The following is a 57,671-nucleotide window of genomic DNA, read 5'->3' as shown; positions in this document are numbered from 1 at the left end:
ATGCCCAACCCGAGCCCGGAGCTGCTCCGCGAGATGCTGACCATCTGCATGGGCGAGGAAATTCCGGCCGAATACGAGCGGGTGATGCGGGAAGAGATGGGCTTCGTGCCCGCGCCCAAGCCCCGGCCTGTGCAGGCGGGAGATTTCTCGGTCTTGATCGTCGGAGCGGGAATCTCCGGAATGATCGCCGCGGTACGACTACGTGAACTCGACGTACCATTCGTGATCCTCGAGCGCAATCCGGAGGTCGGCGGTGTGTGGCTCACCAATACCTATCCGGGTGCAGGGGTGGATACCCCGAGCTACCTGTATTCGTTCTCCTTCTTCCAGCGGAACTGGTCGACGCATTTCGGCAAGCGCGATGAGATGGCAGGCTATCTCGCGGATGCGGCGGACCACTTCGATCTGCGACGCGACATCGTGTTCGGCACCGAGGTGGAATCCGCGGCGTACGACGAGACCGCGCAGCGATGGACGGTCACCGCACGCGATCACGACGGGACAGTGCGCGCGTATTCCGCCAACGCCGTGATCAGTGCGGTCGGGCTCTTCAATAAGCCGAAATTGCCGGACATTCCAGGCATCGACACCTTCCAGGGACCGATATTTCACACCGCGGAGTGGCCGGACGGTCTAGACCTGACTGGAAAGAAGGTCGTGGTCGTCGGCACCGGGGCGAGCGCGATGCAGGTGGTTCCCGCGATCGCGGACAAGGTCGGGCAACTGACCGTATTCCAGCGCTCGCCGCAATGGATCGGCCCAAGCGAGGAGTATTTCGCTCCGGTGCCCGAGGACGTGCACTGGTTGATGGAGCACGTGCCCAATTACCATGCGTGGTACCGGTTCCGCCTGGCCTGGGTCTTCAATGACCGAGTCCACGCGACGTTGCAGATCGACCCCGAGTGGGAACATCCCGACCGCGCGCTCAACGCGGTCAACGACGGCCACCGCCGATACTTCACCCGCTACCTGACCGAACAGCTCGCGGATCGTCCGGATTTGATCGAGAAGTGCCTTCCGAAGTACCCGCCGTTCGGCAAGCGAATGCTGCTCGACAACGGCTGGTTCGCCGCGCTCAAGAAGGACCACGTCGAGCTGATTACCGCCGGCGTCAGCCGTATCACCGAGACCGGCGTGATCAGCAGTGCCGGAAGGGAAGTCGATGCGGACGTCGTGGTGCTGTCGACCGGCTTCGAAACGTCTCGCTACCTGCAGCCGATGGAGGTATTCGGTCGTGGCGGCAAGTCGCTGCGCGACATATGGGGCGATGACGACGCCACCGCCTACCTGGGCATCACGGTGCCCGGTTTCCCCAACCTCTTCTTCATGTATGGGCCGAACACGAATTCGGGTGCCGGGGGTTCTTACTTCTTCATCGGCGAGTCGCAGGGTCGGTACATCATCGAAGTCATAGAGCGCATGGTTCGCGAGGGTCTGGGGGCGGTCGAATGCCGACCCGAACCGCACGACCGCTGGGTGCGTGAGGTCGATGCCGCGCACGCCCACATGGTGTGGTCTCATCCGGGAATGTCGACGTATTACCGCAACTCCCAGGGACGGGTTGTGACGAATTCGCCCTACCGCGTTGTCGACTATTGGTTGATGACCCACGATCCGGATCCGGCGGACTTCGTCATCGAACGTGCTACGGCCTCGGTGGCGCCCCCCTCGGAGTGACCGAACGGACACACTTGTACGTCCGGGTTCGCGCCAGCGCGGACCCGTGCATCGGCAGCATGAGCCGCCGAACGGTCGACAAGTAGATCTCGGTACTGGACTTCTATTCGCACAAGAGCGTCGACGCTGTGGGTGTTGCCCGCCAGCGGCGTCGATGAACAGTGCGCGGACACGCCGGGGCCACGGCCAGCAATGCACGAGACATTCTCTGACCTTCGTATCGAGATCCTGCACTGCGTTCTATACCCGACAAGTATGGACAGCAAGTCGAGGTATACTCGATCGGCGGCAAGGAGCGAATGTCAACCGCTGGCCTTGACCATTCCGTCCAAGATCAGCATCGTGAACTGATCCGCCAATTCCTCCGGGGTCAGCTTGCCCTCCGGGTGGTACCACTCGACCGCCCAGTTCAGGGTGCCCGTCAGCACCATTACGACCGCGGAGAGATCCAGATCGTCCCGGATTTCGCCGGAAGTGATGGCGTCCTGCAGCAACTCTCGCCAATAACTCAGGTAGGCGCGCTGCTGATTTATGGTCTGCTCTCGGACCCCTTCAGGGATCTGGCCGAGGATCCGCACCAGCGCAGAGGTGAACAGGCTGTTTCGCAGTACCGACAGCAAATGGGCGGTCAGCGCGGTGGAGAATCGATCCAGGGCGGTGGCATTCGCCGGAAGCGAGTTGAGGCTTTCGCGGGCGAGATCGTCGGTTCGTTTCCATGCGAGCTGCAAGAGTTCGACGACCAGATGTTCGCGCGACTTGAAGTAGTAGTACATGCTACCGGTCTGAATTCCCGCAGTAGCGGCTACATCGGCGAGCCTCGTTCCGGCATAGCCATTCTCGCGGAACTCCTTCGCCGCGGCGTCCAAGATTCGCTGGGCGCCCTCCGGCATCTTGTCGCCGGTGAGCGCGCGTTCGGCTACCGTCTGCTCCGCTGCTGCCACCGCAGCGAGCTCGCGATCGAGCGAACGGGAACTGCTGTGGCTTGTCGCCAACCCTTCCATGAACAGTGACTCGAACTGGATCTTGAATTCGGCGGTGGACAACCCGTCCCGGCGGGGTCTGAACCAGTCCGGCGAGGAGTTCATCGCTCCGAGGATCAGCATGCGTAATGTCGAGTTGTCCAGGTCGGCGCGGATGCTCCCGGAACCGTACGCATTGTTGACCAGCGTCCGCCAGAAGGTCCCGTATTCTCGCTGCTCGTGCAGCCGCCGTGTGCGGATATCCTCCGGGACTTGCCCAAGGATCCTGATGGTTGCCGCCGTGTAGTCGCCCATCTCCAAGACAGAGGCGAGGTGTGCGTCGATCGCCTCGCGCAGACGGTCGAGATCCGACGCATCCTCGGGCAGGGCGGCCACTCGGCGGCGGACGAAGCCGCTAGTGCGCTCCTGGCCTACGCGCAGCACCTCTTCCACAAGTTCCTCACGCGATGGAAAGTGGTAGTAAAGGCTGCCCGCCTGAGTGTCGGCGGCCGCGGCGACGTCGGACAAGCGAGTTCCCGCATACCCCTTGGCGCGAAACACGTGCGCGGCGGAGTCGAGAATGCGTGCGCGGGTAGCGACGCCCTTCTTGCCGGTCCTGGCTCGCTTCTGGGCCACAGATCCCTCGAATCCTGTCTATCGCAGTTGCTCTCGACGGCGTTCGAATCTACGCCGGATGAGACCAGCATACCGGCCGTCATAGCGCTGGCATCAGCATGTGTCCGCTGGCAGCCGGCCGATCGACAGAAAAAGTTGGATTAGATTCGAGACGGCCTGACGGGGCATGTCTCCAGCCGTCAGGGACTGGCCGCTGCTAGTTCCGGGCCCGGCGGCCGCGAGGCACCGCGTGTCGGCACACGTGGTCGTCGATCGCTACGGGGGGCGTTGCCTCCTGCACCGCGCCGATGCTGCGGGTGGGTCGGATAAACCGCAGGCCGGGTAGGGTAGGACGCTGGTCGATAGATGTAGTTTTCATATCTAAATTCGACACTGAATTCAGGCCCCGGCACGTGTCAGGCCGGTGGGAGCTGGCCTCGGATCAACAGCCATGCGATCGCCGCGACCAGGTGCTGGATCGGGTCGACCAGGTCGATGATCATCGTGTTCTCCTTCGGGTGAGCCGGCGGAATAATGCGGATTGAACTGCTCTTATTACGCCTACCTCGGAGTTGTGTCGCGCGCTCCGAGAGGGGTGGATGTTTCGTGGGGTCCTGCGCCGCAGGGCTGGCCGAGCTCATGTCTCGTGCTCGAATCCGGCTCGGCGTCCAGCGGTCAGCAGGACCCAACGACGACAAGGCTACCCCTAGCCGAGCCATAAAATCTGTGTTAGTTTAGATCCCTGTGACTCAGCGCACACAATGCATGGGAGTCCGAATGCGTCACACCCGGCAGGTGTTGCGGAACCCGCGGTCCCTGCATCGCCGGATCGAAAAATCTCATCACTTCTAGATCGATATGGAGTCACCTATGAGGGTCTTCGGCCAGAGCCGACGAGCCGTCAACGGGTGGCATGGTACTGAAACGCATAGGTAGTGAGGGCGATGGCAGGGCTCGAGATCGTGGTCGAAGGATTGACCAAATCATTTGGTTCGCAGACTATTTGGGCGGACGTAACGCTGACATTGCCGCCGGGAGAGGTGAGCGTCCTGCTGGGCCCGTCCGGCACGGGCAAGTCGGTGTTCTTGAAGTCGCTGATAGGTCTGTTGACTCCCGAGCGAGGCTCGATCCTCATCGGCGGGACCGACATCGTGCGGTGCACGAGTGCAGAGCTCTATGAGGTCCGCAAGCTTTTCGGTGTGTTGTTCCAGGACGGTGCGCTGTTCGGTTCGATGAATCTGTTCGACAACACTGCGTTCCCGCTGCGTGAGCACACCAAGAAGTCCGAGTCCGAGATCCGCCGGGTCGTGATGGAGAAGCTCGAGCTCGTCGGTCTCCTCGGAGCCGAGCTCAAACTTCCGGGCGAGATCTCGGGTGGCATGCGCAAGCGGGCCGGCCTGGCGCGGGCGCTGGTCCTGGACCCGCAGATATTGCTGGTCGATGAGCCGGACTCCGGACTTGACCCGGTCCGCACGACCTACATCAGCCAACTGCTGATCGATATCAATGCCCAGATCGACGCTACGGTGCTCATCGTCTCGCACAACATCAATCTGGCGCGAACGGTTCCCGACAACATCGGCATGCTGTTTCGACGGGAACTTGTCATGTTCGGACCGCGTGAAGTGCTGTTGACCAGTGACGAACCAGTCGTCAAGCAATTCCTCAACGGCACCATGATCGGGCCGATCGGGATGTCCGAAGAAAAGGACGAGGCCCAGATGATACACGAGCAAGCGATGGTCGACGCCGGCCACCACCACGGTGGCGTCGACCATGTCGAGGGGATCATCCCGCAGCTGCGGCCAACCCCTGGAATGCCCATTCGGCAGGCGGTCGCCCGTCGCCAAGAGCGGGTCCGCGCAATGATGCGTTCGCTGCCACTCAGTGCCCAGACCGCGATCATCGACAGTCTTGCAGAGCTCGACGAGCCGGCCCACTCCGGTGACGAGCCTTCGGGCTCACCGCAGGCAGTTCGAATCTGAGGTACGGATCATGACTGATATTACCGAGCCGATAGCGGCCGATCCGCCGCCGACCACTGGTGATACGCCGGTGCTGGAGGGTGCGCTCGATCGGTACGCCGCGCCTCCCTTGCGTGCGGCCGGTGATTATTTAACGCAAATTGAATACTTTCGACCGATAGCTTTCGCGACAAGTGGTGTTGAACTTGGATTTTGTGTTCGAAGTTCGTAATCGTTTCGCGGGCACGTCGAGTTGTTCCACCCTCGTCTCGAGATTCTCGGGTGAGCAGGTGAATTGATGATAGCCATCGAATAACACGCGTCCTCTCATATCCGGCACCCGTATGCCTGTATCGGTCGGCGCATTAACCGATACCGAATGCCTTTGCATGGCAGGAGTAATCATGGAAAACGAGATTGCAAAATCGAAGTCGCCGCTCTGCCGGACGACGCGCCCGGGCATCTCCCGGGCGTCGTCGCGGTGGCACGTTGCCACTTGCAATACGGCGAAGGGCGGCGCCCGATGACCACCACAGTACGGCCTCCGCTCACGCAGCCGCAGCAGCCGGGCTCCGCGCCCGAACCGCAGTTGCGGGGGACCTCGGTCCTGTCGCGGGTGGGGACGCAACTGAAGGAGCGGCCGGCCCGCTCACTGGCGACAATCGGCCGCACGGCCGAGCTCACCGTGGAGGTGTTGCGGTACACGTTCGTGGATCTGGTCCGCATGCGCCTGCCGATGGGCGAGGTTGTGGATCAGATGTGGACGTTGTTGAAGGTGACCTCACTGCCGGCGCTGTTGATGGCGATCCCGGTCGGTGCGGAGGTCGCGGTCGAGGTCGGCGGCATCATGAACCAGGTCGGCGCCAACTCACTGGCGGGCGCGGCGTCGGGTCTGGGTGTGGTCGGTCAGGGCGCGCCGATGGCCGCGGGCCTGCTGATGAGTGGTGCGGCCGCGTCGGCGATCGCCTCGGACCTGGGTGCGCGCTCGATCCGTGAGGAGATCGACGCCATGCGAGTGATGGGTGTGGATCCGGTGGAGCGGTTGGTGATGCCGCGCTTGTTGGCGATGGTCGCGATCGCACCCATTCTGTGCATCATCATCGTGGCGGCCGGTGTGTTCGCTGGCCTGATTATTTCGGCGAATGTGAATCATGTTGTGCCGGGAAGCTTCTGGGCTTCGTTCGGCGCGTTTGCCACGACCACGGATTTGGCGTTCTCGGTGTTGAAGGCGTTGGTGTTCGCGGTGATCGTGGTGTTGATCGCGAGTCTGCGCGGCCTGGAGGCCAAGGGCGGCCCGAAGGGCGTGGCGAATGCGGTGAATGCGTCGGTGGTGCTGAGTGTGTTCTGCATCTTCGTGATGAACCTGCTGATCACCCAGTTGCAGACGATGTTCTTCCCGGACCGATTGGCGTGATGATGACCACTCCTGCTTCGAAATACGTTCCGGCGCCGTTCTCCTCGGTGCTGATGCGGCCGGTCCGGTCGGCCGGGCGCCGGCTTTCCGACATGCTCGGTGAGATCGGTCAGGTCGGGGTGTTCACCGGCAAGACGCTGATCCTGTTGCCGAAGACGGTCAAGCATTACCGGTCCGCGACGTGGAAGACGATGAACGGGATGGCCTGGGGGAGTGGGTCGCTGATCGTCGACGGCGGTGTGGTGAGCCTGATGCTGTTCCTGGGGGTGGCGGTCGGCGCGGTGGTGGCGATCGAGGCGTTCATGGCGTTCAATCTGCTGGGATTCGGTGCGTTGACCGGAATCGTCGGGTCGTTCGGCAATCTCCGGGTGATCGCGCCGATCATCACCGGTATCGGATTCGCCGCGCAGGCGGGATGCCGCATGACCGCGGAGATCGGTGCGATGCGGATCTCGGAGGAGATCGATGCGACCGAATCGATGGGCTTGCAGGCGATTCCGTTCGTGGTGGGTACCCGGGTGATCGGTGGGATGTTGATCGTGCTGCCCGGGTATCTGATGGCACTGGTGGTCAGTTTCTTCACTTGCGGGTTCATCGTGAAGGTCTTCGACAATCAGGCTGCGGGCACCTACGACCACTACTTCACGCAGATGCTGACGCTGCCGGATCTGGGGGCATCGCTGGCCAAGGTGCTGGTCTTCTGCGTGATCGTGACCCTGATCCATTGCTACTACGGATACTTCGCCAGCGGCGGGCCGGCCGGTGTGGGTGCGGCGTCGGGGCGGGCGATCCGCGCCAGCCTGGTGGCGATCGTGGTGTTGAACTTTGCAATGACAGTGGCCATCTGGGGTTTGAGTCCCATGTTGGTCTTCAAAGGATAAGGCGATGAGCAAACCGAGAAACCAGGACTTCCTGCGCGGTACCGACGCCCAGCAGACCCGCGTCGTCACCATCGCCGCGGTCGCCATGATCGCGATCGTGGCCGTGGTGGTGGTGGGCATGGTGTGGGTTCGTCCCCACGTGGAAAAGCCCAGCGGAATGCCGCTGAGCGTCGATGTCCCGTCCGTCGCGCCCGGTGTCGGTAAGGGCACCAAGGTGATCCTGCACGGCGCCGAGGTTGGCGAGCTCACCGATCTGGCCAATCACGGCGACGGGGTCGTGCGGATGAGCCTGTTGCTGAACCCGGGCCAGGTGCATGGTTTGACCGACGACTTCGACGTCGACTTCCGTCCCGAGAACTACTTCGGTATCAGCGCGGTCAACCTCGTCACCAAGACCGGTGGCAAGCAGCTGGCTTCGGGTCAGGTGCTGAATCGGATGCCGACGGGTGATTTCACCATGTCGACGATGCTGCAGAAGGGGTCGATCGCGATCGACGGCACGCTGACCGATTCGATGATCCAGTCTCTGAACAAGGTCATCAAGTACACCGACGGCCTGACTCCGATGATTCAGACCGGCATCGTGTTCGCCGACCGCGTGGCCAAGGCCCAGCAGGCGATGCCGAGCGAATTGTTCGGCCGTGCCGACGATATTCTGCAGGTGCTGCCGGCATTCAGTCAGCAGGCGATCGACATGTTGTACAACATATACAACGACGATTACAACAAGTCCGGGCCCGGCGGCTCCTTCGGTGCGAACGAGGCCGCGTTCTCCGATATCGATAAGGGCCTGGGCCTGGCCGCGACCGGCTTGTTCGGGTCGGCGGGCAAGTTGCTGGCCTCGCATGAGCACGAGCTCACGCCGGATGTTCAGTTGGTGCAGGCTTTGGTGGATGCGTTGCCGCACATGATGGACGGTGGCGCGATGCCCGGCAAGCTCTCGACGCTGGTGGATCGCTACAACCGCGCGTTCAGCAATGGGCCCGAGGGCTCGAAGACGTTGAACATGCGGGTGGTGCTCGATGATCTGCCCGGCATGGCCGCACCGCTGGCGGCGACCGGTCTGCCGCAGGTTCCGGGGCAGGGGGCCGAGCGATGAGCCCGAAGGTCACATTGGTTGCGACGCTGGTGAAGCTGGCGTGTGCGGGCGTGGTGGCGGCCTTGCTGACCGTGATCGTGGTCAATGGGATCAAGAACCCGGACGAGCACGCGGATCGGCACTATGTCGCGGATTTCACCGATGTGTCGGGTTTGCACGTCGATGGTGATATTCGCAGTAAGGGTGTGCAGGTCGGCAAGGTGACCTCGATCGACCTGATCCGTCAGGGCGGCCGCAGTATCGCGAAAGTGGGGTTCACGCTGGAGAAGCCGTTCGAGCTGACCGACAATACGGTGCTGGCGGTGAAGTACCAGAACCTGACCGGTATCCGGTATGTGGATCTGCAGGTTCCCGCCCAGCCCGGTCAGCGGATCGATCATCTGACGACCCAGCAGACGCGGCCGTCGTTCGATATCACGCAGCTGTTCAACGGTTTGCAGCCGGTGCTGGCCACGATGAGCACCGATCAGATCAACGCGTTCACCCAGAACGCGATCACCGTGTTGCAGGGCGACGGTGGAGGTTTGGCGCCGATGATGGACAGCGTCCAGAAGCTGGCGGATATGGCGCGTGATCGTCAGCAGGTGATCTCGACGCTGACCTCGAATATCGCGCACATCTCGGACTCGATGGGCGGTCGTTCGCCGCAGGTCATGGATTTCATGCATGCGGCGGAGATCCCGATCGACAAGGCGAATTCCATCCTGGACAAGTTCTACGAGACCAGTACTTTCGGACCGGAGTTCATGACCCCGGTGCACCGTTTGATCGTCGAGCTCGGTTTGAATGGCGAGTTCGATGTCGACCAGTTGCTGCAGCACACGTTCTCCTCACTGCCCGCCGCAGCGAATGCGTTGCGGTTGCTGCCGGTGACCATCGCCGGTTTGCAGTTGCCGGCGATGGCGGCCGGGCAAACCCTGGGCTGCAGCAAGGGCGTGGTGAAACTTCCTACGGACGTCAAGGTCCTGCTCAACGGCAGTGAGGTCGTGGCATGCAACAAGTAAGGCAACCGGCCGCCGGCGTGAAGGCCGTGCTGGGCCGGATTCGGCACAGCCACATGCTGTTGGGCTCGGTGGTGGTGCTGGTCGCGGTGATCGCCCTGGCGGCGGCGGGGCTGCTGTATATGCGTCCGATGAACCAGAAGACGATCCGGTTCGAGACCACCGACGCCTCCTCGATCAATGTCGGGGAGAGCGTGCGCGTGGCCGGTATCGATGTCGGCAAGGTATCGAGGGTGTCGATCCGGCCGGCCACGGTGCAGGTCGAGGCCCGGGTCTCCGACAGCACGTTCGTTGGCACGGATTCCACGGTCGAGGTCAGGATGCTGACCCCGGTCGGTGGTTATGCGGTGACCGTGGTTCCGGCGGGCACCGAAGCGTTGGGCGAGAAGGTGATTCCGGTCGATCACGTCAGCGTCCCGTACTCGATCGGCGACGTGCTGCAGGCCGTGCCGCACACCACGGACAACGTCAAGGGCGGCACGATCGACGCCAACATCGATCAGGTAGCCCAAGCGCTGCAACACAATTCGTCCTCAGTCTCCTCGATCATCCAGGGCATGAACAGCATCGCGACCGTGATGGACCAGCAACGCGAGCAGGTCCGCACGATCACCGATCTGGCCTCGGAATATCTGCAGTCGTTCAACAGCAGCCGCGAGTGGGTGTTCGAACTCCTGCGCAAAACCGAGATGGTCCTGACCACCTATGACAACACCCACGTCGGATTCAACGAGGCCTACCGGCTGCTGGGTGACGTGTTGTATCGGGTGACGCCGGTGATGCGTTTCCTGCTCGAGCACAACCCCCAGATCAAGCCGATGATCGAGAAGCTGCGGTCCTCGATCACCGACTTCCAGACCTCGATGGGCCCGGCCCTGGACCAGCTCGAGAACCTGCGGGACCGGCTGGCGGCGTGGCTGGGACCGGACGGGCTGGCGACCCTGGGTGGGGGAACGATATCGGCCGCGGACATCTGTGTCCCGCTTCCCGGACGGGCGTGCTGAGATGAAGAAGAATCGCAAAGTAGCGCTCGTGTCCGCCGTGGTGGTGGGCCTCGCGGCCACCGGTGCGGTGGGATACGCGGCTAGCACCGACGGCGGCGGGTCCGGCGGAGGATCGGGCTTTTGTGCCGACATGTCCGACACGGTGGGTCTGTATCCGGGGAATCCGGTGACTCAGATGGGTTTCAAGGTCGGGCACGTCGAGAGTGTGCACCCGGAGGGCGATCACGTAAAGGTCACTTTCAGTCTCGATGCCGGGCGGGCGTATCCGGCGGATGTGAAGGCGGTGACGCGCTCGAAGTCGCTGCTGGCCGATCGCAGCCTGGAATTGGTCGGTAACTACACTTCCGGTCCGAAACTGGCTGCGGGCCTGTGTGTTCCGACTTCGCGGACGTTCACACCGAAGAGTATTTCCCAGATCGCCGGGTCGGCGGCGGATTTCATCGATGCGATGAGCCCGAACGACAACAAGAAGAGCTTCCAGCAGGCGGTCGACGGTTTCGACAAGGCCATGCACGGCAACGGCGAGCTGGCCAGCCAGATGATGCAGCATGCCTCGGAGGCGATGTCGAGCCCGAACCAGTTCGTCTCGGACATCGGCTCGATCATCCACAACATGGCGCCCATGAGCGACGAAGCGCTGAAGAAATGGGCGACCATTCAGTCGATCCTCGACCAGGCGCCCACGATCGCGCCGGCCGCTACCGATCTGATTGCGGCTGCGAACAAAGTCGCCGTCGGTTCTGTCGGGTGGCTGGTCGCCACGCTGTACATGATCCAGTCCGACTACGGCGACTTGCTGTGGCCGTCGCTGGATGGCCCGGTGTCCGATGCGATCCATCTGGCGGCGGGTCATTCGAAGGATCTTGCGGGACTGGTGGATTCGATCCCGTCGGTGGCTTCGGTGCTGCGGCAACAGTCGCACAGCCCGGGCGGGCTGGCCGTGGCCTACCAGCCGCCGACGGTGCAGGTGAATGCGCCCGACGCGGGGCAGATGTGCGATGTGCTCAACCACATGACCGCGGGCAGTTGCACCAACGCGGGCGGGCATGTCCAGGTGTCCGCGTTGCGGCTGCTGGACCTGGTTGTTGCGAAGGGAAGTAGATGAAACTCTCGACCAGGCTCAAGGCCGGTATGGGCGCGGCCGCATTGTGCTGCAGTGTCGTGGTGACCAGCACCGCGTGCTCGCTGGGCCCGAACGATCTGCCGTCGGTGACGGGTGGGATCGGCAAGTCGTACGACCTGACCGTGCAGTTCGCCAGCGTGATGAACCTGCCCGCGGGTGCGGACGTCATGATGGACGGCCTGCGCGTGGGGGTGGTGCACAGCGTGGATGTGTCCCCGGGCCGGGATGTGTCGGTGGCCGTGCAGATGAAGGCCGGCACCCGGGTGCCGGTCGACGCGCACGCGATCATCCGCCAGGACACCCTGCTCGGTGACACCTATCTCGAGCTGGATCACGACCCGAACACGCCCATGACCACTGTGCTGCAGCCGGATGGCGTTATTCCGGTGAGCCGCACCACGTCTCCGCCGCAGCTCGAGGACACCATGGCGGTGCTGGCCTACTTCGTCAACGGCGGCAGCATCCAGAAGGTGGAGGACGCGATGACCCGGATCAACCGGGTGATGCCGAATCTGCCCGATGTGCAGAACATGGCCTCGGTCGTGGCCGCCGATTTCCACGACCTGTCCCGGAACACCGGCCAGATCGACCGGATGCTCAACGGCGCCAACGCCACCGCCGCCGCGATCGACGCCAACAACCCCACCCTCGCCGAGATATTCTCCCAGCACGGAGTACGTTTCTGGTATCTGGCGGCCAAGGACATCGTCTCGTATATTGCGCAGATTCTGCCCGCAATCGGCAGCATCTTCAAGGGCGGGCTCTGGATGGTCCCGATGCTGGACTCGCTGGCCAATGCCGGCGGGCAGATCCGCGACATCTACGACGTCACCTCCTCGGACAAGCTGACCAACTTCCTGCAGAACACGGTGGCGCCGTTCGTGAAGGACCCGTCGGTGAACATTCGGTCGGTGCAATCCGCAAAGGGCGATCAGGTGATCGGTGATGTGGAGAATGTGCTGCGCATGCTGGGAGCGGTGAAATGATCCTCACTAAGACACGTATTTCCGTTGCCGGGATGGCGGCGCTGGCGGTGGCGTCGTTCGTCTACATGGATCACCTCGGTCTCGAGACCGGGGTCATGGAGCACGTGCGCACCGTCAGTATGGCGGTGCCGGACACCAACGGCCTTGTCATCGGTTCCCGGGTGCTGCTGCGTGGTGTCCAGATCGGTCACGTCACCGACATCACCTCTTCGGCCGAGGGGGCGTCGGTGGCGATGAAATACGATGACGGGTATCGGATCCCGTCCGACAGCCAGTTTCGGGTGGACAACCTGTCCGCGCTGGGTGAGGCCTACGTCGCGGTCACCCCGGACACCGAATCGGGCCCGTATCTGGCGAATCATGCCACCGTCAACCCCGCGGAGGTGACGGTGCCGACCACCTTCAAGGAGCTGTCGGCGCGGTTGACCCGCATGCTCGAACAGGTCGATCCGGACAAGATTCGGGACGTCTTCCATGAGTTGAACGTCTCCCTGCCCGACGACACCCAGGTCCTGGGCAACCTGAATCATGCCGGTGAACTGCTGGCCACCATGATCACCAACCAGGCGGACAGTCTCACCACGGTGTTCAAGGCCATGCAGCCTTTGCTGTTGCGCAGCGGGAAGGTGCCCGCAGACCTGGCCAACACCACGCCGACCATCGCGCAATTCGGTTCCACTTTCGGCGAATTGCTGAACGGGATCCGGTTCGCCCAGGGGAGGGGCCCAACCACGGTCGGCATCCGGGATGGTGCGGGCCCGTTCCTCGTCGACCTCCAGGGTTTCCTGGACAAGAATGCTACCGATCTGCACACGCTCGGTGTGGATCTGCTGCCGGGCGTGCGGGCCGGTGCCGCGGCGATGTCGACGGTGAACGTGGGCCAGGTGCTCGACAATGCGCTTGCCGCAACCGATTCCGGTGACAGCCTCACCATCCACCTCCGCGTGCCGGGAAAGTAGGTCGATACCGGACTGACAGCGAACGACCGTCGACCCGCCCGTTAGTAGGAAGAGCAGGAAGAATGACCCAGAAAACAGCACTGTTCGAAGACAAGCCCGGCCCCGACGCGCCGGCCGACACCGATTCGCCGCAGCACAAGCGCGGATCCGCGGCCGTTGGCGCGGTCGTCCGCAGGGGACAGAGCGTCGGTGAAGCCGCCATCAAACTGAAGACGATCGTGTCCGCGGCGGTGGCCGCCGCGGTCGTCATCGCCCTGGGCGTGCTCGGCTGGCAGCTGCACTCCACATCGAACGATCTCGATCACCTGCACGCCGGCATGGCCGCCCAGGCCCATGCCGAGCAGGTGGCCCTGGACTATGCCACCGGCGCCGCGCAGATGGACTTTCACGACCTGGCCTCGTGGCGCGGCCGGTTGACCATGGGCACGAGCCCGGAGCTGTCCACCCGCCTGTCCCAGGCGGGCACCTCCATGGAGCAGATCATCACGCCGCTGCAGTGGGTGTCGACGGCCGCACCGGTCGCCGCCCAGGTCACCTCGGAGTCGAACGGGGCGTACTCGGTCGACTGCTTCGTCAACGTGCTTACCAAGAACAGTCAGGCACCTGACGGCATCCAATCCACGGCCACCTACAAACTGACCGTCGACAGTCACAAAAACTGGCTCATCACCGACATCGGCGGCATCGACTCGGCCCTGACGCCAGGCAAGGCACCGAGGTAAAGCACGTCGCACCCGATGTTACGGCCGTCGCTGCGTATGTTCCCGAAATCGACGGCAAATTCGGCCGCTTCCGGAAGGAATAGCTTCCGTGAAACAAGTTCGACACAGACCCTAGAGGTATGGTCGGCAGCGGGACGTCGGCTTACCGCACATGGCGGTCGAGGAACTCGATCAACGCACCGCCGAACATATCGTTGCGGTCGCCGGCGACCATGTGCGCGGCCCCGGCGACCTCGACGTATTCGGCAGTCGGGACGACCGCTCGGAAAGCGGCCACATTCTCCGCACGCACGATTTCGCTGCGATCGCCGCGGATGAGCAAAATCGGCGCCCGCACATTTCCGAGGGCCTGCTCGAGTCTTTCTTCGCTGATGTTTCGCGGGCTCGTTTCCTCGCCGAGCATTCGCGGGTCCCAGTGCCAGTAATAGCGGCCGTTATCTCGGCGTCTCAGATTCTTTCGCAAGCCGGTGGTGTCCGCGGGCCGTGGACGATGCGGAAGGTATCCGGCGACCGCCTCGGCGGCGTGCTCGACGGAGGTGAAGCCGTCTTGGTCGGCCAGCATGAAGGACATGATCGCCGCCTTACCGGCTTCGTCCGATCGGGGTACGACGTCGACCAGGACCAGCGCGGTGCATTCGACGGCTGGCGACTCGCCGGCCGCAATGATGCTGGCGAGTCCTCCGAGCGAGGCGCCGACGAGCGCCGCGGGCCGGGTCAGGCACTGTACGGCCCGGCGGATATCTTCGGCATAGGCATCTATGGAGTAATTGCCATCGGCAGCCCAATCGCTGTCGCCGTGGCCGCGCAGGTCGAGTGACAGCACGAGATATCCGGCGGCGGTCAGTGTAGCGGCAACACCGCCCCAGGCGGATCGGGTCTGACCTCCGCCGTGGAGAAGGACAACCAGTGGGTCATCCCACCGGCCGGTGAGCTCCGCGGCCAATTCAACGCCATCGGCACCGGTGAAACGGAGAGTCATTGCTTCGGCTCCTGTCAGTATTGAGGGCTCGGCCGTATCGGATGGCTTGGAGACGGTAGTGCTCCCTGGCGCCTACCGCAAGCTAACCTAATACAGATTAGATATAGAGTCAAAGTAGTAATCTGTCGCTCAAGGCCCCTGGCCTGCATCGATGCGTGTCAGTGGCGTGCTGTTATGTTGAGCTCTTTCAGTGAAGCTCATTGATGCCTGTGAAATTTGGCATAGATTTTGAACTTGGACCGTGACTGCTGGCAGCTTCACGCGGCGAGGTAGACGCTGACGATCAGCGCGCAGGTGAGCATGACGTATGCCTCGAACGCCGCCTGAAGGCAAGCAGGGGCATTGCGCAACTCCATGAAGTACAGCCCGATGAGGCGCACCTTCGCGAACGCGACGACGATGACCGCGAGCGAGGTGACCGTGCCCCCCGCCTCGACGCCGAGTGTCCACGAGAGCGCGGTCGCGGCGACGAGCAGGAGCCAAATGCGGATCCCGGGGATTCTGAGCGCCTTCACCGGACGAGGTAGACGAGCGGGAAGATGACGATCCAGAGCAAGTCCACGAGATGCCAGAAACAGGCGCATCCCTCGGCGAACGATATTCCGTGCGAGCTGAGCCGGTGTGCGCGCCCGGCGAGTGACCGCAGAAAGATCAGTACACCCATGCCGAGCACCAGATGAAACAGGTGCAGACCCGTCACCAGAAAGTAGAACAGGAAGAAATCGTTTTCGCGGGGAGTGTGATTGTGCGCGATCGCGTGATAGTACTCGAACACCTTCACAGTCGCGAATGCGACGCCGCATGTCATCGCGCCGAATACCAGGCGCGAGGCCACCGGCGGATCGGCCGCGCGGACCGCTCGCATCGCGAGTACGACCAGCAGGGAACTGGTGAGAAGGATAAGCGTGTTCACCGCGCCTGCATCGACACTCAGCGCGCGTTGTGAGCGCGCGAAGAGGTCCGGATCCTTCGCTCGGTATCCGAGGTAGACAACGAATAGGAAGCCGAAGACGATCAGGTCACCACCGATGAATACCCACACGCCCGCCTCCGCCGGAAGTCGGCGCTCCCGACCGGCTCGTCTGCCGGGGATGACGGTGTCTCTCATTCGATGAACAGGCCCGGGCGTGTGCGGGGCCTGGCTGCCTGGGCGCTCTCCGCGCCGGGAGTGGTGGCCTGGGCGGAGATCGCGCCCAGCGTGACCACGGTGGTGCCGATGAGCCATACGAAGAACGCGACCAGTGATAGCCACCAGGAGAACAAGCCGTTCCAGGCCAACGGACCGTGGGTGAAGAAGACATCGAGACAGGCCGGGCAGTACAGCAACCCGCACCAGAGGCAGAAGAAGCCGTACCAGCGCGGGAAGATCGGAACGGTACGGCGGTCGGATAGGACCGCGACGCCGATGACGATGTTCTGGACGAAGATTGCGTAGATGATTCCGGTGAACGGCAGCCAGCCCATGTCATTCAGCATCTGGATCGACTCGTCGGAGCGCTGTGGGCGGTACGCTGCGACCTCGAAATAGTAGAGGGCGGGGATGAATGCAACAGGAAGTGTGGCGCCGAGTCCGAGCTGGGCGTAGGTGAGTGGTGAGTGGCGGCCCTCGATGCGCCTGAGCTGTACTGAGATCGCGGCGACGAAGGGTACCCAGAAGACCAGGCCGAACATGCTCAGGACCATGCCGAGACGAATGGCGTTCGCATGGCCACGGTAGAATGTTGCGACCTCCGCAGCGCTCTTGGCCGGATCGGGTGGCGGGATATACCGTGCGACCACGCCGTACCCGATGAAGAACAAGAGCGCGAAAAGCGGACCGCTCCAGGCACACAGCCGTTGCGAAAAGGTGTTGTGCATGACGCCTCCTGAGCGAATGATTCGCGGCATGAGCCACCGGGTGGAGTATCAGCGACCGGTCCAGTGCGGTATCCGCTTTTCAGCGAAGGCACGAGGTCCTTCCTGGGCATCCTCGGAATGCCGAAGCGCCGAGTACTCCAGTTCGGTCAGCTTCCAGTCCGCGGATTCGCTATTGGACAGGCCGTCGACGATATGCCTGGCGATCCGCTTACTCGCTTGAACAGCGAGCGGTGCGTTGGCGCCGATCGTTCGAGCAAGCTGGAGCGCACGTTCGAGCACCTCGCCCGGTGGGGCAACGTAGTTCACCAGACCGAGTTCGAGGGCGCGCTGCGCGGAAATGGGCTCGCCCGTGCAGATCAGCTCGAGCGCGAGCTTCTGAGGGATCTGACGAGGCAGGCGGAACAGCCCGCCGGCGCCGGCGATCATGCCACGCCGTACTTCCGGCAGCCCCAGCGCGGCCTCGCTGGAAATAACCGCGATATCACTGGCCAGCACGAGTTCGGTACCACCGCCGAGCGCGGCGCCATTGACCGCAGCGATGGTGGGCTTGGAAATGTAGTGTGAGACGTATCCGGCGAATCCCCATGCTGCCCGTGGTCCCTCGGTAGGGACGATGATCTCGCCGCGGGCGATGGCCCTGAGGTCTGCCCCGGCACAAAATGCCTTGTCGCCCGCTCCGGTGAGAACGACAACCCGAATGCTGGGATCGTTGTCCGCGACTTCCATCGCATCGCCGATCGCCTGATTAACGGCTGCATCGACGGCATTGCGCGCGGCGGGGCGGTTGATCGTGATCACCAGAGTGTGCTGATCGCGGGTCACGGTAACCGAGTCGGAGGTGAGGCTGGACAACGTAATTCCAATCGCAGGTGTTCGCGGGATGTCTTCGGCTACTTGAGCCCGAAACGCTGGGCGCCGTCGATGCGGATGGTTTCGCCGTTGATGTAGTCGTTTCCGATCAGGAAGGACACAAGATCGGCGTACTCACTGGGTCGGCCCATCCGCTTAGGGAAGGGAACCGCACGGCCCCACGTCTGCTCGGCCTGCTCCTCGTCGAGCTGGAATGCCGGCGTGAAGAACGTTCCGGGGGCGATCGTCACGACGCGGACACCCACCGCGGAAAGGTCGCGCGCCGCGACCAGCCCCAGACCGACCACGCCGCCTTTGGCCGCGCTGTAGTCGGACTGTCCCACTTGACCTTCGAACGCCGCGATGCTGGCCGTATCGACGACAAGGCCGCGCACCCCGGACTCGAGCGGCTCGAGAGCAGCCATCGCGGCGGCGGACTGGCGCAGGACGTTGAACGTGCCGGAGAGGTAGATCGCGACGGTTCGGTCGAAGAGTTCCTGTGGCATCGGAGTGCCGTCCCTGCTCAGGATGCGTTGCTGAGCAACGGGTCCGCCGTGCGCGTTGACGGTCACCCGGAGCTCACCGAGCTCGGCCGCAGCGGCGATGGCGGCGGCGACGGATGCGTCATCGGTCACGTCGGTCCGGACGAAGGTCGCGGCGTTTCCCAGATCGGCGGCGAGCTTCTCGCCCTTCTCCTGTGCGAGGTCGGCGATGACCACCCGGGCGCCGTCCGCCACGAGGCGCCGGACTGTTGCTTCGCCGAGACCGCCCGCACCGCCGGTGACGATTGCGGCCTTACCGCTGATATCCACTGCGTTTCTCCTATGTCCTGGTCAAAGTAGTTCGAAGATCGTCGCGTTCGCCTGGCCGCCGCCCTCACACATCGATTGCAGGCCGTAGCGAATGCCGTTGTCCCGCATGTGGTGCAGCAAGGTGGTGGCCAGTCGCGCACCCGAACCGCCCGCGGGATGACCGAGCGCGATGGCGCCGCCGAGCGGGTTCAGCACAGCGTGATCGGCTGCCAGGTCGCTGGCCCAGGCGAGCGGCACCGGGGCGAACGCTTCATTGATTTCGAAGGCGCCGATGTCTCGGAGCCTGAGGCCACTTATTTTGAGCGCCTTCTGGGTGGCGGGTATCGGTCCGGTCAACATGATCATCGGGTCGGAGCCGGTGACCACCGCTGTGTGTATCCGTGCCATGGGGCGCAGACCGTGCTTGCGGGCAAGGTCACTGGTGGTGAGGAGCAGCGCCGCGGCGCCGTCGGAGATTTGAGACGAGTTGCCGGCGTGGATCACTCCGTGCTCAACGAATGCCGGCGTGAGCTTGGCGAGGGTCTCGAGAGTCCCGCCGCGGCGGATGCCCTCGTCGCGTTCGACGACACCGTCCGGGGTCTCGACCGCAACGATCTGAACATCGAACGCCCCGGAATCCTGGGCCGCGGCCGCGCGCGCATGTGACCGCAACGAGTACTCGTCGAGCTGCGTGCGACTCAGATCCCAGGTGCGCGCGACGGTTTCGGCGCCGACGCCCTGGTGCGCGGTGCGCCCGTACCGGCTCTGCCAGCCCTGTCCGGCATAAGGGTCTCCGCCGAGGGTGAAGGCGAGTCCCATGGTGATTCGTGACATGGACTCGACACCGCCGGCCACCGCGAAGTCGTATTGGCCGGCGATGACGCCGGCAGCGGCGAAGTGGATGGCCTGCTGGGACGAACCACATTGGCGGTCGATCGTCACTCCGGGGACGTGCTCGGGCCAGCCCGCGGACAGCAGGGCGGTGCGGGCGATGTCACCGGTCTGCTCGCCGACCTGACCCACGCATCCCCAGACGACGTCACTGACGAATGCCGGATCGAGGCCGGTCCGCTCGGTCAGCGCCCGCAGCGTCGCCGCGCTCAGATCGGCGGGGTGGACGTGTGCAAGTCCGCCATTCCTGCGTCCGACCGGTGTTCGAACTGCATCGATGACAACAGCATCAGGCATTGGGTTGCCTCCGTGGGGCGGGACCGTGTGAGAGGTCAGGAGTTGGGTTCGGTGCCGACCAGCGACACGAAGGAAACACATTCGCCCGGGCCACCGCCCAGGTTGTGGGTGAGGCCGATCGTCTTGCCCGCGGCCGTCGTGCCGATGCGCCGGTCCTGCGGCGCCTCGCCGCGCAGTTGGAGCCAGCATTCGAACAGCATCCGGAGCCCGCTGGCGCCGACCGGGTGACCGAAGGCCTTCAAACCACCGTCGGGGTTGACCGGCAGGTCCCCGTCGAGATCGAATGCGCCGTCGAGCACGGCCTTCCACGCGGTGCCGCGCTCGGCGAATCCGAGATCCTCCATCAAGACCAGTTCGGTGACGGTGAAACAGTCGTGCACTTCGGCCATGGCGATCTCGGCGCGGGGGTCCCGGATGCCCGCTTCCTTATAGGCGTTGCGCGCCGAGCTGACGACCTCCGGGAACGAGGTGAAGTCGTATGCGGGATCGACGTTGCCGTCCGCGGCGCCGGATACGAAGGACAGTGCCTTGACATAGAGAGGTTTGTCGATGTACAAATGCGCGTCCTCGGCCCGGACCACGATCGCGGCCGCGGCGCCGTCCGAGACCCCCGAGCAGTCGAACACGCCGAGCTGGCCGGCCACCAGCGGCGAGCGGGAGATGGTCTCGGTGGAGACCTCTTTTCGAAACTGCGCTCGGGAGTTGCGGGCGCCATTGTGATGGTTCTTCCACGCGATACGGGTCAGGACGTCCTTGAGTTCGCCCGAATCCACGCCGTACTTCTCAGCGTAGGCGGGACCGAGGAGGCTGAAATTCGCGGGGGCAGTGGTGGTTCCGAGTGTGCCGCCGGTGCCGTCGGAGGGGATCGAGTGTCTCAGCAGGCCCGAGAATCCCGAGTCCTTGAGCTTTTCCACACCGACCGCCATCGCCATGTCGTATGCGCCGCTCGCGACGGCATAGCAAGCGTTTCGCAGCGCCTCCGAGCCGGTCGCGCACATGTTCTCGACGCGGCTGACCGGCTTGTCGCGAAGACGCAACGGCCGGCTGAGGGTGAGGCCGGATACGCCGGACATATAGGTGCCCAGCCAGAACGCGTCGACGTCAGCCAGGGCGACCCCAGCGCTGGCTGTGGTCGAGGTGACAGCTTCGATCAGCATGTCGTCGGCCGAGCGATCCCAGTGTTCTCCGAAGTTGGTGCAGCCCATGCCGATAATGGCGACCCGGTCGCAGATGCCGTGTGCAGGCATGTCAATTCTCCTCCAGCCGCCCGCGCGCCGGGCGGGCCTTCCAGAAATAGTTGTGGACGCCGTTGGTTGTCGTCAGCCGGCGGAAGGTCATCTCCACTGGATCGCCGATCGACACCGTCTCGCCGCCGTCGGTGAGCTCACAGCGGAAGCGCCCGCCCCCGTCGAAGTCGACGACGACCGCAACCATCGGCGGGCTCGGTGTGTAGGCGAGCCGGTCGACGGTGTAAGTGGCTACGCGCGCAGGCGTGTCGGCCATCGGCTCGGCATGCATCTGGTCGGTGGCGCCACATTGATAGCAGACGCGGACGGGCGGCAGGTGGACCGTCCGGCATTGTTCGCAGCGTGACCCGTGGAAGCCGTACTTCCAGCTTTCCGATCGGTGGCTCGGCGGCCCTGCCGGGGGCTCGGGCTCGGGGCGGCGGGGAGGTTCGCGAACCAGCATTCCGCGCCAGGACAGGAACGTCGCATAGCTCAACGTGTCGTCGCCGTCGGCTACCTGCTGGGCCACGGTCGGAACGGTGGGCCGCCGCACCCCCAGGGCGTCGGTTGTGCGCAGGATCAGCGTGGACGCCCCGTCGGCGAGCAGGACCAGCGCGATGGTCTGACGGCCGACGGCGCGGTCGAGTACGTCGCTGAGCAGGATGCCGGGTTGCGCGGTTCCGGCATTGCCGATCATCTGGGTCAGATCGGGAGTCACAGTGTTGTGTGCGACTCCGCTCGCGGCGATGAACTGCCGCACCGCCCTGGGCGATAAACCGCATACGATCAAGTGGTCCACGGTGTCGGCCGTGATATTCGCTTGCTTGAGGGCCGCGGTGAACGACTCTATGGCAAGTGGCGTGTATAGATGCTCGCCGAAGCGCTCCTCCCAGACTCGCGATGCCGTGGCGCCCGGGGTCCGCCAGCGGTCGAGGAACTCGTCGGTGACTGACGCGCAGGTGACCAGGTCGGCGAGTACGGGTGCGTCGGGAGAACCGCGACCGAACAGGAGGGCCGCCGCGGCGTCGCCGCCCTGCATTTCGTCTGCGCTCCCGGGGCGACCGGTCCGGACGTCGCTGAGTACGGCGAGGGCGCCGTCGGCCGTATCCGCGGCGGCCAGCAGCGCGCCCAGCGCTGAGCGCGGCGCACCGCCGACATCGACGGCGAGGGTGCTTCGCGGCAGGCTCAGCGCGGCATGGATGACCGCGGCATTGGTCTTGTCGAGGTACGCGGGACTGGAGGTCGCGAAGTAGATCCGGCTGGGCCAGGCGGCGTGCGGAAGACCGCGTAAAGCCACGCGCCCGGCCTCCACTGCCATCGACGTCGAATCCTCATCGTAGGAGGCCACAGCCCGCGTTCCGGCGGGCCGCCGCTCGCCGAGAACCGCCCCGATCTCGCTGAGTCGCAGACGGTGGTGCGGGATGTGGGCCCCATAGGCGATCAAACCGGTCACGCACAGCTCCCTATATTGCCGGGGTAGATAACATTGATTCTAATCTAATTCAGGTTAGGAATCAATGTATTGCCGAGCATTGGTACGTTGTCGGCTTCCGTGGTTTCGCCCTTCGGGCGTGTCGGTGTCCGTGGTCTGGTCACCGCTGCCCTGCGATGGGAAATCGCCTGTCTGCCAGTTGATCTCTGCTGACAGCTGCTGGGATGACGGAGGCGGGCCGACGGGGTTCATCACGACGCGCGAACCTACGCGGGGGCCGCCATACCGTCCAAAATAAGTGCCGACAACTGTGCACTCAGTTGCTCAGGGGTCAGATTGCCGTCCGGCCGGTACCATTCGACAGCCCAGTTCACGGCGCCGGTGAGCAGCATCGTCACCACCGAGCTGTCCAGATCACCGCGGACTTCACCGGATGTGATGGCGGCCTGGAGCAGCTCACGCAAGTAGTCCAGATAGGCGCGCTGCTGATTGACGGTCTGTTCGCGCACAGCCTCCGGTACCTGACCGAGGATCCGAACCAGCGCGGAGGTATACACGCTGCTGCGCAACACCGACAGCAGATGAGCCGTGATGACGGTGGACAGCCGGTCCAGGGCCGAGGTGCCGGCGGGCAGTGCGGCGACGCTCTCCCGGGCAAGATCGTCCGTCCGTCTCCACGCGGCCAGCAACAATTCGACGACCAAGTGCTCGCGCGAGTTGAAGTAGTAATACATGCTGCCGGTCTGGATGCCCGCCGCGGCGGCCACGTCGGCGAGTCTCGTTCCGGCATAGCCGTTTTCACGGAACACCTTGGCCGCACCGTCCAAGATCCGGATGGCGCCATCGGACATCCGATCGCCGGTGTCGTTGCGATGGCTCACGGCGCCTGCCGCTGTGGACACTGCGGTGAGTGCGCCATCGATCGTGCGCGAACCGGGGTGATCGGTGGCGAGGCCCTCGAGAAACAGCGCCTCGAATTGCCGTCTGAGCTCGGTCACCGGCAGCCTGTCACGGCGGGGCCGGAACCAGTCGGGCACCGAATTCATCGATCCGAGCAGGAGCATGCGCAATGCCGAGCTGTCGAGCTCGGCGCGGATCTCCCCGGAATCGTGCGCGTTGTTGACGAGCGCGCGCCAGAACATGCCGTATTCACGCTGTTCGTGTAAGCGCCGCTTACGGATCTCCTCGGGAACCTGCCCGATGATCCTGATCGTCGCCGCCGTGTAGTCGCCGATCTCCAGCACCGAGTCCAGGTGCGCCGCGGTCGCTTCGCGGAGGCGGTCGAGATCGGAAGCATCCTCCGGCAGCGCGGCGACACGTCGCCGCACGAATCCGCTCGTGCGTTCCTGGCCGACGCGCAGCACCTCCTCCACGAGTTCCTCGCGAGACGGGAAGTGGTAGTACAGGCTGCCGGCCTGAGTGCCCGCCGCCTTTGCCACGTCGGAGAGGCGAGTTCCCGCGTATCCCTTGGCGCGGAATGTGCGGGCGGCGGAGTCGAGGATCCGCGCCCGCGTAGCCATTCCCTTTTTGTCCGGTATGCCTCGTTTTCTACCCACGAATCCTCCGAGTCCGTTTCGGCGCGCAAGTCCCGACTTACACATCGAATCTATATCGGATGAGGCAGGCGTAGCGACTCGCCCGCTGCGGGTGCCGCCCTGCACCGGCGGTTCACGTTTGCGGGCGCGGCGGGCTTGCGAACGTCGTGGGCAGCTGTGATGTGTCCGGCAGGCGCTAATCGGCGGTCTGCGCGGGCCGTACGCGCCGCCCATCCGCTTGACTGCGTCGGCGTTCCCTACTACTGTTAACTCTAATCTGAATTAGGTTAGAATATATTCAGTCTCATCTTTCCTCGGTCTGAGGAGCTCTGGAGGAGAAGGACATGATCAGGCTCTTGGCCGGCATTCGCGTCCTCGAATGTGCAATGTTGCCGACCGGTGATCAGACGAGTCGCTTGCTCGGCGACCTCGGCGCGGATGTGATCAAGATCGAGCGTCCGGGCACGGGCGACTATCTGCGCGAACTCGGGGACCGCATCACGCCGCAGAACAGCGTCTTCCATCTGTTGTGCAATCGCAACAAGCGCAGCGTGGAACTGGACCTGCGCAGCGATGAGGGTCGCAAGATCTTCTACGAGCTGCTTGCGACCGCGGACGTCTTCGTCGACGGTTTCGCGGGTGATGCCTGCGAGAAGCTCGGGATCGGATACCAGGCGCAGCGAGCCGCAAAGCCCGACATCATCTACTGCCAGGCCAGTGGATTCGGCGCCCGCGGCGACTACAGCCAGATCCCGGTGCACGGCTACATGATGGGTGCGGTCGCCGGACAGTCTCCCTTGGAGGTTTCGGACGAGGGGGTAGTCACCGAGGTGATCGCCCCCGAGGGCCAATACTTCTCCGGTTCGATCGACGGGCCCCTGTCGACCGCGCTCTATGCCGCGCTGACGACTGCGGCGGCGTTGCGTCATCGGCACCAGACCGGCGAGGGCAGCTACATCGATGCCGCCGGTGCGGACGCGGTACTGGCAAACCAGTGCCTGGACGCGGTTCTCGCCTGGAACGGCGAGCGAATCACCGACCGGCGCAATCCGCCGCCTCCGGTCGGGCTGGATCCGCGTAAGCGCCCCAAGTACACCTACTATCAGACCAAGGACGCGAAGGTGGTGCTGCTTGCGGCCATCGAGCACAAGTTCTGGGACAACTTCTGCCGGGCCGTCGATCGTCCGGACCTGATCGACGTGAAGAACACGACTTTCGCCGTCGACTTCGCGGACGGTGGAAAGGCCGATCTGCTGGACGAGCTCATCCCGATTTTCCGGTCGCGAACATCCGCGGAGTGGATGGACATCGCAAGGCTCTACGACATCCCGTTGTGCCCGGCGAACTCCAAGGTCGGCACGCTCGGCGATGTCCATCTGGGTGCGCGCGAGATCGTGCACCACTCCGAGCATCCGGTGGCCGGCTCATATACCAGCACCGGATGGCCCGCGCCCGTCAGTGGTCAACCGTTCGATATCGCGCGTCCGGCGCCATCGCTCGGCGAACATACCGCCGAGATTTTGAACCAGCTCGGTTACAGCGCACAGGACATCAACGGTCTGCACGAGCGCGGGATCGTCTGATGCCAGCCGCGCCGCGCAGGAATGGGATCGGGATCCGATGAAACGCACCCTGTTCGAGGACGAGCACGAGATGTTCCGGGAGAGCTTTCGCCGGTTCCTGGACAAGGAAGTCGTTCCGCACCATCTGGACTGGGAGCGGGCCGGCATCGTGCCTCGTGAGCTCTTCACTGCGGCAGGCACACACGGTTTCCTCGGAATGGCGGTGCCCGCGGCGTACGGAGGTGGCGGTGTCACCGATTTCCGGTACAACTATGTCATCCACGAGGAGGTTCAGGCCGCCGGCGTGAACGCCTCGGGGCTCGGCCTCTCGCTGCACAACGACACCGGTGTCCAATACCTGCTCGACTGTGGCAGCGCCGAGCAGCACCAGCGCTGGCTGCCCAAGGCTGTGACGGGTGAGCTCATCACCGCCATCGCCATGACCGAGCCCGGTACGGGCTCGGATCTCGGCGCAGTGCGCACGACCGCCATCCGCGATGGGGACAGCTACATAATCAACGGCTCGAAGACGTTCATCACCAACGGGATCAACGCCGACCTGGTGATCGTCGTCGCCAAGACGGATCCGTCGAAGCGCACGTCCGGCCTGAGCCTCATTGTCGTGGAACGCTCGCACGAGGGTTTCACCCGCGGGCGCAGGCTCGAGAAGATCGGGATGCACGCGCAGGACACGGCCGAGCTGTTCTTCGACAACGTCCGCGTTCCGGTCGCGAACCTCCTGGGTGCGGAGGGAGCCGGATTCGGTCACCTGACTCGCAACCTCCCGCAGGAACGGCTGGCGATCGCCACCATCAGCGTCGCTGCCGCCCGGGCCGCGCTCGTCATGACACTGGGCTACGCCAAGGAACGCAAAGCCTTCGGCGCGCCGATCGGCTCGTTCCAGAACAGCCGGTTCGCCCTGGCCGAGATGCACTCCGAGATTCTGATCGCGACGACATTCGTCGATCAATGCGTGCTCGCGCACAACGCAGGTGAGCTCAGCGCCGAGGAGGCCGCCGCCGCCAAATGGTGGTGCAGCGATTTGCAGAACCGCGTCGTCGACAGTTGTCTGCAACTGCACGGCGGCTATGGCTACATGACCGAATACCCGATCTCGCGGGCGTTTGTCGACGCCCGCGTTCAGCGGATCTATGGCGGGACGAACGAAATCATGAAAGAGATCATCGGCCGTTCCCTCGGAGTGTGACCGACGCCAGCGGGTGCGACGGCGTATGCGGCGCCCGGGGAGAAGAGTGGAGAGACGAACATGGTGATGCTGACGCCGAGCCGGTTCACTGCAGCGGGTCTGCCGGAGTCGGTGACGATCTACGAGGTCGGCCCCCGAGACGGCTTGCAGAACGAAAAAGGGGTGATCCCGACCGCTGCCAAGATCGAGTTTATCGAGCGGCTCGGCGCCGCGGGTCTTCGAACGATCGAGGCGGCCGGTTTCGTCCACCCCGTGCGGGTTCCGCAACTGGCCGACGCCGAGGCGGTCATCGATGGCCTCGACCTGGACGCCGATGTGCGCTACCCGGCCCTGGTCCCCACCGTCAGCGGGCTGACGCGCGCGCTCGGGCGGGGCGTTCGCGATATCGCCGTGTTCGGCAGTGCCACCGAGACGTTCTCGCAACGCAACCTCGGGCGCTCGATCGACGAGTCGCTGGAGATGTTCGCGCCGGTTGTGGCTAAGGCGCGGGAGGCAGACGCGAGCGTGCGCGGCTATGTGTCGATGTGCTGCGGAGACCCCTGGGAGGGGGAGGTGCCGATCGCCGCGGTGGTCGACGTCGCCGTTCGCATGATGGGGCTCGGCTGCACCCAGCTGTCCCTGGGCGACACGATCGGTGCGGGGACTCCCGGCCATGTGACCGCCCTGATCGAAGCGCTCGTCGAGGCCGGAATCGATATCGGCTCGATCGCGGTGCACTTTCACGACACGTACGGTCAGGCGCTTGTCAATGTGCTGGCGGCTCTCCGGGCCGGAGTCCGGACTATCGACAGCTCGGCAGGGGGTCTAGGCGGATGTCCGTTCGCGGAGAGCTCGGCCGGTAACCTCGCCACCGAGGATCTCGTGTGGATGCTGCACGGCCTGGGCATCGAGACGGGCGTCGACCTGCACCGCCTCGTGGCAACGAGCGTCTGGATGGCCGAGCGCCTGGGCAGGCCGAGCGTTTCGCGCACGGTGCAGGCCCTGGCCGCAGAGGTACAAGCGCCGATTTCCGAGTCGACATCCGTGACGGCTGACCGATGACGAGCCTCGACGTGCCGCTGCACGAACTTCGACGAGAACTTCGAACGTGGATCGCCGAGAATGCTCCGGAGGGACTGGCCGATCTGATCGACTGGCGCCTTCGGGCGGACCTGCCGGGGTCGGTCGCGAGCCTGCAGAGCGAGCAGGAGCTGGCTCGGGCGCAGGAGCATCCGCTCTTCCTCGAGTGGGAGCGGCGTAATCGCGATGCCCGTTTGGTCTGTCCGGCCTGGCCGGAAGAATATGGCGGTCGCGGCTGGGAAGCGCCGCAGATGACGATCCTGGACGAGGAGTTCTCTCGGGCCGGACTGCCCCGGATCGACCGGGTGCAGGGCGAGTCGATGGTCGGTCCGTCGATCATCCTGCACGGCACCGACGAGCAGAAGGCATACTATCTGCCGCGAATCATCTCCGGTGAGCATCGATACTGCCAAGGCTTCTCGGAGCCGGGTTCGGGATCGGACCTCGCATCCGCGAAAACGCGCGGGATCGTGCACGACGATCACGTGACGATCAGCGGCCAGAAGGTGTGGACGTCCCGATTCGCCACAGCGAACATGATCTTCGTGTTGTGCCGCACCGACCCGGCCGCGGCGAAACACCGCGGACTCTCGTATGTGATCACCGAGTTCACTCCGGGATCGAACGGGATTCAAGCCCGTCCGATCCGTCAGATCACCGGGGCCGAGGAGTTCGCCGAGGTCTTCTTCGACGGAACGGTCGCGCCGCTGTCCGGCGTGATCGGCGGCTTGGGAAACGGCTGGCGTGTCGTTCAGTCCACGCTGGGCTTCGAACGGGCCGCCGCCGGACGCGCGACGACCATGCTGCTGCAGGCGCGCGAACGAGAACTCGATCAGTTGATCGCCTTCGCCCGCCGGACCGGACGGCACCGGGATCCGGCGGTGCGACGCGATCTCGCATGGGCGAAAACACAGGTCACGATCATGCGGAGCAGTTGGCTGCGGACGGTGGCTGAAGTGGCCGCGGGAAAAAATCCGGGGCCGCAAATGTCGACATGGAAACTCGCGTGGAGCGAGTACCACCTCCGGCTGGGCGCGATCGCCCTGGATATCGCGGGTCCCGGTGCGATGGTTCGGCCGCAGGGGCCGGGCTACACGGTCGATCAATGGCAGGACGTTTTTCTGGCCGCCCATTCCGGGACGATCTACGCGGGCACGAGCGAAGTGCAGCGCAACATCATCGGCGAGAACTCGCTGGGCTTGCCTCGGGAGCCCAAGTTTCAGGAAGGTGGGCGCACATAGTGGCGGAAGTGGACGACTCGAAACCGGACGAGCCGACCGGGAGCACTTTTCTTTTCCCGGTCGAGTCAGGGCACATTATGATGTTCGCCCGGGCACTCGGTGACGATAGCCCGATCTATCGCGACGACAGTGACGAACTCACGCGTCGGCGCGGAGGCATCACCGCCCCGCCGACCTTCGTGGCGGGTGCGGCGCAATTCGACCCCGACTGGCCTTATCGCCCGCAGCCCGGCGTGCGGTGGCACGGATCGGGCGCCGGTCCGGGCACGGCGCCACCCTCATCCGGCGCGGGCACGAGCATGCAGGCCGAACAGCATTACCAGTACCACCTGCCGGTGCGCCCGGGTGATGTTCTCCGGAGCGAACGGTCGGCGGGCAGGACGTGGGAGAAGGACAGCAAGCGAGCCGGAAGGCTGAAATTCTCCGAGGAGATCACCCGCTTCGTCAACCAGCGTGGTGAACTCGCGGTGACCGCGCGCCGGGTACGGGTCATCACCGAGCATCCGGTCGAGAACTGAGGCACCGACATGTCGAACAACATTGCCGAACTGGCCGTCGGAGACTGGCACGAAGCGCCGGTCGTCCAGGATCTCTCACGGACGCAGATTGTCATGTACGCGGGTGTGTCCGGCGATTTCAACCCGTTGCACAGCGATGAGGTCTACGCGAGGGAAGTCGCCGGATACCCCTCGGTGATTGCGCATGGTCAGCTGACCATGGGGCTCACCGCCAAGCTCGTGACCGATTGGATCGTCGACGGCGAATTCACCGATTTCGGCGTGCGTTTTCAGCGTCAAGTATGGCCGGGGGACACCTTGACCGCCAAGGCCACGGTGACCGCGGTCGCGGTCGTCGACGGCCGAACCTCGGTTGATCTCGAGTTGTCGACCGTCAATCAGAAGGGCGAGCCGGTGGTGTCCGGCTACGCGCGCGTGCGCGAATGTCCGCGCGAATGGCATTGAATACCGGCGGATCAGCGAGGCGAAGGAACAACATGGAAGAGAATGTCGCAAACCCTCTCGGTGAGCGCACGGTCCTCGTCGCCGGTGGAAGCGGAGGTATCGGATCGGCGATTTGCCGTGCCCTGGCACGGGATGGGTTCGATATCGCGCTGACCTACCACCGCAACTCCGAGGCGGCGGAGAAGACGGCCGACGCGATCCGTGACCTGGGAGCCAAGGCATGGGTGCATCAGCTCGATCTGACCGATGCCACCGCTACCCGCGCCTTGGTGCGGAGTCTGCCGCGGCTCGACTCAGTGGTCTATGCGGCAGGCCCGCAAATCCCGATGCGTTACACAGCCCAGATCGAGCCCGAACTGTTTGCCGAACAGCTGCGGCGTGACGCCGTAGCTTGTTTCAACCTGCTGCAACCCGCAGTCGAACCTCTGCGTGCGAGCCGGGGCACGATCGTTTGCCTGGTCACCACCGCCCTGCTCCGCTACGCCACCCGCGATCTTCTGTCGGCGGCCCCCAAAGGTGCCGTTGAGCAGGTTGTGCGGGCAATCGCCGCCGAGGAGGGCAAGAACGGAATTCGGGCCAACTGCGTCGGCGTCGGCGTGATCGAGGCCGGACTTCTGGACGACCTGATCGCCAGCGGTGAGTACGACGAACGTGCCCTGGAGGCGGCCAAACGCGCGACGCCGTTACGGCGCTTCGGTTCGGCCGACGAATTGGCCGATGCGGTGGCATTTCTCGCGGGACCGAAGGCGTCCTATGTCACCGGACAGACCCTGCGCGTGGACGGCGGATACTCCGTCTGAGTCTGACGGACTCGTGCTCCCGCGAGCGGGGTCGAGGGAGCACGAGTCGGTTTCACAACCCGATGCCGGAGGCCACCAGGTCCTGGTGGTGTCCGATCCCGCCGAGAAGAGCCTCCGAGCCTCGTGCTCGCTTCAGGTAGAGGTGCGCGTCATGTTCCCAGGTGAATCCGATCCCGCCGTGGATCTGGATGCAGTCGCTCGCCGCCCGGGAGAACACTTCGGAGCAATGAGCCCGGGCCAACGCGGAGGCAAGCGGCAGCTCGATATCGTCCGCGGCCGCGGACATGGCGTAATAGGACGCGGATCGCGCCGATTCGACGCCGAGCAGCATATCGGCGCACCGGTGCTTGACCGCCTGAAAGCTGCCGATCGGACGGCCGAACTGCTGCCGCACCTTGGCGTACTCGACGGACATGTCCAAGCACCGGGCGGCTCCACCGACCTGCTCGGATGCCAGGGCGACCGCGGCCAGTTGCAGGGTCCGCTCGAGTGCGGGCCCGCCGGCGCCCTCGCCGCCGAGGAGCCGGGCAGGCGTCTCGTCGAATGTCACCGTTGCGAGTTTCCTGGTCTGGTCGAGGGTGGGCATTACCGCCCGAGTCATCCCGGGCGCATCCTCGCAGTCCACGATGAACAGCGAGATGCCCTCGCGGCCGGCGCTGCCCGGCACCCGTGCGGAGGCGACGAGGGTGTGCGCGGTGTGACCGTCGACGACCATCGTCTTGGCACCCGAGAGCCGGTACCGGTCACCGTCGGCGACGGCCTCGGTCGCGACGGCCTCGGGCGCCCAGGTGTCGGTGCCCTCCGCGAACGCGAGCGCACCGCGGACCTCACCCGCGGCAATGCCCGGAAGCAATGTCTGTCGCTGCTCCTCGTCGCCCGCGACGAGGATCGCGTTCGCGGCCAATACCACGGACGAGAGAAACGGCACGCACAACAGCGCGCGGCCCATCTCCTCGAGAACCAGGCCCAGCTCCACCACGGTAAAGCCCATACCGCCGTACGCCTCGGGGATGTGCAGGGACTGCAGGCCGAGCTCCTTGCCCATTTGGTCCCAGACGCCCGTATCGAAGCCGCTGTCGGACTCCATCAGCCGGCGGACCTCGGTGATCGGCGACTTCTCCTCGCAGAATCGTCGAACCAACCGCTGCAGCTCCCGCTGCTCGTCTGTGGGTGCGAAGGTCACGACTGTCCTCTCTGGGAGCGCGGCCGGGCCGACGGCCTCGGTCGAGCACCGCTTCGTCATATCTAACTTTAAGCAGAGTATCTCAGCAAGATCTACACATCTAGTGGGCTGTTCCATTGACTAGTGTTCAAAATCTGTGTAGAAAATTATGCATCAGGTTCGCGCTTCCCCACATCGAGTGGGTGGTTTCGCAAGTCTCAAAGGTGGTCGCCAATGCCGGTGATGGACAAGGTCGAGATCGTCCGAAGGTTCACCGACGGCCTGCGAGTGGGCGATATCGGCGCGTGCCTGGAGTTGCTCGACGACGCCAGCGTGTTCTCCGAGACGCCCAGCCTGCCCTTCGGGGGCGACTACATCGGCCCGCAGGGATTTCGCCGGATGCTCCGTGCGGTCAGCCAGGACTTCTCGGTGGAGCTGGAACCACCGGAGATCGCCGACGGCGACGACTGTGTCGCCGTCGCGGTCCACGGCACATTCACCTCCCGCGCGACAGGCCGGAGTATGCCGGTGGATGCCGTCGACATATACCGCCTACGCGGCGACAAGATCATCCGCGTCGACGTGTACTACAAGGACCCTCACGCGCTGAGCGAACTGTGCCGCGAGCACGAATCGCCGGCCGAAAGAGGGCAGGCGAATTCTTATACCTCCAACGATCGAGGCGAACTCCAGTGAGTGATCAGCAGACCGGAAATGCCACCCGCGGTTGCACAGCGATGCAAGCATTGGGCCGGGACTACGACCATTACGATCCGGACTTCGCGCTGGATCCTCACCGGGAGTATGCGGCGTTGCGCGCCACCTGCCCGGTGGCGCACACAGACAACTACGGCGGCTTCTATGTGCTGTCGAAGTTCGACGACGTCTCCACGGTCCTGCACGATGCCGCGACCTTCTCTTCCTGGCCTGCGGACACCCCGGCGACTCCCGGCCACACTCGTCCCCTCATTCCGCTCGAGGTCGATCCACCCGATCACCGCCGCTACCGCACGATCGTCGACCCGCTGTTCAGGCCGAAGGCGATCGAGCACATCGCGGCGTCGGTGCGCGAGTACGCCACAGAACTGGTCGACGGAATGCTGGCCAAGCGCGAATTCGATTTCATGGCCGAGTTCGCGCAGCCGTATCCGAGCGCGGTATTTCTCCGGCTGGTAGGCCTCGACTTCAGCGTCGAGCAGCGTGACCAGTTGTGCGACTGGGCCGGAACGATTCTGCATACGACAACCAAGGGCGCCGAGCACGGTGACGTCGAAGCGCAGACGGCGGCCCGGCTCGGCGCGGGCAAGGCATTGCACAACTTCCTGCGCGCCTTGCTCGACGAGCGTTTGCAGAAGCCCGGCGATGACATCATCTCGGTGCTCATCAATGCCGAGATGCCCGGTCAGCGGAAGCTGGAATACCGCGAGATCCTGAACTTCGCGTACGTTCTGGTGCTCGCGGGCCTCGACACCGTCACGACCGCCATCGGCTTCAGCTTCCTTCACCTGGCGCGCCGGCCGGACCTACAGGACCAGCTCGCCGCGGATCCCTCGCTCATCCCCGGCGCGATCGAGGAGCTGCTGCGATATGAGCCGATCGTGCACGCCAGCCGAACCGTCATGGAGCGCAAGGTCATCAATGGTGTGGAGCTGCAGCCGGGCGATCGGGTGGTGCTGCCGTTGGCGTCGGCTCACCGCGACGAGGACGCCTACCCCGACGCGGATCAGATCCTCATCGACCGGCACGTGGACAAGTCGATGGTCTTCGGTGCGGGCAGTCATCGGTGCCTCGGTTCGCATCTCGCTCGCCTGGAGTTGACGATCGCGTTCGAGGAGATATTCCGCCGCATCCCGCGTTTCTCGCTTCCGCCGAACGCCGAGCTCTCCGCACACGGCGGCCAGACCAGGAGCCTGTCGGTCCTCCCGTTCCGCACCTGGCGGGATTGACGGGCGTTTCCACGACCTCGGGCAATACATGCACAGGAAGGCACAGTTACATGACGGTTGAGCAGACCACGCTCCCCACGCACCCCGACCAGGACATCGCGCCGCTGCGTGCGGACGTCGTGAGGTATTTCCTCGAGCCGCAGTCGGTTGCGGTGGTCGGCGTATCCACCAGCTCGGCTCAGGCATACAAGGCCGGCGGCCGGGCCGTTCTCGATCATCTCGGGGTGTACGGCTACGGGGGCACTGTCACCGTCATCCATCCGACGGCCACGACGGTGGAGGGACGGCCCGCGTTGCCGTCGCTCGCCGCGATGGACTCCGCGCCCGATGTCGTCGTCATCGCCGTGCCGGCGGCGGCGGTTCTCGGTGTGCTCGAGGATTGCGCGGCTGTCGGTGCGCGCCAGGTGCTGATCCTGACCGCGGGGTTCGCCGATATGGGCGAGGCCGGACACGAGCTGGAGCGCTCGTTGCTGAGCTTTGCCAGGGACAACGGGATCAACGTCGTCGGTCCCAACAGCACCGGCCTGGTGAACGTTCGCACCGGCCTGGCGATGAGCATGACCTCAGTGCTGACCGAGGGGGAACCCATTCCCGCCGGTCGGATCGCTGTGATCGCGCAGAGCGGAGCGATCGGCAGCACGATCGTCGAACGCGCCCGCAACGCCGGGGTGGGTATCTCCCATATTGTCAGCACCGGTAACCAGCGCGATATGGATATCCCGGACTTCATCTCGTACTTCGCCGGCCTTCCCGAGGTGGACACCGTCGCGCTGTACATGGAATCGATTCGCGACGGACGGCGCTTCGCTGCGGCGGTCAAAGAACTCGACATCGCCGGGAAGCGGCTGATCACCTACCTCGGTGGACGCTCCGCCGCGGGCGAGCGAGCCGCGGCCAGCCACACCGGCAAGATCATCGGGCGGGGAGCGCTCGAGTTCGGCCTGCTGCGCGCTCTCGGAGTGACCGTTGTCGATGATCCCGACGATCTCTGGGTTCTGGGCGCGATGCGGAACTACGGCCGGGAATTTCCGCGTCAGTGGGGCATGGTCGCGTACTCGGGTGGCATGGCGGTGCTGGCTACCGAGCAGCTGTCGGCCGCGGGCGTCGAATTTCCGAAGCTCGGCTCGGAAACGGCGGATCGACTCGCGGCCGTACTGCCGAACTTCGCCACGTTCCCCAATCCCCTCGACGTCGGGCCGGGGTCGATGCCCGTCGATTTCGGCGGCTATCTGGCCGCAGTGGCCGATGACCCGGCGGTGCAGGCCCTGTGCGTTCCGTTGCCCATGGGCGCCAGGGGATGGAACGGCCAGAGCGTCAAGGACATCCTCGATGTGGGTAGCCGGACGGGCAAGCCGTTCGTCGTGCTCTGGTACGGCGGGACCGCCGTCAAAGAACATATCCAGGAGCTGCGCGCGGGAGGGGTCCTGGTAGCGGAGGGGCCGACGGATTTGGGTCGGGTGGTCCGTGCGCTGCTCGGTCCCGAACGGGTTATCCAGGCGCCGTCCCACGAGACGCCTGTGCCGTCATCGACCGCGTCTGCCGCAGTCGGGGGTGCGCCCGCACTGCAACTGCTGGCCGACCACGGTCTGAACATCGCGCCGATGACGGTGAGTGTGGGCGTCGAACCGACGGCTGATGCGGCTGATGCGCTCGGCTATCCCGTCGTGGTCAAGTCCGCCGATGACGACATCACGCATCGGACCGAACTCGGCCTTGTCGCAGTGAACCTCTCGGGTCGTGAGGCCGTCACCGCGGCGGTCGCCCGAATGACGCAGGCGCAGCCGCGCCCGGACGGCACTGCGGCGAGCTGGTTGGTGCAGAAGATGATCCGGGGCGGAGTGGAGTTGGTGCTGACCGTCCGTGACGCGGACAGTCTCGGCGTGTTCGGCAGTGTCGGGGTCGGTGGTGCGGCCGTCGAGGTGCTGCGCGATATCGAGCAGGTGCCGCTGCCGTGCGACTTGCCGACTCTGCGCAAGGCGTTGGCACGGCTGGCGATGGCGGAGCTGTTCGCGGGGTTCCGGGGGAGCGATCCGCTCGACGAAGAGTGGATCCTGGCCACGCTCAACGGAATGGGTGAGCTGCTGCGGTCCCAGGGATTGACGGAAATCGAGGTGAATCCGGCGATCGTCAGCGCGGACGGTGGGACGATCATCGATGCCCTGTTTATCCGCTCGAATTAGCGTAACCGCAACGGAACAGCGCTTGTCAGACTATCAAATTCTTGTTAGATTTAGAATACGTCAGGACCACTTTCCGCGCCTGTGCTCGCCGTCTGGACGAGGCGGCTTGGGGTCATCGCAACATCGGGAGCATCCATGAGCAACACTGAACTACCGGCACTGGACGTCGACCAGCACTACTACGAGCCGATCGACGCATTCACCAGGCATTGCCCCAAGGATTGGGCCGCACGCACGGTCCAGATCGCCAAGATCGGGAATCGAACTCGGCACATCATCGCCGACAAGGTGGACTACTCGGTCACCAACCCGACCTTCGACCCGATCGTGAAGCCGGGAGCCATGGCGGACTACTTCCGCGGCAATCCCGAGAAGAAGCATCTGCAGGAAATTCTGTCTGATCGCGAGCCGATTCCGGCCCACTACCGCGACCGGGACGCGCGGCTCGCCAAACTGGACGAGCAGGAGCTGAACTCGATCTGGCTGCTCCCGTCGCTCGGGATGGGTTTCGAGGAGCGGCTCCAATACGATCCGCCGGCGGCCGGTCAGGCGTTCAAGGCGTTCAATCGCTGGTTGCTCGAGGATTGGGGATACAACTACCGCGACCGGATCTTCGGTTCGCCGTATCTGGCCTTCGGTGATATCGAGACGGCGGTCGCCGAGGTCGAGCACGGCCTGGCCCACGACGCTCGCATCTTCGTCGTGCGTGCGCAGGCGGTATACACCGACGGCGGCTGGCGATCGCCGGGAGATCCGATATTCGACCCGATTTGGGCTCGTGTCCAGGAGGCGGGCGCCACGGTTGTCGTACACGTCGGAGAGGTTGGCGGTTCAGGGCTGGACAAGTACACCGATTATCACGGAAACATCATCGGCGATATCGCCTCGCCGTTGCAGATCGCTGTGGGCCATGAGCGCGCAATTGCGAATTACCTCGCCGCCGTCACATGCGACCGGCTGTTCGAGCGTTTCCCGAGTCTGCGTATCGCCTCGGTCGAGAACGGTGCGGAGTTCCTGCCGCTGCTCGTTTCCGGCCTCAACCGTGCCGGATTCCAGCGGCCGGGGTATTTCGCCTCCGATCCGGTCGAGCAGTTCAGAGAACATGTGTGGGTCGCACCGTTCTGGGAGGACAATCTGACGGAGGTCGTGCACCACATGGGCGCGGACCACGTACTCTTCGGTTCCGACTACCCGCACCCCGAAGGGCTCGCCGAACCCCGGCAGTACGAAAAGGTCGCCACCGAGCTGAAAGATCCAGTCGCCGAGCGCAAGGTCATGTGGGACAACGCGGCCAAACTCACGAAGCTGATCTAGCCGATGGAACCAGCAGGCAAGGTCATAGTCGTCACCGGCGGCGCCGCAGGCATGGGAGAGGCCATGTGCGGGCGGTTCGCCGCCGCCGGTGCCTCGGTTGTCGTATCCGATATCGATGCGGCCGGTGCCGAGCGAGTCGCCGATGGGATCGGTGGACTGGCGATCGCCGCCGATGTGTCCGACGAGCGGGCCGTCGCCGAGTTGGTGGAACTAACGCTGCGGCAACTCGGCCGGATCGATGTATTCGTCTCCAACGCCGGAGTTCTCTGGGGCGAGCCCCACGACGGCGTGACCCCGCTGCACGAGCGCGGAAACCCCTGGGCCTCCAATGAGGCGTGGCAGCGAGTGTGGGACGTCAATGTCATGCCCCAGGTATATGCCGCGCGCGCTGTCCTGCCGCACATGCTCGAGCGTGGATCGGGCTATCTGATCCAGAACGCCTCCGCCGCGGGCCTGCTGACGGCGCTCGGCAATGCGCCGTACGCCACGAGCAAGCACGCGGTGCTCGGGCTCACCGAGTGGTTGTCGATCCACTACGGCGACCGTGGCATTCGTGTGTCGTGCATCGTCGCCGAAGGCGTTCGCACGGCCATGCTGCGCGGCGCGCAAGGCGAATGGTTCGCGGTGGCCGGCGCGATCGAGCCGGAGCAGGCCGCTGACTGTGTGATCGACGGAATGAGCAAGGAAGAATTCCTCATTCTGCCTCATCCTGCTGTCGAGAAGTACTTCCGCGGCAAAGCCGCCGACTACGACCAATGGATATCCAAAATGCGACGACTGCATGCCAAGACCCCGGGGCTGAAATCATGACCGATCACGATCGTGAAGAGATCTTCATAGACGGAAGCTGGCGGCGTTCGGAGGGTGGCCTCCTCGATGTCCACTCGGCCATTACCGGTGAGGTGATCGGGCGAATCGTTGACGGCACCGCAAACGATGTTCACCAGGCGGTTGCGGCCGCGCGAGCGGCGTTCCCGGCATGGTCTCAGACGCCGCTCGAGGTCAGGCTGGGTCTCTTGTCGCAGCTGGCGAAGAAGCTCGACGAGCGAGCAGCGGAACTCACTCGGCTGATTTCGACCGAGGTCGGCACCCCGCTGCGGATCTCCACCGCGGTCCAGGTTGGACTTCCGCGACAGGTGCTGCGGAGTTACGGCGATCTGATGGATACCTTCGTGCTCGAGGAACAGATCGGCGATTCGCTGGTATTGCGTGAGCCGATCGGCGTCGTCGCCGCCATCACCGCGTGGAACTATCCGCTTCAACAGGTCCTGGGCAAGGTCGGTGCGGCGTTGGTGACGGGGTGCACAGTGGTGCTGAAACCCTCGGAGATCGCACCGCTGAGCGCGTTCGTCGTCGCCGACATGATCGACGAAATCGGTTTCCCGCCAGGCGTGTTCAACTTGGTCTCGGGTACCGGCCGGGTGGTGGGGGAGGAGCTGGTCGCCCATCCGGACATCGACATGGTGACCTTCACGGGTTCGACGGGAGCGGGTCGGCGGATCGGCGAGGTCGCGGCGCGGACCGTGAAACGGGTGGCACTGGAACTCGGAGGCAAGTCCGCCAACGTCATTCTCGACGATGCCGATCTCGAGCGGGCCGTCAAGGTAGGGGTGGCCAACTGCTTCACCAATACCGGGCAGACCTGCACGGCGCTGACCAGGATGCTGGTCCCGCGTGCCAGTCTCGCCGAGGTGGAGGAGCTCGTTCGCGCGCGGCTTGGTAAATACACGGTGGGCGATCCGCTGGATCCGGAGACGAGTATGGGGCCGCTGGCCTCGGCCGCGCAGCGTGACAACGTGCACCGCTACGTCCGGATCGGAATCGAGGAGGGCGCGCGCCTGATCTACGGCGGGACCGACGAGCTGCCGGAGGGCCTGCCTTCGGGCTATTTCGTCAGGCCCGCCGCGTTTTCCGATGTCCGACGAGACATGCGGATCGCCCGCGAGGAGATCTTCGGCCCCGTGCTCGCGATCCTCCCGTACGACAGCGAGGACGAGGCCGTCGACATCGCGAATTCCAGCGAATACGGTCTGGCCGGTGCCGTGTGGTCGCAGGACCGCGACCATGCCATGCGGGTCGCCCGGCGGCTTCGCACCGGCGCGGTCGATATCAACGGCTCATTCTTCAATATGCTCGCGCCTTTCGGGGGATACAAGCAATCGGGTAACGGCCGGGAACTGGGGCACCATGGTCTGGCGGAATTCTATGAATTGAAATCCGTGCAGCAGGCTCCGGCGACGGCGTGATCGGAAGGTAGCTACCGGTGGATTTCTCCAATGATGCGGATCTCGACCTGATTCGAGACGGTGTGCGTGCTGTCTGCGCAAAGTTCGACGACGAGTACTGGGCCGGGCTGGATTCTCGCCATGAATTTCCGTGGGAATTCTATAAGGCGCTCGCAGACGGTGGCTGGATCGGAATCGCGATACCGGAGGAGTACGGCGGTAGCGGTCGTGGCCTGCTCGAGGCGTCGGTCATCCTGAACGAGGTGGCGGCATCCGGTGCCGCGATGAACGGTTGCAGTGCCATCCATCTGTCGATCTTCGGTATGCATCCCCTGGTCCTGCACGGATCCGAGGAGATCAAGCAGCGTTATCTTCCGAAGGTCGCCGCCGGTGAACTGCACGTGGCGTTCGGAGTGACGGAGCCGGATGCGGGCACCGAAACCCTGGCGATCAAGACGAGGGCGGTCAGAGACGGCGATTCGTATATCGTGCGCGGGCGAAAGGTCTGGACCTCGAAGGCGCAGGATGCGGATAGGGTACTTCTTCTGGTCCGTACTACCCCCGTCGAGGAATGCGCTCGTCGCACCGATGGATTGAGCCTGCTGATGGCGAATTTGCGTGACCCCGCAGTCACCATCACCCCGATCGCCAAGGCGGGCCGGAATGCCGTCGCTTCGTGCGAGACCGTATACGACGACCTTGTCGTCTCCGCCGGCGATCTGGTCGGGGAAGAGGGCAAGGGGTTCTATTACCTGCTCGACGGGCTCAATGCGGAACGGATCCTGATCGCCTCGGAGGCTATCGGGACGGGCAAGGCCGCGCTGCGGCGCGCTGTCGCGTACGCGAAGGAAAGAGTCGTCTACGGCCGGCCGATCGGGTCGAATCAGGGCATCGCATTTCCGCTCGCGGAGGCGCACGCGAAGCTCGAAGCGGCCGAACTGATCACCCATCGGGCGGGGTGGATGCTGGACCGCCAATTACGGTGCGGCGCCGAGGCGAATATGGCCAAGTATCTGGGTGCCGAGGCCGGTTTCCAGGCGGCCGACATCGCGATGCAGACGCATGGCGGGTTCGGGTACGCCGAGGAATACCACGTCGCGCGCTACTGGCGTGAGGCGCGTCTGATGAAGATCGCACCCCTGCCGCAGGAGCTGTTGCTCGCCTACATCGGACACCATGTGCTCGGTCTGCCGAAGAGCTACTGATCGAAGAATCTGACTCAATTTAGATGCTGATTCTGCACAGAATCTACTCAAATTTTGGTAGTGTGCGCCAGGTCACATTGCCATCGGGCGCGAAGGAACGTACGTGAATAACGAGGTATTCGACTTTGTAGTTGTCGGAGGTGGTTCGTCGGGCGCGATCGTGGCCGCACGGCTCGCGGAAGGGGGCGGGCACGTGCTGCTGCTGGAAGCGGGGGGGAGCGATCGACGGATCGACGTGCGGATTCCAGCGGCTGTCGCCGTCGCGTACCAGAAGGTGAACTGGAAATACCCGGCCGAGCCCGATCCCACTCGTACCGGCCGCCCGGAAGCGTGGATGGCGGGCAAGGTGATGGGCGGCGGCGGATCGATCAACTCCTGCGTCTTCGTTCGCGGCAATCGTGCGGACTACGATGGCTGGGCCAAAGAGGGCTGTACCGGCTGGGACTACGAGTCCGTGCTCCCGTCCTTCAAGCGCATGGAGTCGTGGGAGGGCGGCGAGAGCGACCTTCGCGGCGGTTCCGGGCCCATTTCGGTCAATACTCAGAGCAACCACGGCGAGGCCAACTCGGCCTACCTGCAAGCGTGCCTGGAGGCCGGCTACGCGCGTAACCACGACTACAACGGCGCAACTCAGGACGGCGTCGGTTTCGCACAGGTCAACCACCGGCGCGGGACGCGCTCGCAAGCATCGCGGGAATACCTGCGCCGGGTTGTGCTCCAGGGCGAAATAACCGTGCGGACCGATTGCTACGTGCATCGGGTACTCACCGAGGGCGGCGCCGCTGTCGGTGTTCGTTATCGGCACAAGGGCGGCGAGTCCGAAGCGCGGGTCCGGGAAGAGGTGGTGATCAGCGCCGGCGCCATCGGATCACCACGGCTGCTTCAGCTTTCCGGCATCGGACCGCGCGCGGTACTGGACAGCGTGGGCGTGGAGGTCGTGCATCATCTGCCGGGCGTCGGGGAGAATCTGCACGAGCACCCCTATCTCATGCAGCGGTGGCGGTCCACGATCCCGACCATCAACAAGATGCGGGCCGGAACCATTGTCAAAGCCCTCACGGACTATGTCAGGAACGGCAGCGGCCTGCTGGCGATGACGATGGTTCAGGTTCAGTGCATGGGACGGACCGAGCCCGGTCTGGATTCACCGGATTTGCAACTGCAGTTCGTTCCCTTCGCGATCACGCGCGCGGTGGACAAGAACGGTATGTTCAACGTTCAGCCGGCCAAGGAAGAGGGCTTTCTGTCGGCATCGACATTTCTCAGGCCGCGTGCGCGCGGCACGATCACACTCCAAGATTCCGCGCCTGACTCCACGCCCCGCATCTCGTACCAGTTCCTCGCGAACCAGGACGACGTTCGGGACTGCCTGCGTGGGGTCCGCGAAGTGCACCGCGTCATGTCCCAGCCAGCGATGACCGCCATCACCAACGGGCAGCTGCAACCCGAAGCAGACTGCCGGACCGATGCGGACTGGGAACGCTACGTCCGGCAGACGGTAACCCCGTCGTATCACCCGGTCGGCACATGCAAGATGGGTGTCGATGATCTCGCGGTGGTGGATCCCGAACTGCGAGTACACGGCATTCGAAACCTGCGCGTCGCTGATGCCAGCATCATGCCGAAAATTACCACCGGAAATACCAATGCACCATCCATGATGATCGGTGAGCGCGCCGCGGAACTGATACTCGGCGCTTGATCTCAGAACTAACGGTAGGTCAGCGATGACATCTTCAATCAATACCAGCCTCGAACAAATCAATCGTGAGAACGACCCTGTCGTGTCTTCTCCTGATCTGCTGCAGACGGATGCCACAAAGGGGATCGTCATGGAACTAGGCAAGAACCGATCGAACCGAATTGTCGGTGATTGGCTGCGGGAAGAAGCGGCGCTCGACCCGGACCGGAAATTCGTCCAATGTGCGAGCGACTGGGTGACGCTGGCCGAGCTCGATCGGCGTTCGGATCGGGTCGCCGCCGGTCTGCAATCGCTTGGCGTCGAGAAGGGAGACCGCGTTGCGGTCAACCTTTCCAATCGGATCGAATACATCGTCCTGATCTACGCGATAGCGAAGACCGGCGCGATTCAGGTGCCGCTCAACACCTACCTGCGAGGCGAGTTCCTGCGGCACCAGCTGATTCAGACGACGCCGAAGATCTATATCGGCGACAGCGCCGCGCTGGACATGCTTTCCCCCGTGTCGGCGGGTCTGCCCGTGCAGCCCCAGCCCGTTCTGGTCGGAGACGACCCCGCCGCGGGCACCCGGCCTTCCGTGCTGGATTACGCAGAGCTGGAGGCGAATTCGGCGCAGGTCATCGCGCCGGAGATCACACCTGCTGATACGTGCGCGATCATCTACACCTCGGGAACGACCGGCCCGTCCAAGGGCTGCGCGATCACACACGGCTACTACTGCAACCTGATCAATGTATTCGTCGACTACGGCTGGTACGAGCAGGGTGATGTGATATTCGGCGCCAATCCGCTGTTCCACTTCAGCGGTCAGACATGGCTGGTGGCAGCGGCGTTGGCTGTTCGCGGGTCCGTGATCGTGGAACCGGCGTTCAGTGCCAGCCGGTATATGGCGCGGATTCGTGAGACCGGCGCGACCGCGGCCCTGGGTATGGGCGCGATGGGCATGGCGATCCTTGCCCAGCCGCCGTCGGACGAGGACCGCACCCACAAGCTGCGGCATATCACCTTCATGCCGTCGACGGCGGAGTTCACCGAGCAGTTCGCGGAGAGGTTCGGGATCGAGCCGTTCGCGGAGGTGTTCGGCCAGTCCGAGTGCTGGCCCGCGCTACTGGGGGACCCGCGGGGCGAGCGCCGGCCCGGGAGCATGGGCAAGATGACTCCGGGCCTGCGGGTGAAGATCGTCGACGATAACGACATCGAGGTCCCCATCGGTATGTCCGGCGAAATCGTCGTTCGCCCCGACGAGCCATTCCGGCTGTTCTCCGGTTATTGGAACAATGATCGGGGCACCGTGGAGACATTCCGCAATCTGTGGCATCACACCGGCGACAAGGCGCGAGTCGACGAAGAAGGCTACTTCTGGTTCTCCGACCGAAAGAAGGATTCCCTGCGGCGCCGTGGCGAGAACGTCTCCTCGGTGGAACTCGAGCAGGCCATCATCGCCCATCCGTCCATCGCGCAGGCAGCCGTGCACGCAGTGCCATCCGAGCTGAGTGAGGACGACATCAAGGTCTGTCTCGTCCTGGCCCCGCAATGCAAGATCGAGCTGCCCGAGTTGTTCGAGTTTTTCCGTAAATCGGTGCCGTACTACGCGATTCCTCGCTACGTCGAGTTCCTCGATGCCTTGCCGGCGAATGTGAACGGTCGAGTGCAGAAGTTCAAGCTCCGTGAGCGCGGCATCACCGAGACCACATTCGACTTCGAGAAACTGGGTCACGTCGTCGCCCGTGCGGATCGCCGGGCGAGCTGACTCCCGCTACGGCAATTTCGTGATTGCCACATGGGCTCAGGGAGATGAACGGTGTAATCGATATCTCCGGGAGTGTCGTTTCTCAACGCAGTGGATAGCGACGCAACTCGTTGAGGAGAAGGTAATTGATCGCGATCGGGACTGCTCATCTGGAGTCGGCGTCTGCGTTGACGCTCCTCGGAGATCGAGCAGTCCCTGCGGTGTGGAACCGGCCCAGTGTGTTGAACGAGTTCGGCGTTCGCAGGCTGGCCGGCCACCCGGGTCGCAGATCCTCTTCGTATCTCGGCTGCTGGCGGTGAAGCCGTCAGGTCAGGAGCCGCTGTGAGTTTTCGAGTTCTTCGCAAGACCCAGCACGTGCCGCACCCAGGTGTATGCAGAGATCAACGTCCGCATCAGGCAAGGCGTCGAGGCCGTGGCAGTCGGCGGTCCCGCCGATAGCTTTCGTTCATCATCACCCGCTGAACCCGCACCCCGGCTCCATCCAGGACGTGGTGAACCGGGCTGCCCAGCACGGCAGAATCGGTGCGTCCACTCTCCCGGATTGGATGTCGGTTCTTTCACCGAGCGACTGCGATCGCCGATGGCCCGGCTGTGGTGTGCGGCATCGTTATGGCCTTGCCGACCACATGCCGAAGCGGTCTAATTCAGCATCCCCACAGGTACCGCAATCGTCCCCGACATCGCTTCCGCGGATTTCGGCGAGCATCCTTGCGGCCATGTGGCCGGCACCGCCGGGACCCGGGTCAAGGAGATTCATTCACCTGTGCGACACCGGTCCTGCCGGTGCCGGTTCAGGGGTCGACTTCGACAAGCCGCGCAGCGGGGCTGTCAGTGTGATGTGGCCGCCGTGGCGAGGCTCGAGAGGTGCATACGCAGATCGAGCTCTGTGTCGGCGGCCTGTTCGGCAGAAAGGCAATCACCGATTGCGAGCAGCTTCCGGGACGCCATATGATCGCCCGGGCGATTGAGCGACTCGACGCTCTGAAGTCGTCCGTCATCGAAGCAGAAGATCGAAAAACGTCCTGACTCGGGGTCGCCGCGAAAGACGAATTCGCTGGTCGCGGTGGTGAGCCCGGCAATCTGGAGCTTCATGTCGGACTGGTCGCTCCAGAACCAGGGCACACTGCGATAGGGCTCGGGACGCCCGACGATCCGAGCCGCCAGAGCACGCGGCTGCGCAGTCGCATTATGGACGGATTCCAATCGGATGCTGCGGCCGCCGGCGAAGGAGTTGGGGCACGATGCGCAGTCGCCGACGGCGGAGATTCGGGGGTCCGCGGTCCGCAGATACTGGTCGACCACGATGCCGTTCGCGACCGGTAGTCCCGCCGCTTCGGCGAGTTCGGTATTCGGCAAGGCACCGACGCCGATCAGCACCACGTCGGCAGGAAATTCCCGGCCGTCGGCCGTGGCCACCGCCGTGACTCGTCCGCTGGTTCCAGCGATGCGCTCGACGGTGGCTCCGAGTTCGATCTGCATGCCGCGCGCTCGGTGCGTATCGAGAAGGAAGCTTGCCATCGGGGGCGACAACACTCGTCCCATCAACCGGTCGGCGACCTCGATCACGACGGTATGCAGCCCGAGTGCGACCGCCGTCGCGGCGACTTCCAGCCCGATGAATCCTCCGCCGATCACGACGACGTTGTGGGCGCGGCCCAGCCGCTCGCGCAGATCGTCGGCCTCGGCGAGCGTCCGCAGGCCGACCACGCCGTCCAGATCGGCGCCGTCCAGAGGCAGTGTGCGGTTGCGGGCACCGAGCGCGAGCACGAGATGGTCGTAGTCCAGGGTGGTGCCTGAGACAAGTTCGACTCGACCGGCGGTGCGCTCGATCGCGCACACTCGGTCGGGGATACGCCGCTCGATCTCGTGGTGGTCGTAGAAAGTCGCGGGGTGCAGCCAGAGCGTGTCCCGCGCGGCTTTCCCGGTGATGTGACCCTTCGACAGCGGTGGGCGCTGATACGGCAGATGAGGTTCGTCGCCGACGAGCACGATGTTCCCGTCGAAACCGAACTCGCGGAGCGATGCCGCGGTCTGGGTGCCGGCCTGGCCGGCGCCGGCGACGATGACAGTGGGCCGCGCCATCAGTACTGCTCCGGCACGACGCGCACGACGAGGCCGTCGAGCTCTGGGCCGAGGACGAGCTGGCAGCTGAGGCGGCTTCCGGGCAGCCGTGGGGAAGCCGTGTAGCCGAGCATCTCGTCCTCGTCCGCGCTGGGCGCATCGAGACGCTGGATGTCGTTGTCGTCGACATAGACATGGCAGGTGGCGCAGGCCAGCGTGCCGCCGCACTCGGCGACGATCTCGCTGACGTCGTTCGCCAATGCTGCTTGCATTACCGTGGTTCCGTCGGGGACCTCGACGATCACGTCGTCCCCGTCGGGACGTACGTAGGTCACTTTAGCCACTATTGATCTCCCTCCAGTTACCGATTCATCGGCGCACACCACGCCTCCGACGCGACGAACAACCTGCTGGTAGCGTCGAGCGGTCCGTCGGTTTAGTCTAAATCAAAACCGAATCATTTGCACACGATCGGTCTGTGGATCCCTCTCATAGCCTGCGGTTCGAGGCGCTCGATGCGTATGGGACCTGGCGATATTGTTGGTCTGGCCGGGCTCTTGACAGTGGTTCAGGTCACGCGTACAAACAGTACTGTACCTAAAACAGCACAGAATTTTCCTCTAATGAGGCACCGGATTGGCTCTCCGTGCGTACGGAACCCGCAGACGTACGGCGGACCGCGGTCACACATCGGCAAAACATGAAACAGGAGCTGCATCATGAACCAGCCCGCCCCCACGGCAGTGGGCGACAACACCCCGGATGCGGCGTCAGAGGCGGCGAACTTCAGTCCGTTGGACCCGGAGTTGGCGGCCGACTTCTGGCCCCGCGTCAATGAACTCCGCGAAAAATGCCCCGCCGGTTGGAGCACTCGGCCCTGGAGCGCGGACGCCGAGGGCTTCTGGGTGCTGAACAAGCACTCCGATGTGCAGGGGGCCGCCGCGAACTGGGGTTTGTACAGCAGCGCTGACGGTGCGTCTCCTGTGCAATTCGATCTCGACATATTGCGGATGGTCCCGCTCGAGACGGACCCGCCGCTGCACCGAGACATTCGCAAGGTACTCAACCCGTTCTTCACTCCCGAGGCGATGGAATCCGCGGAGCCTCGTATCGAGGAGATCGTGGACGGGCTCATCGGGCGGTGCGCGGATGCGAGTCCGGTCGATTTCGTCGCGGAGTTCACCTCGCAACTCCCGCCGATCGTCTTCTTCGAGACGTTCCTGGATCAGAAGGCGTCGGAAATCGGCTGGGTGCTGGAAGTTCTGGACACCCTGCTGACCAAGCCCGACCAGGTGATGGAGGCCGCTCCGCGGCTGCTGATGTTCTGCGCGAATCTGCTCGAGTCGCGTCGTGCCGAAGGCCGCAAGGACGACCTCCCTGGCGTGATCGCGCACATGGGGACAGGTGAGTCGGAGGATGGGCTGGAGCTCGACGAGCGGGCGAGGGTCGAGACCCTCAACCTGACAGTGATGGCGGGCATGGAAACCACGATGGGTGGACTTGCCAGCATTGCCCGGATTCTCGGCACGGACAACACGCTGCGAGAGAGCCTGCGCGGCATCGACGGCAGAACACTCGACAAGTACGTCGACGAGTTCCTCCGCTTCGAGAGTCCGGTCCCGACCGCGGGACGTACTCTCACCGCGGATACCGAAGTCCGGGGCTGCCCCATGAAAGCGGGCGATCGCATCCTGCTCAACTGGGCCGCGGCCAACCGCGACCCCGAAAAGTTCCCGGATCCCGACTCACTCAATTTCGAACGCCAGAACGGCGCGTCGCATGTCGCATTCGGTGCCGGCATCCACCGTTGCCTGGGCAACCATCTGGCTCGTCGCGAGATCCGGGCCGCGATCCGGGCCATCAGCGAGTTGAGCGTGTTCGAACTCGAGCCGGGATTCGCGGTCCAGTACCGCCCGTCCTTCGCCAGGGGCCCGATCAGCCTGCCGATCCGGATCGCCCGCTGACGCCGTCCGGACGACGTCTACCCAGCCCACGCAAGAGAAGAGGAACTGCACATGGGAACCCTTGACGGACGGGTCGCGATCGTGACCGGAGCGGGTCGCGGCATCGGCGGCTCGGTCGCGAAGTTGTTTGCGGCAGAAGGCGCGACGGTTGTCGTCAATGACATCGGCGCATCGCTGAGTGGGCTGGAGTCCGAGGGTAGCCCCGCCGATGGACTCGTTCGCGAGATCGAGGCGGCGGGTGGCACGGCAGTGACCAATGGGGCCGACATCTCCGATCACGAGGCGGCTCGTGATCTGGTGGAATCGACGATCGAGCGGTTCGGCAAGCTCGACATTCTCGTCAATGTCGCAGGTATCCTCCGTGACCGCATGATCTTCAACATGTCGGAGGAGGAGTGGGACGCCGTCATCAGGGTTCACCTCAAGGGGCACTTCAACACGATCCGGCCCGCGGCTGCGCATTGGCGCAAAGTCGGTGATCCGAATGCGCAGAACCGGATCATCAATTACACCTCACGCGCGGGCCTGCACGGAGCCCCCGGGCAGCCCAACTACTCCGCGGCCAAGATGGGCATCGTCGGTCTGACCTATTCCTGCGCGGTAGCGCTGAAGCGCTATGGCGTAACGGCGAATGCGATCTCGCCGGCGGCGGCCACGCGGATGACCGCCACCTTCAAGGATGCCTCCGCATACAGCGAAGGGGCCGACGAGCTCTCCCCCGACAACATCGCTCCGATCGCGGCATATCTGGCGTCGGAACAGTCCGGGTGGTGCAACGGCCACGTGATCCATGCGCGTGGATACGAGGTGTCGCTGTACAGCGATCCGCAGCCGCTGGTGACGCTTCGTTCCGATGGCCCCTGGGACCTGCGCCTGATGGCCAAGGAAGTCGAGGCGGCCTTCCGCCCCTCGACCGACGCCGCCCCGCCGAACCCGTTCGTCTGATGTCGATCAAGGGAAGGGCCTACATCGCCGGGGCCTACGAGCATCCCGGCCGGAATCTGCCCGACACATCGATTCCACAGATCCACGCGGAGGTGGCCATCGGCGCGCTGGCCGACGCCGGATTGAGCCTGGGCGACGTAGACGCCTACTACTGCGGTGCCGACGCGCCGGGGCTGGGTGGCTTGGCGATGGCCGACTATCTCGGTCTGAGCCTGCGGCACATGGACAGCTCCGACATGGGCGGCTCCGTCTATATGTCGCACGTCGGTCATGCGGCCGCGGCGATTGCCGCGGGCAAGTGCCGGGTGGCGTTGATAACCCTGGGCGGCAGGCCGCGGACCACCTCGTTGCGTGCGCCCGGTCAGCTGATGGGTGAGCCACCCGAGAAGTCGTTCGAACCGATATTCGGCACCAACGTGAGCGCGCTGTACGCCCTGGCCGCTCAGCGCCACATGTACGAGTACGGCACCACGAGCGAACAGCTGGCCGAGATCAAGGTGGCCGCGTCCGTCCATGCGCAGCACAACGAGAACGCGATGCTGCGCAAGGTAGTCACGGTCGACGAGGTGGTGAACTCGCCCATGGTCAGTTCACCGCTGCATCGGCTCGATTGTTGTCTGGTCACCGATGGCGGGGGCGCGCTCGTCGTCGTGGCGCCGGATGTGGCAGAGGATCTCGACCGTCAGTGTGTGAAGGTCCTCGGGCACGGCGAGGCCGTGGAACACACTCGCGCCGGCTGGCAGAACATCACGGTCACAGGGGGAGTGCGCTCCGGCGCCGACGCATACGACGAAGCGGGCGTTCGTCCGGCCGACATCGACTATGTCGGTCTCTACGACTCGTTCACGATCACCGTCCTGCTGGCACTGGAGGACCTCGGATTCTGCAAGAAGGGCGACGGCGGCAAGTTTGTCTTGGACGGCGCTCTGCAGTCGCCGCACGGCCGGCTTCCGTTCAACACCGACGGTGGTTCGCTGTGCAACAACCATCCTGCCAATCGGGGTGGAATGACCAAGATCATCGAGGCCGTCCGGCAGCTGCGCGGCGAAGCGCATCCGGCGGTTCAGGTGCAGGACTGTGCATTGGCCCTCGCGCACGGCACCGGCGGCTGGCTGTCGACCCGTATGGGAAACGCGACAGTGATTCTCGGCAGGGAGGACGCATGACATCGCCCGAACTTCCGGCGCCGCCGCCCGATATCCAGCCGGAGACGGCGAGCTTCTGGGCGGCGACGCTCGACGGCACGTTGCTCTTGCAGCGGTGCTCGCGGTGTGGGCGCGCGGGTTATTACCCCCGTTTCGTGTGTGCGAACTGCCACAGCACCGATCTCGTCGACTTCGAGGCGTCGGGCCGCGGAACCATCTACAGCTACACGGTCACCACTCGCGGGATCCTCGACTATGCCAGCGCGGGCTCGTATGTGCTGGCCATGGTCGCTCTCGACGAAGGTCCGAAGATGATCACCAATATCGTGGAGTGCGATCCGGACGAGCTGGCGATCGGCCAACCGGTCGAGGTGATCTTCGCCGACACCGGTGCCGGGGCAGCGTTGCCCCGGTTCCGTCCGGTCGCCCAGGAGGCCTGAGATGGCCGATCACGTGTTCCCCGTGGAAGCCGGGCACGTTCTGGCTTTCGCCCGCGCGGTCGGCGACGCCGATCTGGCAGCCGAGATCCCCGCGCAGGGGACCGTGGTCCCCGCGACCTTCGTCGCAGCCTCGATTCAATTCGATCCGACGCACATGCGTGGGATGAAACCGGCTGGCGCGCTGTCTGATTCGAATACGAGCGGCGGCAGCGTGCTGCACGCCGAGCAACATTTCGAGTATTTCGCACCCGTGCGTGTCGGCGATCTGCTCACCGTCCACGAATCCGACGGCCGACGCTGGCGAAAACAGAGTCGGCGAGCAGGCGCGCTGGTATTCCGGGAGATCGTGAAGGAGTACCGCAGCAGCTCGGACGAGCTGGTGCTGCGCTCACGAATGGTCTTGGTGGATACAGAGTTCGCCGTTTCGGATGAGCCGGTTTCGTCGTGACGAGTGACGTATCGGTCAGGCCCGGGGAGTTCACTGTCGGCAGCTCCCGGCGCCGGGTCGTGTGCCGCGAGATCAGTCGCACTCAGATTGTGCAGTACGCGGGCGCCGCAGGTGATTACAGCCCGTTGCACACCGACGAGCCACACGCGGTGCGCGCCGGCTACCGAGGTGTCATGGCGCACGGAATGATGGTGATGGCAGCCACCGAGCGGCTTCTTGCCGATTGGCTGGGACGAGATCGGCTGGCGCACTACGGGGTTCGCTTCGTCAGCCCGGTCTGGCCGGGCGACAGCCTCGAGGCCGTCGCCACGGTCCGCGCCGTTCGCGACGACGCGGACGGCCGATACGTCGAACTAGAGGTCGTCACGACCAATCAGGACGGTGTCGCCGTACTGGCGGGCAGCGCGAGCGCCCGCATCTGACACTTCCCGCCGAATCGGGCGGAAATCATGGGAGATCTGGAGGACAACGTGGTCGAACATCCCAATGCCCTGGTTGTTCGCCGCCTGATGGCGGCATTGTCGGAGCAGAATCGGGCGGAGATCGAGGCGGTCCTGGCCGACGAATGCGTGTGGCGAGTTCCAGGTGCGAACGCGCTGTCGGGCGTGTACGAGGGGCGACGGTCGATTCTCACCCTGTTCGGCAAGATGAAGCGAATCTTCACAGGTCCGGCGAAATTCGAGGTCATCGACATCACGGCCAGCGATGACTACGCGGCCGCTTACCAATACGGCATAGTCGAGGTCGCCGACCGGACCGTGCGGCTGCGAGAGTGCCTGGTCTACCGGGTTGTCGACGGCCGCGTCACCGAGGTCGACGAATTCCAGGCAGATATGGAAGCCTTCGACGACGCGTTTTCGGCGGAGTCGGTGGCGGCTGCGCAGGCGGGCAAGACAGAATGAGCGTGATCGTCGAGCACACGGATGCGGCATCGGCTCTTGCTCTCGTGGGCGACGGTGCGCATATCGTCGCGGCGCCGGGATGCGGTGCGCCGACCACACTGCTGCGCGCGGTCAACAAGCAGGCCCCCGGACGTGGTTGGACGCTCGGCTCGGGAATGCTGCTGGGGGACTATCCCTTTCTCGATGTCGTGCGCAGCGGTGATCTGCGCTATCGGACATGGCATGTCATGGCGCCCGTGCGCGAGCTCGTCGCCGACGGTGTCGTGGGATATGTGCCGATTCGCGCGTCGCGCGTCACGGGCCTGCTGGCCGCTCACGGTGTCGGCGCGGCCCTCGTCCGGGTCACCCCGCCGGATCGCCACGGCTACTGCTCGCTCGGCCCCTCGGCGGGCTACGGGCTCGACGCGTTGCGGCTCGCCGGTGTGCGGATCGGCGAGGTCGATCCGGATCTTCCCCGGACGCACGGCGGAACCACGGTTCACCGGTCAGTGTTCGACGCGCTCGTCGAGACCGAAGATCCGACACCGCGTTACGAGTCGGCGAAACCCGACGCGATCAGCAAGCAAATCGCCGCGCACATCCTCGGCCTCCTGCCGCGAGATCCGACGCTGCAGATCGGCATCGGGTCGATTCCCGAGGCCGTCGTGAGCTCCCTCGCCACCGCGGATGTGGGACGCGTGCGGTTCGCGGGAATGGCCACCGACGAGATGGTCGACCTGTTCGAGCGCGGGATCATCGCCCCGGAGGTGGACGAGTCACCGATCATGTCGCCCGAACTGATGGGTACCGAACGGCTGATGCGGTTCGCGGACGGCAACCCCGCGGTGAGCGTGTATCCCTCCTCGCGAGCCCACGATGCGGCGTTGCTGGGCCGCATCGAGCGTTTCGTCTCGATCAACACCGCCATCGAGGTCGATCTGTCCGGTCAAGTCAACAGCGAGATGATTCGCGGACGGCAGGTGTCCGGGGTCGGCGGCAGCCTCGATTTCGTCGATGCGGCGAGCCGGTCGCTCGGTGGATTGCGCGTGATCGCACTGCCCGCCGCGACCGCGAACGGCGTTCATCCCAAGATCGTGGGCGCGATAGGCGCAGGCGACACCGTCACGATGCCGCGGTCGATGGTCGACGCGGTCGTCACTGAATACGGCGTTGCCGTACTCGAGGGGTTGACGACCATTGAGCGATCCGAGGCCCTCATCGCGATCTCACATCCACAGCACCGCGCAGCGCTGACCGAATATGCAGGGGCACAACGATGACCGTTCATCAAAGACGCGGAAAGTATCTCGACGAGTTGATCGTCGGCGACGTCTACCTGCACCGTCCCGGCCGGACGGTGACCGAGGCGGACAACCTGCTGTTCACCACATTGACGATGAACACCCAGAGCCTGCACCTCGATTCGGCCTTCGCCGAGACGCAGGAGTTCGGTCAACGGCTGGTGAACAGCTTGTTCACGATGTCCACCGTCGTTGGCTTGAGCGTCGCCGACCTCACCGAGGGAACCACGGTCGGAAATCTCGGATTCTCCGAGATCAGCTTTCCCGCACCGGTTTTCATAGGCGATACCCTGACCGCCGAGACGGAGATCGCCGCCACGCGCCGGTCGGCGTCTCGTCCGGGACAGGGCATCGTGACGTTCGAGCATCGCGGCCACAACCAGCGCGGGCAGCTGGTGTGCACGGCGCGGCGGGCGGCACTGGTCCTCGCGGCGCCCCTTGGCGAGCAGACCCCGGCGAGCTCCGGTTAACGGGGGATATCGACGCCTCCGCGGATGACGAAAGTCGCTGTCCCGCAAGATGTTTTCCCCGGAGACCGCTTCCGGCAGCGTAATGCCGTTTCGGAGCAACGAAGCAACGAATAGAGAAGGGTAAGAGCGCGATGTCGGATCCGATTTCCGTGATCGCCACGATCGTGGCATCCACCACCAGTGTGGTCGACAACTCCGGGCTTGGGCACGATGCCAAGACATGGGCACACGCTGCGGTCCGATCCGGCGGTGATACGGCTGAATCGCTCGCTGTACAGCTCGGCAACGCGGTGGTACAACTGCCGGAACCGGCCCAGCAGGCCGCACGACAGAGTATCGCCGCCGCCTCCGATCGAATCGCGTCGCTGGCTCCGTCGAATGTTGTTATACCACAGGCGAATACCGCGACATCGCCGACCGGACCTCGGCCCGGCATCGGTGATACTCGAGTTCCGTCGCAGCAGGGGTCTGCTCAGGCCGATCGGTCATCATCGTCCGGCGACACCCAGTATGCGGCCGGTCTGGAAGATTTCGCCTTCGTCCCTGTGAGTCCGGCGGCGATAGCGCCGCCGTTGACGGCCGGCGGGGAGGTCGCCACGTTCGTTCCGTGGCTCGAGAAGGCCGGCCGCCTCTGTCCCGGCATCAAGGCACCCACGCTTGCCGCGCTCTACGCCGCCGAGAACGGATTCCGTTACGGTCCCACCGCCCCGGTGTCACCCGCCGGAGCCCTCGGCCCCGGCCAGTTCATGCCCACCACGTGGGCGGTCTACGGCAAAGATGTCCACGGCACCGGCATCCCCGACGTCTTCGACGTCGGGGATTCGGTGATCGCCTCCGGTCACCTGCTCTGCGATACCTATCAGCAGATCCAGCAGTGGAAGCTGAGTGGGCTGGTCACCGGCGATACTCTCGATCTCACGATCGCGGCATACAACGCCGGCGCCGGAGCTGTCCTGCGATCGGGCGGAATGCCTTCCGGCAGTCCAGATTACGAATACCAAACCAAGCCCTACGTCGCTCGCATCCGAGCCACCGAAGGACAGTACGACTGGTTGCTTTCGGCAGAGGACGAGTTGCTGCCCGCTGCGCAGAATCTGCCGCTCGGTGAAGATATCGGCCGCCGGATCATCGAGCAGGCATTGAGATATCTCGGTCTTCCCTACGTGTGGGGCGGCGGCAGCAGCGCTGGCCCCTCCATGGGAGGATTCGACTGCTCCGGGCTCACCTCTTTCGCCGTGCACGCGGCCACCGGCGGCGCCATGACGTTGCCGCGAACATCGCAAGCCCAATGGCATATCGGGACCGAGATCCCGCTCTCGGCGGCTGCTCCCGGTGACCTGCTGTTCGGCAACTGGGGTCAGGATGGCCCCGGACACGTCGCCATCTATCTCGGTAACGGCCGGATGATCCAGGCGCCCACCACCGGCGACGTGGTCCGGATCAGCCCGATCATGAGCGGCATGCGCGTCCGCCGCGTAATCTAGCACGGCAGTTGTATTTCGTTGTTTTGCAGTCGGGTTGATCATGCGATAGCTTGTCGGCTCGTGCTGGGTGATGTTGCCGCAGAGGATGTTTCGGCGTGGCGTGCGAGTTTCGATGAGGTCTTCGCGCGGGTGGCGGGGGTGTTCTATCGTGCGGAGCCGCGACGGTGGGTGCGGGCGTATCTGACGGGGACGACTGGTGGCCCAGTTGTTCCACCCTGGAGTGGCACGACGGCAGAGTCGGTACCGAGTTATCGCCATCGGGCCTGTGTCGGTCGTTGGTCGCAGGTTCGTGCCCCTGGCGGGGCACGATAAAGATGGGGCCGACGCTCAACAGCGGTTTTCCGGGGGACGCTGACGATAGCGGCGTTCGGCTACCCGAAGTCGGATTGATCCCTATCTACCGCACTCTGGAAACGGGTTGTCGGGCATACATGATCGTCGCTGTTGCGTGTACCCGACGTCAGGGGCGGCATCCGGTGGCAGCTCCGCGCGGCGGCCGCATCGGCTTGACGCCACCGCGCCGACAACACCTCTCTAGCTACCAAATTTGGGTATATTGGTCGCCCATCGCATGAACCCGCCGCGAAAGATTGTCACCGGTCAGTGGCATGATCCGGTGCTAGCGGACACGTGATAACCCGATGTCCGTTGACATCCGGCGACATGGAGTCCCGAACTCCCTTCTGCCTCATCGGGTCAGCGATCTCGCAGAAGTCTTCAAAGACGCTCAGAAACAAACCCTGCACCGAAACCTGTTGTTGACAACCTGTTAGGGCGTATCGACTTCCGCCCTCGAACCGTGTCTGTTCCCGCAACCACACGCGGTGGCCCCACGAGCAGTGGTCCCAAATACCTGGACACGCAGCGTATTTCGAATCTGTGATGGTTGTATGACCACGGTCCGCTCGGCTGATCCTCGCGGTCGCCGACACCGCGCACTGCGCCGGCGACATCCGACAGCTTGTCGTTCCGTTGCAGTCCGCGCGAACGAGCTGTCCGCTGTCCCGGACTCGTTCAGCAACCCCCAGTCGCGATCGACACGCGCCCCGGTGGCCGCGCCGCGCCGCGGCGGGTTCGGGGCCGGAGTGCTGTCCGGTCCGGATCGAATCCAGCCCTCGGCGAGGCCGGCCTTGTTCACTGCCCACTTCCGGGCGTGCACACCGACCATCGCCCATCCCCTCCGGCACCAATACGCCCACAGGTGGCCGACTCGGCCCTTGGGAAGCCGACCCGGTACGCAGAAAGACCACACGATGATCAAGTTCCTCAGAAAAAGGTCCCGGCTCGATCCCGTGGAGGACCAGCACCCAGACCTTGCCGGACTGCGCCGTTGGGCACGCGAACAGGTTGTCTACCAGCATGATCCGGCGATCACGGCCGCGTGGTCTCCCGGCGAGGTCGCCGCGACACGCACTCTTGCCGAGCGGATCCGGGCCAGCGAGCGGCACCGTGAATGGAAACGCGCCCGGGCCGCCGCCGAGGCCGAGGACCTCGCCTTGCGCACCCAGCGCGCGATCGACAAGGCCGACACCGCCGACTATCTGACCGCCCGCAGAGCTTTGGCGACCCAGCGCCGGATGACCTCTGCCCACGCGCGGCTGGCCTCGCTGTATCGGCACCGCCTGTGGTCGCTGGTCACACTCAGCGGTGTCGTCATCGCTGGCATGCTCTGGAGCGCCACGAACGTGCAGCACAACATCGCCCCCGGCGGCGTCGCCGATCCGCTGTACTGGTTCAGCTACCTGGTCGAGCTGATGATCTCCGCGTGCTTGGTCGTGATCATGGTGGGAACGAACAAGGTCAGCGAGTACGGGATCACCGACGACCGGCGCATGGTCGCCGCCGCCGAGGTGGCCCTGCTCGGGTTGACGATCGCCCTCAACACCTACCCGTACTGGCATCAGGGATTCACCATGGCCGGTACGGGAGTGCACGCGGTCCCGCCGGTCATGATCGGCG

At 64.4% G+C, this 57,671-nt stretch carries 52 protein-coding genes and 1 pseudogene (1 of these 53 running past the window's edge); 39 read left to right on the top strand and 14 right to left on the bottom strand.

All coding sequences use genetic code 11. The features are described from left to right. On the top strand, positions 1-1,677 hold the 3' portion of the coding sequence (locus NM2_RS36300; protein WP_067678812.1) for a flavin-containing monooxygenase. The gene continues 255 nt to the left of window position 1, outside the view; only the last 1,677 of its 1,932 coding nucleotides appear in the window; its start codon lies beyond the left edge, outside the window; the stop codon is at positions 1,675-1,677. Positions 1,678-1,979: 302 nt separating this feature from the next. On the opposite strand, the gene NM2_RS36295 is transcribed toward NM2_RS36300, so the two are convergent. After that, positions 1,980-3,272 (bottom strand): TetR-type transcription factor C-terminal domain-containing protein, encoded by a 1,293-nt coding sequence (locus NM2_RS36295; protein ID WP_067678809.1) that lies wholly within the window; start codon positions 3,270-3,272, stop codon positions 1,980-1,982. 923 nt (positions 3,273-4,195) lie between these two features. Between NM2_RS36295 and NM2_RS36290 the strand changes: the two genes are divergently transcribed. The 11 genes from NM2_RS36290 (at position 4,196) to NM2_RS36245 (ending at position 14,404) form a co-directional block, all read left to right on the top strand. Further along, complete coding sequence (locus tag NM2_RS36290) at positions 4,196-5,236, top strand: ABC transporter ATP-binding protein (RefSeq protein WP_067678806.1); 1,041 nt, start codon at positions 4,196-4,198, stop codon at positions 5,234-5,236. Between the two features lie 10 nt (positions 5,237-5,246). Further along, the gene (locus NM2_RS49640; protein WP_157121556.1) at positions 5,247-5,447 is read left to right on the top strand and encodes a hypothetical protein; all 201 of its coding nucleotides are present in this window, start codon (positions 5,247-5,249) and stop codon (positions 5,445-5,447) included. A gap of 291 nt (positions 5,448-5,738) precedes the next feature. After that, on the top strand, positions 5,739-6,629 hold the full coding sequence (locus NM2_RS36285; RefSeq protein WP_084531927.1) for an MlaE family ABC transporter permease: 891 nt from the start codon (positions 5,739-5,741) through the stop codon (positions 6,627-6,629). Between the two features lie 53 nt (positions 6,630-6,682). Continuing rightward, the gene (locus NM2_RS36280; protein ID WP_067678870.1) at positions 6,683-7,510 is read left to right on the top strand and encodes an MlaE family ABC transporter permease; all 828 of its coding nucleotides are present in this window, start codon (positions 6,683-6,685) and stop codon (positions 7,508-7,510) included. A 4-nt stretch (positions 7,511-7,514) separates the two neighbouring features. Then, complete coding sequence (locus NM2_RS36275; protein ID WP_067678802.1) at positions 7,515-8,609, top strand: Mce family protein; 1,095 nt, start codon at positions 7,515-7,517, stop codon at positions 8,607-8,609. Beyond that, positions 8,606-9,613, top strand: coding sequence for an MlaD family protein (locus NM2_RS36270; RefSeq protein WP_067678799.1), 1,008 nt, complete (start codon positions 8,606-8,608; stop codon positions 9,611-9,613). Before NM2_RS36275 ends, NM2_RS36270 begins: the two co-directional genes overlap by 4 nt. Beyond that, positions 9,601-10,614, top strand: coding sequence for an MlaD family protein (locus tag NM2_RS36265; RefSeq protein ID WP_084531925.1), 1,014 nt, complete (start codon positions 9,601-9,603; stop codon positions 10,612-10,614). Before NM2_RS36270 ends, NM2_RS36265 begins: the two co-directional genes overlap by 13 nt. Further along, complete coding sequence (locus tag NM2_RS36260) at positions 10,586-11,719, top strand: MlaD family protein (protein WP_245718373.1); 1,134 nt, start codon at positions 10,586-10,588, stop codon at positions 11,717-11,719. Before NM2_RS36265 ends, NM2_RS36260 begins: the two co-directional genes overlap by 29 nt. Further along, complete coding sequence (locus NM2_RS36255) at positions 11,716-12,723, top strand: MlaD family protein (protein ID WP_051192800.1); 1,008 nt, start codon at positions 11,716-11,718, stop codon at positions 12,721-12,723. The genes NM2_RS36260 and NM2_RS36255 overlap by 4 nt, the downstream gene beginning before the upstream one ends. After that, a complete protein-coding gene (locus tag NM2_RS36250; RefSeq protein WP_369690351.1) occupies positions 12,720-13,682 on the top strand; it encodes an MlaD family protein in 963 nt (320 codons plus the stop codon). The genes NM2_RS36255 and NM2_RS36250 overlap by 4 nt, the downstream gene beginning before the upstream one ends. 62 nt (positions 13,683-13,744) lie before the next feature. Continuing rightward, positions 13,745-14,404: a hypothetical protein gene (locus NM2_RS36245; protein ID WP_245718372.1), complete on the top strand. Its 660-nt coding sequence runs from the start codon at positions 13,745-13,747 to the stop codon at positions 14,402-14,404. Between the two features lie 142 nt (positions 14,405-14,546). On the opposite strand, the gene NM2_RS36240 is transcribed toward NM2_RS36245, so the two are convergent. The 10 genes from NM2_RS36240 to NM2_RS36195 form a co-directional block, all read right to left on the bottom strand. Further along, positions 14,547-15,383 carry an alpha/beta fold hydrolase gene (locus NM2_RS36240; RefSeq protein ID WP_067678796.1) on the bottom strand — a complete coding sequence of 279 codons (837 nt, stop codon included), beginning with the start codon at positions 15,381-15,383 and terminating at the stop codon, positions 14,547-14,549. Positions 15,384-15,640: 257 nt separating this feature from the next. Beyond that, a complete protein-coding gene (locus NM2_RS36235) occupies positions 15,641-15,898 on the bottom strand; it encodes a cytochrome C oxidase subunit IV family protein (RefSeq protein ID WP_067678793.1) in 258 nt (85 codons plus the stop codon). After that, positions 15,895-16,425 (bottom strand): cytochrome c oxidase subunit 3, encoded by a 531-nt coding sequence (locus tag NM2_RS36230; protein WP_245718371.1) that lies wholly within the window; start codon positions 16,423-16,425, stop codon positions 15,895-15,897. Before NM2_RS36230 ends, NM2_RS36235 begins: the two co-directional genes overlap by 4 nt. A 62-nt stretch (positions 16,426-16,487) precedes the next feature. After that, positions 16,488-17,240, bottom strand: a complete 753-nt coding sequence (locus tag NM2_RS36225) for a hypothetical protein (protein ID WP_067678787.1) — start codon at positions 17,238-17,240, stop codon at positions 16,488-16,490. A 48-nt stretch (positions 17,241-17,288) separates the two neighbouring features. After that, positions 17,289-18,092 carry a crotonase/enoyl-CoA hydratase family protein gene (locus NM2_RS36220; protein WP_157121554.1) on the bottom strand — a complete coding sequence of 268 codons (804 nt, stop codon included), beginning with the start codon at positions 18,090-18,092 and terminating at the stop codon, positions 17,289-17,291. A gap of 38 nt (positions 18,093-18,130) precedes the next feature. Then, a complete protein-coding gene (locus NM2_RS36215; RefSeq protein WP_067678779.1) occupies positions 18,131-18,901 on the bottom strand; it encodes an SDR family NAD(P)-dependent oxidoreductase in 771 nt (256 codons plus the stop codon). Positions 18,902-18,922: 21 nt separating this feature from the next. Next, a complete protein-coding gene (locus NM2_RS36210; RefSeq protein ID WP_067678776.1) occupies positions 18,923-20,068 on the bottom strand; it encodes a thiolase family protein in 1,146 nt (381 codons plus the stop codon). A 35-nt stretch (positions 20,069-20,103) separates the two neighbouring features. After that, complete coding sequence (locus NM2_RS36205) at positions 20,104-21,315, bottom strand: acetyl-CoA acetyltransferase (protein WP_067678773.1); 1,212 nt, start codon at positions 21,313-21,315, stop codon at positions 20,104-20,106. A gap of 1 nt (position 21,316) precedes the next feature. Beyond that, positions 21,317-22,747: an OB-fold domain-containing protein gene (locus NM2_RS36200; protein ID WP_040819928.1), complete on the bottom strand. Its 1,431-nt coding sequence runs from the start codon at positions 22,745-22,747 to the stop codon at positions 21,317-21,319. A gap of 245 nt (positions 22,748-22,992) precedes the next feature. Next, positions 22,993-24,246, bottom strand: a complete 1,254-nt coding sequence (locus NM2_RS36195) for a TetR-type transcription factor C-terminal domain-containing protein (RefSeq protein WP_067678770.1) — start codon at positions 24,244-24,246, stop codon at positions 22,993-22,995. Between the two features lie 359 nt (positions 24,247-24,605). Here NM2_RS36195 and NM2_RS36190 point away from each other — a divergent pair, with 359 nt between their 5' ends. Genes NM2_RS36190 through NM2_RS36160 form a run of 7 tightly spaced genes read left to right on the top strand, consistent with a single transcriptional unit; the run spans position 24,606 to position 31,092 of the window. Beyond that, positions 24,606-25,844: a CaiB/BaiF CoA transferase family protein gene (locus tag NM2_RS36190; RefSeq protein WP_084531922.1), complete on the top strand. Its 1,239-nt coding sequence runs from the start codon at positions 24,606-24,608 to the stop codon at positions 25,842-25,844. A 37-nt stretch (positions 25,845-25,881) separates the two neighbouring features. Continuing rightward, the gene (locus tag NM2_RS36185) at positions 25,882-27,030 is read left to right on the top strand and encodes an acyl-CoA dehydrogenase family protein (protein ID WP_067678767.1); all 1,149 of its coding nucleotides are present in this window, start codon (positions 25,882-25,884) and stop codon (positions 27,028-27,030) included. Positions 27,031-27,090: 60 nt separating this feature from the next. Continuing rightward, on the top strand, positions 27,091-28,071 hold the full coding sequence (locus tag NM2_RS36180; protein ID WP_067678764.1) for a hydroxymethylglutaryl-CoA lyase: 981 nt from the start codon (positions 27,091-27,093) through the stop codon (positions 28,069-28,071). Further along, positions 28,068-29,330, top strand: a complete 1,263-nt coding sequence (locus tag NM2_RS36175) for an acyl-CoA dehydrogenase family protein (RefSeq protein WP_067678762.1) — start codon at positions 28,068-28,070, stop codon at positions 29,328-29,330. Before NM2_RS36180 ends, NM2_RS36175 begins: the two co-directional genes overlap by 4 nt. Continuing rightward, entirely contained in the window at positions 29,330-29,848 is a 519-nt protein-coding gene (locus NM2_RS36170; RefSeq protein ID WP_281182662.1) for an FAS1-like dehydratase domain-containing protein, read from the top strand. Before NM2_RS36175 ends, NM2_RS36170 begins: the two co-directional genes overlap by 1 nt. Before the next feature lie 9 nt (positions 29,849-29,857). Further along, on the top strand, positions 29,858-30,292 hold the full coding sequence (locus NM2_RS36165; RefSeq protein WP_067678756.1) for a MaoC/PaaZ C-terminal domain-containing protein: 435 nt from the start codon (positions 29,858-29,860) through the stop codon (positions 30,290-30,292). A 32-nt stretch (positions 30,293-30,324) separates the two neighbouring features. Then, the gene (locus NM2_RS36160; RefSeq protein ID WP_067678753.1) at positions 30,325-31,092 is read left to right on the top strand and encodes an SDR family NAD(P)-dependent oxidoreductase; all 768 of its coding nucleotides are present in this window, start codon (positions 30,325-30,327) and stop codon (positions 31,090-31,092) included. 52 nt (positions 31,093-31,144) lie between these two features. On the opposite strand, the gene NM2_RS36155 is transcribed toward NM2_RS36160, so the two are convergent. Then, complete coding sequence (locus tag NM2_RS36155; RefSeq protein ID WP_067678750.1) at positions 31,145-32,275, bottom strand: acyl-CoA dehydrogenase family protein; 1,131 nt, start codon at positions 32,273-32,275, stop codon at positions 31,145-31,147. 213 nt (positions 32,276-32,488) lie between these two features. Here NM2_RS36155 and NM2_RS36150 point away from each other — a divergent pair, with 213 nt between their 5' ends. The 9 genes from NM2_RS36150 to NM2_RS36110 all read left to right on the top strand — a co-directional run bounded on the left by NM2_RS36150 (position 32,489) and on the right by NM2_RS36110 (position 44,573). Beyond that, positions 32,489-32,950 (top strand): nuclear transport factor 2 family protein, encoded by a 462-nt coding sequence (locus NM2_RS36150; protein ID WP_169816300.1) that lies wholly within the window; start codon positions 32,489-32,491, stop codon positions 32,948-32,950. Next, positions 32,947-34,200 (top strand): cytochrome P450, encoded by a 1,254-nt coding sequence (locus NM2_RS36145; protein WP_067678747.1) that lies wholly within the window; start codon positions 32,947-32,949, stop codon positions 34,198-34,200. Before NM2_RS36150 ends, NM2_RS36145 begins: the two co-directional genes overlap by 4 nt. A 50-nt stretch (positions 34,201-34,250) precedes the next feature. After that, positions 34,251-36,380 (top strand): acetate--CoA ligase family protein, encoded by a 2,130-nt coding sequence (locus tag NM2_RS36140; RefSeq protein ID WP_084531921.1) that lies wholly within the window; start codon positions 34,251-34,253, stop codon positions 36,378-36,380. Between the two features lie 135 nt (positions 36,381-36,515). Then, positions 36,516-37,694, top strand: coding sequence for an amidohydrolase family protein (locus NM2_RS36135; RefSeq protein WP_067678744.1), 1,179 nt, complete (start codon positions 36,516-36,518; stop codon positions 37,692-37,694). Between the two features lie 3 nt (positions 37,695-37,697). After that, a complete protein-coding gene (locus NM2_RS36130) occupies positions 37,698-38,504 on the top strand; it encodes an SDR family oxidoreductase (RefSeq protein ID WP_067678741.1) in 807 nt (268 codons plus the stop codon). Next, entirely contained in the window at positions 38,501-39,940 is a 1,440-nt protein-coding gene (locus tag NM2_RS36125) for an aldehyde dehydrogenase family protein (RefSeq protein ID WP_067678738.1), read from the top strand. Before NM2_RS36130 ends, NM2_RS36125 begins: the two co-directional genes overlap by 4 nt. 17 nt (positions 39,941-39,957) lie before the next feature. Continuing rightward, on the top strand, positions 39,958-41,124 hold the full coding sequence (locus tag NM2_RS36120) for an acyl-CoA dehydrogenase family protein (RefSeq protein WP_067678735.1): 1,167 nt from the start codon (positions 39,958-39,960) through the stop codon (positions 41,122-41,124). A 103-nt stretch (positions 41,125-41,227) separates the two neighbouring features. Beyond that, a complete protein-coding gene (locus NM2_RS36115) occupies positions 41,228-42,826 on the top strand; it encodes a GMC family oxidoreductase (protein ID WP_067678732.1) in 1,599 nt (532 codons plus the stop codon). A gap of 82 nt (positions 42,827-42,908) precedes the next feature. Continuing rightward, positions 42,909-44,573, top strand: a complete 1,665-nt coding sequence (locus NM2_RS36110; protein ID WP_245718370.1) for an AMP-binding protein — start codon at positions 42,909-42,911, stop codon at positions 44,571-44,573. Between the two features lie 828 nt (positions 44,574-45,401). Here NM2_RS36110 and NM2_RS36105 read toward each other — a convergent pair. After that, on the bottom strand, positions 45,402-46,655 hold the full coding sequence (locus tag NM2_RS36105; protein ID WP_067678729.1) for an NAD(P)/FAD-dependent oxidoreductase: 1,254 nt from the start codon (positions 46,653-46,655) through the stop codon (positions 45,402-45,404). Further along, entirely contained in the window at positions 46,655-46,969 is a 315-nt protein-coding gene (locus NM2_RS36100; RefSeq protein WP_306305376.1) for a 2Fe-2S iron-sulfur cluster-binding protein, read from the bottom strand. Before NM2_RS36100 ends, NM2_RS36105 begins: the two co-directional genes overlap by 1 nt. 384 nt (positions 46,970-47,353) lie before the next feature. On the opposite strand from NM2_RS36100, the gene NM2_RS36095 reads away from it, so the two are divergent. The 11 genes and pseudogenes from NM2_RS36095 to NM2_RS36045 form a co-directional block, all read left to right on the top strand. Then, entirely contained in the window at positions 47,354-48,598 is a 1,245-nt protein-coding gene (locus NM2_RS36095; RefSeq protein ID WP_067678726.1) for a cytochrome P450, read from the top strand. 51 nt (positions 48,599-48,649) lie between these two features. Beyond that, the gene (locus tag NM2_RS36090) at positions 48,650-49,543 is read left to right on the top strand and encodes an SDR family NAD(P)-dependent oxidoreductase (protein ID WP_040819968.1); all 894 of its coding nucleotides are present in this window, start codon (positions 48,650-48,652) and stop codon (positions 49,541-49,543) included. After that, positions 49,543-50,709, top strand: a complete 1,167-nt coding sequence (locus NM2_RS36085) for a thiolase family protein (RefSeq protein ID WP_067678723.1) — start codon at positions 49,543-49,545, stop codon at positions 50,707-50,709. The genes NM2_RS36090 and NM2_RS36085 overlap by 1 nt, the downstream gene beginning before the upstream one ends. Further along, complete coding sequence (locus tag NM2_RS36080) at positions 50,706-51,128, top strand: Zn-ribbon domain-containing OB-fold protein (RefSeq protein WP_040819974.1); 423 nt, start codon at positions 50,706-50,708, stop codon at positions 51,126-51,128. Before NM2_RS36085 ends, NM2_RS36080 begins: the two co-directional genes overlap by 4 nt. Before the next feature lies 1 nt (position 51,129). Beyond that, complete coding sequence (locus tag NM2_RS36075) at positions 51,130-51,576, top strand: FAS1-like dehydratase domain-containing protein (protein WP_067678720.1); 447 nt, start codon at positions 51,130-51,132, stop codon at positions 51,574-51,576. After that, positions 51,573-51,998 carry a MaoC family dehydratase gene (locus tag NM2_RS36070; protein WP_040819979.1) on the top strand — a complete coding sequence of 142 codons (426 nt, stop codon included), beginning with the start codon at positions 51,573-51,575 and terminating at the stop codon, positions 51,996-51,998. The genes NM2_RS36075 and NM2_RS36070 overlap by 4 nt, the downstream gene beginning before the upstream one ends. 27 nt (positions 51,999-52,025) lie before the next feature. Further along, the gene (locus NM2_RS36065; RefSeq protein ID WP_040819982.1) at positions 52,026-52,478 is read left to right on the top strand and encodes a nuclear transport factor 2 family protein; all 453 of its coding nucleotides are present in this window, start codon (positions 52,026-52,028) and stop codon (positions 52,476-52,478) included. Next, positions 52,475-53,737, top strand: a complete 1,263-nt coding sequence (locus NM2_RS36060) for an acetyl-CoA hydrolase/transferase family protein (RefSeq protein WP_067678717.1) — start codon at positions 52,475-52,477, stop codon at positions 53,735-53,737. Before NM2_RS36065 ends, NM2_RS36060 begins: the two co-directional genes overlap by 4 nt. After that, positions 53,734-54,228 carry a MaoC family dehydratase gene (locus NM2_RS36055; RefSeq protein WP_040819985.1) on the top strand — a complete coding sequence of 165 codons (495 nt, stop codon included), beginning with the start codon at positions 53,734-53,736 and terminating at the stop codon, positions 54,226-54,228. Before NM2_RS36060 ends, NM2_RS36055 begins: the two co-directional genes overlap by 4 nt. 131 nt (positions 54,229-54,359) lie before the next feature. Next, positions 54,360-55,712: an NlpC/P60 family protein gene (locus tag NM2_RS36050; RefSeq protein WP_067678714.1), complete on the top strand. Its 1,353-nt coding sequence runs from the start codon at positions 54,360-54,362 to the stop codon at positions 55,710-55,712. Positions 55,713-56,965: 1,253 nt separating this feature from the next. Continuing rightward, positions 56,966-57,671: pseudogene (locus NM2_RS36045) on the top strand (hypothetical protein); the annotation flags it as partial.

The sequence above is a fragment of the Nocardia miyunensis NBRC 108239 genome (genome assembly GCF_001613065.1).
GTDB lineage: Bacteria > Actinomycetota > Actinomycetes > Mycobacteriales > Mycobacteriaceae > Nocardia > Nocardia miyunensis.
This window is presented reverse-complemented; position numbering and strand designations above follow the sequence as displayed.

Excerpts from the sequence above, each read along its gene's own strand:
- NM2_RS36080 (WP_040819974.1), top strand. The coding sequence starts at position 50,706 with ATGACATCGCCCGAACTTCCGGCGCCGCCGCCCGATATCCAGCCGGAG.
- NM2_RS36135 (WP_067678744.1), top strand. The coding sequence starts at position 36,516 with ATGAGCAACACTGAACTACCGGCACTGGACGTCGACCAGCACTACTAC.
- NM2_RS36075 (WP_067678720.1), top strand. The coding sequence starts at position 51,130 with ATGGCCGATCACGTGTTCCCCGTGGAAGCCGGGCACGTTCTGGCTTTC.
- NM2_RS49640 (WP_157121556.1), top strand. The coding sequence starts at position 5,247 with ATGACTGATATTACCGAGCCGATAGCGGCCGATCCGCCGCCGACCACT.
- NM2_RS36270 (WP_067678799.1), top strand. The coding sequence starts at position 8,606 with ATGAGCCCGAAGGTCACATTGGTTGCGACGCTGGTGAAGCTGGCGTGT.
- NM2_RS36165 (WP_067678756.1), top strand. The coding sequence starts at position 29,858 with ATGTCGAACAACATTGCCGAACTGGCCGTCGGAGACTGGCACGAAGCG.
- NM2_RS36190 (WP_084531922.1), top strand. The coding sequence starts at position 24,606 with ATGATCAGGCTCTTGGCCGGCATTCGCGTCCTCGAATGTGCAATGTTG.
- NM2_RS36095 (WP_067678726.1), top strand. The coding sequence starts at position 47,354 with ATGAACCAGCCCGCCCCCACGGCAGTGGGCGACAACACCCCGGATGCG.
- NM2_RS36255 (WP_051192800.1), top strand. The coding sequence starts at position 11,716 with ATGAAACTCTCGACCAGGCTCAAGGCCGGTATGGGCGCGGCCGCATTG.
- NM2_RS36195 (WP_067678770.1), bottom strand. The coding sequence starts at position 24,246 with ATGGCTACGCGGGCGCGGATCCTCGACTCCGCCGCCCGCACATTCCGC.
- NM2_RS36175 (WP_067678762.1), top strand. The coding sequence starts at position 28,068 with ATGACGAGCCTCGACGTGCCGCTGCACGAACTTCGACGAGAACTTCGA.
- NM2_RS36125 (WP_067678738.1), top strand. The coding sequence starts at position 38,501 with ATGACCGATCACGATCGTGAAGAGATCTTCATAGACGGAAGCTGGCGG.
- NM2_RS36060 (WP_067678717.1), top strand. The coding sequence starts at position 52,475 with ATGAGCGTGATCGTCGAGCACACGGATGCGGCATCGGCTCTTGCTCTC.
- NM2_RS36185 (WP_067678767.1), top strand. The coding sequence starts at position 25,882 with ATGAAACGCACCCTGTTCGAGGACGAGCACGAGATGTTCCGGGAGAGC.
- NM2_RS36140 (WP_084531921.1), top strand. The coding sequence starts at position 34,251 with ATGACGGTTGAGCAGACCACGCTCCCCACGCACCCCGACCAGGACATC.
- NM2_RS36150 (WP_169816300.1), top strand. The coding sequence starts at position 32,489 with ATGCCGGTGATGGACAAGGTCGAGATCGTCCGAAGGTTCACCGACGGC.
- NM2_RS36240 (WP_067678796.1), bottom strand. The coding sequence starts at position 15,383 with ATGACTCTCCGTTTCACCGGTGCCGATGGCGTTGAATTGGCCGCGGAG.
- NM2_RS36065 (WP_040819982.1), top strand. The coding sequence starts at position 52,026 with ATGGGAGATCTGGAGGACAACGTGGTCGAACATCCCAATGCCCTGGTT.
- NM2_RS36250 (WP_369690351.1), top strand. The coding sequence starts at position 12,720 with ATGATCCTCACTAAGACACGTATTTCCGTTGCCGGGATGGCGGCGCTG.
- NM2_RS36225 (WP_067678787.1), bottom strand. The coding sequence starts at position 17,240 with ATGCACAACACCTTTTCGCAACGGCTGTGTGCCTGGAGCGGTCCGCTT.
- NM2_RS36290 (WP_067678806.1), top strand. The coding sequence starts at position 4,196 with ATGGCAGGGCTCGAGATCGTGGTCGAAGGATTGACCAAATCATTTGGT.
- NM2_RS36180 (WP_067678764.1), top strand. The coding sequence starts at position 27,091 with ATGGTGATGCTGACGCCGAGCCGGTTCACTGCAGCGGGTCTGCCGGAG.
- NM2_RS36210 (WP_067678776.1), bottom strand. The coding sequence starts at position 20,068 with ATGCCTGATGCTGTTGTCATCGATGCAGTTCGAACACCGGTCGGACGC.
- NM2_RS36275 (WP_067678802.1), top strand. The coding sequence starts at position 7,515 with ATGAGCAAACCGAGAAACCAGGACTTCCTGCGCGGTACCGACGCCCAG.
- NM2_RS36050 (WP_067678714.1), top strand. The coding sequence starts at position 54,360 with ATGTCGGATCCGATTTCCGTGATCGCCACGATCGTGGCATCCACCACC.
- NM2_RS36105 (WP_067678729.1), bottom strand. The coding sequence starts at position 46,655 with ATGGCGCGGCCCACTGTCATCGTCGCCGGCGCCGGCCAGGCCGGCACC.
- NM2_RS36285 (WP_084531927.1), top strand. The coding sequence starts at position 5,739 with ATGACCACCACAGTACGGCCTCCGCTCACGCAGCCGCAGCAGCCGGGC.
- NM2_RS36205 (WP_067678773.1), bottom strand. The coding sequence starts at position 21,315 with ATGCCTGCACACGGCATCTGCGACCGGGTCGCCATTATCGGCATGGGC.
- NM2_RS36130 (WP_067678741.1), top strand. The coding sequence starts at position 37,698 with ATGGAACCAGCAGGCAAGGTCATAGTCGTCACCGGCGGCGCCGCAGGC.
- NM2_RS36090 (WP_040819968.1), top strand. The coding sequence starts at position 48,650 with ATGGGAACCCTTGACGGACGGGTCGCGATCGTGACCGGAGCGGGTCGC.
- NM2_RS36280 (WP_067678870.1), top strand. The coding sequence starts at position 6,683 with ATGCGGCCGGTCCGGTCGGCCGGGCGCCGGCTTTCCGACATGCTCGGT.
- NM2_RS36160 (WP_067678753.1), top strand. The coding sequence starts at position 30,325 with ATGGAAGAGAATGTCGCAAACCCTCTCGGTGAGCGCACGGTCCTCGTC.
- NM2_RS36245 (WP_245718372.1), top strand. The coding sequence starts at position 13,745 with ATGACCCAGAAAACAGCACTGTTCGAAGACAAGCCCGGCCCCGACGCG.
- NM2_RS36055 (WP_040819985.1), top strand. The coding sequence starts at position 53,734 with ATGACCGTTCATCAAAGACGCGGAAAGTATCTCGACGAGTTGATCGTC.
- NM2_RS36085 (WP_067678723.1), top strand. The coding sequence starts at position 49,543 with ATGTCGATCAAGGGAAGGGCCTACATCGCCGGGGCCTACGAGCATCCC.
- NM2_RS36265 (WP_084531925.1), top strand. The coding sequence starts at position 9,601 with ATGCAACAAGTAAGGCAACCGGCCGCCGGCGTGAAGGCCGTGCTGGGC.